Origin of the sequence: Polyangium sp. 6x1 (assembly GCF_029946515.1) — a bacterium.
Taxonomy (GTDB): Bacteria; Myxococcota_A; Polyangia; order Polyangiales; family Polyangiaceae; genus Polyangium.
Genome location: NZ_JARZHH010000049.1, coordinates 1 through 57,671, shown reverse-complemented (window position 1 = coordinate 57,671; position 57,671 = coordinate 1). Strand labels below are relative to the sequence as shown.

Sequence of the window (57,671 nt, the reverse complement as noted above, 5' to 3'; positions counted from 1 at the left end):
ACCGTGTCCGGGGCGTTCGGCCTTGTCACGAACGACGCTCCCGCGGGAAGATGGCTCCCCGAGCGCGCGCCGAGGAACGCCCATGAGCAACCAAGATCGTGAAGAAGAAGCACCGCTTTCCGAAGGCCCCTTGTCGGGTCCTGCATCGGACCGCCGCACCGCGTTGCGACATACGGCCGTCTTCCCCGCCCACGTCGACACGGGCAACGGAAACAAGCGCACCGCGGTGATCCGCGACCTGAGCGTCTCGGGCGCGCTCCTCTTGACCCGCGCGCGCGTGAAGATCGGCGACGAGGTCACGCTCTCGCTGTACCTGACCGGAGATCCGAACCAGTGCCGCGAGGTGAAGGGCCGCGTCGTGCGGGACGAGCGGCGCAGCGTCGAGGTCTCGGACATCTGGCCGTACGCCGTCGCCATCCACTTCAACGAGCCGTTCGAGGACATCGAGCCGGCCGTGAAAGCGCTCGCCGAGAAACAGGCGAGCCTCGGCTTGACCAGCAAGGAATCCTGAGCGGCGAGCCTCGCCCGTACCTGCCTGCATCGCGTACACTCGAGGTGTGCGCGACTTCAAAGCCAGCCCGAAAAAGCTCGTCCTCCGGGGCTTCCTGCTCATCGCGCTGACCGCGTCCGCGTGCATCGCCGGCGCGCCCGAGGGCATCCGTCGGCAGACCGACGGTGACGGAGAAGATCCGCTCATCAATTTCGACGGAGGCGTGCCGCCCATCGACGCCGCGCCCGACATCCCGAACGCGGATCCCTACGCCGTGATCGGCGCCGATCCCACGCACGGCCCCTTCACCGGCGGCCAGCGCGTGCTCATCCGCGGCAATGGCTTCGCGGCGGCCACGCGCGTCTGGTTCGGCGAGGTCGAGGCCGATGCGTCGACGATGGTCCCGATCGACCCGACCCGCCTGCAGATCGTCGCGCCCAAGGGCACGGCCGGCCCGGTCACGCTCACCGTGCAAAAGGGCGACGACGACTCCACGCGCCGCTCGCTGCCCGGCGGATACGCCTACGACGCGCTCTACGCGGCGCCGTCGAGCGGGCCCGTCGCCGGCGGCACGGTCGTCGAGATCGTCGGCGACGGCACGAGCTGGGGGCCCGGCGCGGTCGCCAAGATCGCGGGCAAACCCTGCACCACGCAGACCGTCAACGGACCCACGTCGATCACGTGCACGGTCCCCAAAGGCACGCCGGGCGCGAAGCCTGTCTCGGTCGACGCGGGCGACGGCCAGCCGATCGTCGTGCTCGACGCGTACACCTACGAGGACAGCACGAACGGCTTCAAGGGCGGCCTCTCCGGCGATCCGCTCGCGGGCAAGCTCAAGGTGCTCGTTTACAACAACTTCACGGGCGATCCGATCCCCGGCGCGCGTGTGATCGTCGGCAGCGATCTGCCGTCCGCGCTCGTGAAGCAGGTCGATTCGACGGGCGTGATCCTCTTCGACGATCCCTCGCTCACCGGGCCGCGCACCGTGACCATCGCGGCCAAGTGCCACAGCCCCATCTCGTTCGTCGACGTCCCCGTCGACACCGTCACCGTCTACCTCGATCCCGTCCTCAGCCCTGCGTGCGTGGCCGACGGCGATCCTCCGCCGGTCGGGGGCAAACCCGGCGCGGGCGGCGGCATCCGCGGCGAGCTCGTCTGGACCGGCAACGTCGAGTTCAAGAAATCTCCCTGGATCAACATCCCAGCGCCCGCGCCGGGCGAACGCCAGGCCGCGTACGTCTTCCACGCGAACCTCGACCCGACCGCGGCCTTCCAGCTCCCGCACCCCTCCACGGCCGTCCTCCCGGATACGCCCGGCGAGATCGGCTACGCGTTCCAGCTCGGCAGCAGCGCCGGCAACCGCGCCCTCTACGCGCTCGCCGGCATCGAGACCACGAACACGGCGGCGCCCAAGTTCACGGCCTACGCGATGGGCATGGTGCAAGGCGTGAGCGTGCAGCCGGGCGCGTACACCGATCAGGTCTACATCGTGATGGATCGGACGCTCGATCAAGCCCTCACGATGGACGTCACGCCGCCCGCGCCGGGGCCGAAGGGGCCGGATCGCGTGCGCGCCACGGTCTCCGTGATGCTCGGCAACGACGGCTACGCGATCCTGCCCTCGGGCGTGAAAACGCCGCTCCTCCCGCTCGCCGGCCCCATCCCGTTCGTCGGCCTGCCCGCGCTCGACGGCTCGCTGTTTGGCGCGACGTACCTCTCCACGGCCCGCGCAGTCACGGGCCCGCAGGCCTCGGCGCCGATGTCGGTCGTCGGCCGCCTGCTCTCCACGAGCACCGCCGAGAGCCTCCTCGTGGACGGGTTCGTCGGCGTGCCGACGCTGAACACGCCGGCGAGCGGCGCGGCCTGGGACGGCCGTCACCTCGCCACCACGTTCGGCGCCGGCGGCTCCGCGATCGACCTCTCGGTCTACGACATCGCGAGCGGCGGCGGCCTCATCCGCTGGACCGTGGTCGTGCCCAAGGGCTCGCACGCCGTCGAGGTCCCGGATCTCTCGGGCTTCCCCTTCCCCGAAGGCGGCCTGCCGGGCGGACCCCTCACCATCGGCGTCTACGGCGCGCGCGTCGACAAGTTCTCCTACGGCGCGCTCCGCTACCGCGACATTCGACCGAGCGGGATGAGCGCCTACGCCCTCGACTACTTCAACGTGTTCCTGTGACCGCGACGAGGAAACGCGCATGAACGAGCGATCCAGGCGCTCGAAGAGGCTCGGCCGGGGCGTTCTCGTCCTCGGCGCCCTCGTGGTGCTCGCGAGCTGCTTCGACAAATCGACCCGCTGGGAAGAGGTCGAGCCGAAGCCCCCGCCGCCGCCCGCGTGTGTCGTCGGCCTCGAGCGCTGCACGACCGCGCTCGAGCGCTGCACGGACGACGGCGCGGGCCCTGCGTGGACCCTCGTCGAGGACTGCGCGGCCGAGGGCCTCGTCTGCGCGCCGACCTTGCTCCGCTGCACGGCTTGCCTCCCGAATGATGGGACCTGCAAGGGACAGGAGGCCTACCGCTGCAACGCCGACGGCACCGTCGCGACGCTCATCGACACGTGTGATGCGTCGAAAGGCATCGCGTGCCGCCTCGGGAGCTGCGTGGACCTCTGCGGCCGCGCGACCGTCGAGAAGAGCAACGTCGGCTGCGAGTACTGGGCCGTGGACCTCGACAACGCGAGGATCGACGCAACGAGCAACGCGGCCGCGCAGCAGTTCGCGGTCGTCGTTTCGAACCCGCACCCGGACGTCGCCGTCTCCGTGCACATCGCGCAGGACGACAGCCTGCCCGGCTCGCCCGCGGCGCCCTACGACATCGCCACCGCGGTCATCGCGCCCCTGAACCTCCAGGTCTTCAAGCTCGGCCCGCGCGAGGTCGACGGCAGCCCCGAGGGCGAATACGACACCGGCACGCACACGGCGCTGACGAGGCACGCCTTCCGCATCCGCTCGGATTTCCCCGTCGTCGCTTACCAGTTCAACCCGCTCGAGAACGTGAACGTCTTCTCGAACGACGCGTCGCTCTTGAAGCCGACCGAGGCGCTCTCGTTCGGCGTCGGGGACAGCCTCATCACGTCGTACGTCGTCGTCGGCTGGCCGCAGACGATCGCCGCGACCGACGATCCGGACACGAACTTCAACCCGAACGCGCCCATCCACCTCCGCTCGTTCCTCACGGTCGTGGGCACGCAGCCGGACACCCTCGTGCGCGTGAAAACGGCGGCGAAGGTCGTGGGCGGCGGCCCCGTGCTCGAGACGCCGGCGAACGGCACGATCGAGGTGCGCCTCGATGCCTTCGACGTGCTGAACCTGGAGACGGGCGATTTCAACGCCGACTTCACGGGCAGCACCATCGAGTCGACCGGGCCCATCGCGGTCTTCACGGGCGGCGAGGCCTCGGACGCGCCCCATTTCCCGACCCTCGCGTACCGCCGCTGCTGCGCCGATCACCTCGAAGATCAGCTCGATCCGGTCCGCACCGCCGGCAAATCGTTCGCCATTCCGCACACGCCGAGCCGCACGCACATGGTCAAGCAGGCCGGCGGGCTCATCGACGAGGTCCCCGAGCCCGATTACGTCCGCTTCGTCGCCGCCTCGAAGGCCGGCGCGAAGATCACCACGAGCCTGCCGCCGCCCTACGACGTCCTCGAGCTGAAATGGCTCGGCGATTCCGCCGAGGTCACGACGTACCGCCATTTCACGGCCGAGAGCACGGAGCCCGTCATCGCGGCCCAGATCATGAGCAGCCAGGACGCCGCGGGCGTACGGCGCGGCCTGCCCGGCGGCGATCCGAGCCTGCTCATCGTCCCCCCGCTCGAGCAGGCTCGGCCCGATTACGTCTTCCTCACCCCCGACAAATACGCATTCGATTACATCTCGATCGTCGTGCCCGCGGGCCAGGGCGCCCTGCTCGACGAGATGCTGGTCGACGCCGATGCCTGCGCGGTCGCCCCGGCCGACGGCCTCACGCTCGAAGAGCGCGGCGGCCTTCCGCCCGAGCTGCTCGTCTACGACTGCCAGCTCAGCTTCCCGCTCATCGAAAGCCTCTCGAACTTCGTGATCACCTTGCCGGGCAAGCAAAATGACGGCGTCCACCGGGTCGTCGCCGGCGTGCCGATCCTCGTTTTGGTGGGCGGGTTCGATTCGTACGTGAGTTATTCGTACGCGGCGGGCACCGATCTCCGGGAGATCGCGCTGCCGCAATGAGCCGCGCGCCGGGGGGCTCGCTCGGCGCTCCCGAGCCGAGCCCCCGGGCGGCCTTCGTTTCAGGCCTTCGCGCGCAGATCGTTGAGCTGCGTCACCACCTGCTTTGCGGACTCGACCGGGTCCTTCTGCATGCTCGCATTCATGGCGTACGTCGTGTCGGCGAGGCCTGCGAGGACACTCGTGATGTCGTGGTCGACCTTGCCCGCCTGGGCCCAGACCTCGACCTTCGGGGTCGTCATGTACACCGAGAACGCGCGGTGCTCGCTGCCCGGCCGCTCGCCGATGATGTGCACGATCGCGCGCGTGCTCTGCTTGTCCGCGAGCTTCCCGAAGAGCACCTCGCCGACGTGATACCCCGCGCGCACGCGGCCCGCCGTGCACACGACGTGCTCGGGCGCGACCTTGTAGCCGGCCTCTTCGAGCTTCGCGCGCAGCGCCGGCAGGAACTTGTCGACGTGGCCCGGATCCGAGATCGAGTAGGCATTCAGGCCCTCGGAGATCATGATCTGCACGTCGTACTGGCCCGCGTGCGCGTCGCGCAGCTTCTCGATCTCCGGGATCGCGTCCTCCTTGATCTGCTCGCCCGTCGGCGGATGCAGGATGTAATCGTCGCGATCCTTTGCGCCCGTCCAGATCTTCACCGCGGTGGGGATCGTCGCGACGAACGCCGGCTCGAGGTCGGCGTAGATGCTCTTCTTGCCGTCGGCGACGAGGTCGCGGATGTACTTGTCGAGCTCGGGGTTCAAATCCCACGGGTTCGTCCCGTAGCCCTCGGCGATGAATACGCCCCGCTTCTTCACGGCGTCGAGCGCGTCGAGCGTCTCCTGCGCATTCATGATCTCGTCCACGGTGCGCATGTCGAGCGGGTTCTTCGCCTTCACGTATTTCGCATAGACGTACTTCACGTTGCCGAAGTACTGCGTGGGCTTGCCCTGCGCGTCGATCACGCCGAGCTCCTGGAAAAAGGCCCACATCTTGTCGTCGACCTTGTAGCCGAACTTCTCGCGGATCCGGACGTGGTCCTGGAATGCGGTCGTCAGGTACGAGAGCATCGGATCGTTCTTCGTGGGCAAACCCATGAGGTAGGCGGGGTTCGCCGGCATGATCTGGTCGATGCACCAGTCGAGATCGTCGAGATCGACCGACATGTGCAGCGTCGAGCAGATGTCGAGGCCGATGGGCAGGCCGTGGAGCTTGCCCATCACGATGTCCTCCAGGCAGCAGCGGACGAGCTGATCCTTCGTGCGGAAGACCTCAGGGCCGATGAAGCCGGCCACGTCGTTCAGGTGCACCCACGGCGCCTCGGCGTTGCCCGCGGCCTTCTGCGCATCGGCCACCTTCTTCTTCAGCGCGCGCGCGAAGCCGTACTTGCGTGACTCGTGCACGACCATGTCGAAGCCCGCGCCGTGGCCGTTCGTCGCGTCCGCGCCCTGGCCCGTCTCGAAGTAGAGGCCGTATTTGCCCGGGCGCTCGGCCGCGTGGTTCAGCATCTTCTCCACGGTCACGTCGAACGTCGCGTTCGCGTCGACCGTGCTGCCGAGGCTCTGGAACCAGAGCGCCGTGGAGCCCGGGAACTGCTTCTCCACCTCGGCCTGCACGTCGATGTGCGCAAGGCAGCAATGCGGCAGCACGTCTTCGAGCTTGAACGTGACGAGCACGTCCTTCAGCGCCTCCTCGATGGCGTGCACGCTCGCAACCTCGCTCGACACGGGGTTGTTGCCGAGCACGACGTCGCCGACCGCGAAGGCGAAGCCGTTGAACACCTGCCAGATGATGTCGGTCGTATCGTCCGTGGGCGAGTTCGGCTGGATACGCGCGCCCATGTAGCCCTTGGCGCCGATCTTCGAGCCCGGCAGGGGATTGAACACCGTCTGGCCCACCTTGATGAGCTCGTCGTTGCTCATGAGCTTCACGATCATGCCGATGATGTCGCTCGGCAGGCCCACCATCACGGCCTTGATCTCGTCCTCGGTCTTTTCGAGCAAAAACGACTTGAGCTGCGACATCTTCCAGGCGCGCACGCCGTCGAGCGCGGCCGCGTCGGTCGCCTGCATGATCAGCGTGTACACCGCGTCTTCGAGCATCGGGCGATCCGCGAGAGCGCTGACCGTCGTGTTCCCGAGCAGCTTGCGCGCGTTGTCGCGCGACGTCTGGTCGCAAGCCGCGATCCCGAGCGCGTCGTCGCCTTCCTTGAATTCGTTCGCGGCGCCGATGACGGCCTTGTAGAACTCGTGGTCGTACTGGCCCTTGATGCGGGTGACGTACGTGATGACGTCCTCGCCGTCCCCGATTTCGGGGATCGAGACGCACGGCGTGGTGGGCGGCTTGACGCTCGGCGGATTGGCGGGCTCGGAGCTACACCCGGCCGCGAACGCCGCGGCTGCGCCGCCGAGGAGCCCCATCATGAAGGTGCGACGGCGGAGCGCGACGGACGTCGGGCTCGCTGCTGCGGGAAGCGGCGCGGCCGCCGTCCGAATCTGCCGAGGTCTACGAGGACGAGTGAGCTCGTTTGTCAGCTTCTTCATGCGATCGTGCTCCCAAGCAACCATCCAAAGACTGCGTCACCCGCGTCGCGGCGAGCCTATGGAATCCGCCAACCACCCGCGGAAGGGACCTTTCGAATAAAGGCCCCCCGCATCAATTGTAGGCCGAGCGTCCTCGCTCTGGCAACGCCCTCCTCGTGGATCGGGTATGGTGCTCGCCCGAACGAGGCAACGACATGGCTTACAAACGGCGGATCGGGATTTTCGTGGGGCTCTTCGCGTTTTTGGGCGGGTGCCAGATCGTTGGCAGCCTCGAGCCGGAGCTCGTCCTCGCCTCCGGAGACGAGGTTTGCGGCGATGGCGTGGACGACGACGGCGACGGCCTCGTCGATTGCGCCGATCCCGATTGCGGTGCGGACCTCTGCGTCCCGAACGCACCTCCCGGCTGGGAAGGCCCGTTCTGGGTCCGGCGCTCGCCCTGGGACGGCATGTCCGGGCCCTCGTGCCCCGCGGGCTTCACGGGATCCGCCCATTACATGTCCCCCGTGCCCGCGGCCTGCACGCCTTGCACGTGCGGCGACGTCGAGGGCGCGGCTTGCAGCCCGCCGAAATTCCGGTGCTGGGCCTCCAAGAATTGCTCGGGAGATGCGGTCAACACGACGATCGCGACCGTCGGGGGATGCGAGAAGCCCTTCATTTTCCAGTTGAACCCGGGCGCCGCGAGCTGTCGCATCATCAACCCCGGCGACCTCCTGTCGAATGGTACGTGCCCGGCGAGCGGAGGTGAGCTCACGGATCCGGGGCTCTTTCAGCAGATCGTGTCGGCCTGCGAGCTCGCCGCGGGGGCGGGCTGTGCGGAGGGCTCCTCCTGCGCGCCTCCGCTCGACGACGGAGCGCGGATCTGCGTGCGGAGCAGCGGCGGCGGCGTGTGCCCGAGCGGATGGGACGGAGAGACGATCACCGCGTATACGAGCGGGCAAGACGCGCGCAATTGCGGTGCTTGCACGTGCAAACAAGACGTCGGCGTCTGCGAGGGCGGGACGTATCGAATCTTCGATGCCGACGGCTGCCAGGAGGCCGGGTCGGGGGCGGACGCGGATCCGCCGATCGACGTCACGGGGAGCGCCTGCGCCAACGTCTCCGCGCTCGCCGATTCTGGCACCTTTTCGATCCAGGCCCTCGAAGCCAGCGTCCTTCCAGTCACCTGCACGGCCGAGGGCGGCGCCCCGAGCGGCGCAGTCCTGATGGAAGGCGCCGTCAAGTATTGCTGCCGTTAGTCATTCCACGCGAAATCGAGGATCCTGCCGGATTTCGCGGATCCGCTCGCGCGCCGAGGGTTCGTCCGGGCCGATGTCGGCCGAGTCGCCGCCCGCGCCGATCGAGATACGCCGGCCGGCGCCCAGGTCGAGATCGCAGAGCCCCTCGCCCCAGAGGATCGCGGCCTCGATCGGGCGGCGTTCGCCGCGCGGTTCGGCCGGGCCGAGCACCACCTCGAAGAGCTGACCGAGGTCGTGTTTCGCGCCGCCCCGGCAGAAGCGCGGCGCGCTCTTCGGCACGTGCTGGCCGAGCTCGCCGAGCAGGAAGGGCAAACCCAGGCTCCGGGCGATCGTGAGGTCACGGTCGAGCTTCCACGTCGCGCGGGCGAACCCGGGGTCCTGGGCCTGGGGCGCCACGTCCGTGTAGACGTGCGCCGTCCAGACGAGCCGCGCCCGGAGGGAGGCGGGGAGCGCCTCGACCCACGCGCGCTGGAAGGACACGTAGGCCGCCTCGTGCCCGCGCAGATCGCCGAGCAGGATCGGGTGCGGCAAACGCTCGCCGAGCAGGCGAAGCGCGGGATGGACGAATTCGCGCACCCAGGCGCCGGCCTCGGGGCCCTCCCAGGTGCCGCGGGCGACGTTCCGGAACGTGTCGAGCTCGTTGACGAGCTCGAAGGCCAGGATCGCGCGGTCCTCCGCGATTTCGCGCCGCGCCGCGAAGGCCTCGATGCGATCGGCGAGGGACCCGGCGCCTCGTTCCCTCCAGCCGCCTTCGAGATAAAAACGTCGGGCGAAGAAGGGGCTCTTGGGGTCCTGCTCGTCGAGCGAGCGCGCGCTGTCCGGCGCGCCGTAGCCGGCCTGGTGGTTCTGCAGCGTCACGATGAAGCGCAAAGGCCGCTCGCGGCGCGCGTTCTCGTCGAGCAGGAGCGCGAGCACGTCGGCGGCGTGTTTGATCTCGGTCGGCGAGCCCGTTTGCTTCAGCGAACCCCACAGGCGCACGACGGGCGCGCCGCTGCGGGCCATCGCGTCGAGCGCGGCGCAGGCGACGCGGCGGCGAGCGAGCTCGGTCGGCCCGCCCTCGTAGACGAGTTTGTCGAGCAGATCAAAAAGGTGCGTCCCGACGAACCGCAGCCGCACGGGGCGTCCGTCGAAGTCCTGCTCGAGGTGCCCGATCGTTCCGGGTTTGGCAGGGACGACCCGCGCGAACCCGTCCGGCCGCGGCCAGGCCCCGCTCCCTTCGCGTGTCTCGGCGCAGGCCGGAGGCGGACGCGGCGCCGGAGGCAAAGGCAGATTCGCGTGCACATTCGAAGGTGCCGGCGAATCCGGAGCTGGCGTTGGTTTCGTGAGCGGCGCGGGGAGAGCGGCGTCGGGACGTGACGGCGCATCACATGCGGCGACGATGAAAAAGAAGGCTAGAAAAAAACGCATCGCGGGACAGAAGAGGCCCCGCACCCGAAACGAGGCGCCCACCACCCGAAATCAGGAAAATAAAGTGGGGAGGAACTGCTGCATTTGCTTGGCCTGCGCCTCGGCGCGCTTGCGGCAGGCTTCGAGGCGGGCGCGCAGGGGGCCGTCGGCGTCCCGCGCGCCGCGGCGAAAGACCTCGGCCGCGCGCTCGTGCGTGAGCTTCAGCAAAGGCGCGAGGCTCTTCTGATCGACGCGCATCGGGGCGTCGAGCAGCACGATGCACGCTTCGGCCGCGTCCCGCAGATCCGATGCGTCGAGGGCGTCGGCGACCGGGAGAAGCTCGACGAGCGACTGCTTGAGGGTGTCTCGCCCGGGTTTGGGGATCGCGCTGGACATGAGGATGCGGTCCAGGATAGCGGAGGAATTCGTTTCGGCCATCCGGGGCGTTATTTGTCGCGCCGCGGCATCCACATCCGCCGAGATCACGCCGCGGGAAGTGCAAGCGGGACGTGTGATTTCGACGAGGTCGGCACCGGGGTCCCTGGAAACGAGTGTCCTGACAAACGCAAAACGAGCGAGAGGCACGATCGGTGCGCCCCTCGCTCGCGAGAGCAGCAGCGTCCCCCCCGAGCCGCTGCCTGCTCTCCTGCCGGATCCTACCGCGCGCCCGCCAAAAATCCCCACGTCCGGAAAGCAATCCCCTGTGGGGATGTCGGTTTTCGGGGAGACGAAATCGCTAGCTGGAATGGGCCGAGGCGCCCCCGGGCAGATCGATCTCGGGCACGGTCGGGCGTTCACTGATGGGCGTGACGCGATCGCCGGGGAGCGGCTCCGGGCGAGGCTCCGCGAGCCGCGTCGGACGCCGCGCCGCAGGGACGAGCACGGCCGCGAGGAGCACGGAGAGCCCGCCGCAGAGCACGGCTGCGCTGTAGCCGAGACGGAGCGCGAGCAAGGCCCCTCCGAAGAGCGCGAGCGCGGCGAAGGATCCCGCGACGGCCATCGAAAGCGGGAGCGCGCGATCGGCGATCGACGAAGCGATCCGCACGCAGAGCGCGAGGAGCGCGCCGAGGCCCACGCCGATCCCGCCGAGGATCAAGGCCACGACGCCGAGCCGCGCCGGCAGCGTGAGCCCGAGGGCCCACCCGAGCGCCGGGTCGAGCCCCATCGCGAGGGGCGCGAGGACGAACACGAGGGCGAGCGAAAAGCCCTGCGCCGCGCCGCGCGCGCCCACGTCCCGCGGCCGATGCCCGAGCCCGAAGCCCAAGCCGAGCGCGAGCAAAAAGACGAGCGGCAGCACGAGCGCCACGAGATCCGCCCGGCCCACGACCACGCCGAGCCGTGGCAAAAGCGCGCCGCCGATGAGCGAGACGCCCGCCGCAGAAAAACCGAGCGCGAGCGCCGCGCGCAGGATCGATCCACGCGTCGCCCCCTCGAGCGTCCGCCGCGCCGCCACGAGCGGGCCGAGCAGCGCGACGAACGCCGCGAGCGCGGTCACGACGAGGCCCGCGGCGATCGTCAAGAGCCCCCGCTGGTTCTCCTTCAGCCCGCGCACGTCGAGCAGCGTCTTCTTCAGGTCGCCCGGCGCGACCGTGGAGAACCAGAAGGGCCGATCGTCCGTCGGCGGCCGGAGATCCGTGCCTTGCCGCGCCGAGAGCTCGGCCGGATCGGCGCCCTCGACGAGCACACGACGGAGGTTTCCGCGCGGCGCCTCCGCCATGAGCAGCTCGCCGTACTTGTGCCGCCGGCAATGCGATCGGAGGTTCGTGATCTCCTCGGCGCGGAGCGGCGTGCGCTTGAGGAGCAGCGAGGTGATCTTGTCCTTCGTGCAGCCGAAGAGGTGCGTCGCGGGCGCCTCGGCCCCCGCCTCGCGCAGCGCGCGCGTCGCGAGCGCGACGAGCCGATCCGCCTCCGTCTCGGGCCGCGACAACGTCACGGTGCCCTCGGGTACGACCGCGAGCAGCAGATCCCGCACGGCCTGCGTCGTGAAGAGCGGGCTCGGCGTGGCCGCGACGGCGCCCACCGGCGAAGGCGCGAAGGCGTCGACGTACCCGACGACGATGCTGCGATAAAGCACGGGCGGGCGCTTCACGTACGCGCGCGGGCCCTCGACCGTGAGCCGGACCTCGGGTTTGTCGTAGAGCTCTCCGCTCCACGCGCGCGACTCGCCGCGCATGACCTCGTGCACGATGGTCGGGTCCGGCTCGACCGCGTAAATCTCTTTCTGGTTCTGCCGGAGCGCGGTCCGGAGCCCGCGCCCGCCAGCCGATCCCACGACGAGCACGGGCCCCTGGTCCTTGTGCAGGACGTAGCCGAGCTCGTCCGGCGAGGCCGGCGGCGCCTGCTTCCCGTCGTAGATCGGCGTGCCCATCGTGCCGTCCGCGCGCAACCACGCGGCGCCCGCCGAGGGTTTGTCCACGGTCAGCAGGCCGCGATTCGTCCAGCGCTGGAAGGAGACGCGGTCGAGCTGGATCCACCGGATGGCCGCGAGCTTGAGGTACGGCGCGCCAATCTCGCCCGCGAGGAGCACCGAGCAGCCGAGCACGAACGTCGTGACGACCCCGACGTGGACCCGCGGCGCCTCCGCTTCCCCGGGCGCCGCCTCGCCTTCGCCCTCGACGACCTCCCGCCGCGCGGCGACCGCGAACAGCGCCGCCGCGAGGCTCGCCGCGATGGCCGCGCCGAGCCCCACGCGCGCAGGCCCGAAGCGCAGGACGAACGCCGCCACGACGACGCCACACGCCGCGCCGAGCAGGCCGCTCTTGCCGACGTCGGACACGCGCCGACGCGCCACGCCGAGCGCGCCCGCGAGCGTCACCCCCGCGAGCAGGAAGGGCAGGAGCGAGGTGCCGAGGAAGATCGCGAGCTGGCCGAGCGCCGCGCGATCGAAGGTGTCGACCGAGCGAGCGCGCACCCCGACCACGACCGAGACGGCCATCGCGCCCGCGGAGAGCGCGGCGAAATGGGCGACCGGCGCGGCGCTGCGCGGCGGCTTGCCGATGCCACGCACAGCCGAGCCGAACCACGCGCCGAGGCCGAGCCCGAGCGGCACGAGCGCGATCCACACGAGCTCGAAGTGCGTCCCGAGCAAGGCGGAGAACAGCCGCACGAGCGCGATCGAGAGCACCACGAACGCGGCAAGATAAAGCGCGATCCCCCCGGCGAGGGCCCTCGACTGGCTGACCGACATGCGAGGGACATCGTCTAGCACGGGTCGAAGCACGTTGACCCGCCGAATCTCTCGCGGCCCCTCGCTCGGAACGAGCCGGCTCGCTACCGCTCCTTGCCGAGCGGAGTGAGCGGCCACGGGCGCAAGAGAGGGACGGCCGCCGTCGGGCCGCTCTGCCGCATCGCGCGCGCGCACTCGTCGACGAGCAGGCGCCGCGGCCCGAACGCCGTCCCGTTCGCGGCGTCGGCGTCCATGAGCCGCGTGGGCGTGTCGCGCCCGAAATCGTCGGGATGTCCAGGATCGTCGAGCAAGACGTGACCGAGCTCGTGCGCGAGGGCGAAGCTCGCGCGATCGGCCCGGAGCGCCGCGCGGTCCGTGATGAGCACGTTGCGCACCGCGCCACCATCGGCGCCGATGAAGCTCTCGCCGATGCGGCCGCTGCCCGCGAAGCTCGGCACCACGATCACCTCGATGGTCGACGGCTCGCCGTCGTCGAGGGCCTTGATGAGCGCGCGCTCCTCGACCGTGCCCGCGATCGCATCGATGTCGTTGAAGTGTTGCAGCCCGTCCTCGAGCTCGACGCGCCCGATGCACGCCGTGAGCCCCGCGTCCGTGCTCACCGGCCCCGACGCCGGCGGCTCGACGAGCGCCGGTTCACCGCTCTTGCGCCGCACGAGCACGTCGGAGCTGCCGCGCGCGCCCGCAGCGATCGTCGCGTTGTCCGACACGCGAGCCACGAAGCCCGCCGCGGCGATGGCCGTCGCGAGCACGCGCGCCGCGCCCGAGGGCGTCGTGCCCTTCTCGAGCGTCACCGCGACCTCGCGCCCGTCCACGCGCACGCGCACCTTGCCTCCGCCCGCCGCCGGCAAGCCGTGATCACAGCCGAGCGCCACGAGGTGCGGGCGCGGCGGATCCACGATCGTGATCTCCGTCTCCGCGGGCGGCCCGAAGCTCACGCCGCACGCGCCCCAGAGCGTGCTCGCCTGCGCCACGTCCGCGCGTGAGAGCACCATCGCGCCCGCGTCGTCCCCACCCACGGGCGGCGGACCGCCCGGCCGCGGGCGCACCAAGAACACGCGCAGCACGCCGCGATAACGCACGAGCGGCCCGAGCGGCGAGGCGCGCGGCCCCGCGATGCGCAATCCGCCGAGCTTGCGCGGCTCACTGATCAGCCCGACCTCCACCGCGCCGCCGAGCTCCGCGCGCACCGATCGATCCCGCACCGTCGGGTGGTTCCGATCGATCTCGTCAGGCACCACGCGGATCGGCGTGGTCGATGCGCAGACCAGGGGCGCGCTCACGCCGTCGGGACACGTCACCGCGCCGAGCACCAGGGGCTCGAGCCGATCGACGATCACACCCGACGGCGCGCGGCCCGTCACGCGCACGACCGGCGGCAGATCGTCCGGCGTGGCCACGACGACGAACCGCACCGCGTCGGGGTTCGTGGTGTTCGCGTACGGATCCGCGGGCAGCCGCTCGGGCGGCGTGCGCTCGAGCGAGGCGTGCGAGCGCGCCGGATCCACGAGCCGCCCTTGCCCGTCGATGGGCCGCACGTCGATCGCCGCGATCGTCCGCGTTCGTCCGAACGCCTGGAGCTCGCCACGCCCCGGCCGCACGGCCTGCAGCGCGATTCGCTTCGCGCCCGCGGGGACGACGCTCCCCGCGAACGGCCGCCCATCCACGAGCAGGCGCGCCACGCCGCCGCGGACCTCGATCGTTCGATCCTTGCCCTTCGGGAGCGCGATCTCGAAGAGGTCCGTGGACGGCGCGACGACGTCCTGCTCCGCGTCGGGACGACCATCGACGTCGTCGTCGTCGCGATCGACGCCGAGCACGATCCGCTCGTCGGCCTGCGCGGCGGGCAGGATCTCCGGGCTCCCCTGCCCCGCGGCCGCGAGGACGACCCCGAGGACGAGCGCGCGCCCCAAGGGCCTTCCGCGCTCGCCCCGGGAGAGGCTCACCGCCCCTCGATCGCCTGCGTGACGATGTGGAACTCGACGCGACGGTTGCGCGCCTGCCCTTCCTTCGTCGTGTTGGACGCGAGCGGCTTGCGCGCGCCAAAGCCCTTCGAGGAGAGCCGGTTCGCCGCGATGCCGCCCTTGTTGATCAGGTAGTCGCGCACGGCCGCCGCGCGGGCCGCCGAGAGCTTGTCGTTGTACTCGGGCTTGCCGACGTCGTCGGTGTGCCCTTCGACGCTGACGAGCTTGATCTCGGGGTTCGCCCTGAGCAGGCGCACGACCTCGTCGAGGATTGGGTAGCTCTTCGGCAAGATCACGTTGCTGTCGAACTCGAACTCGACCTGCTTCGTGATCTGAATCTCGCTCGATCCGCTGATGCGACGGACGAACTGCGGGCACCCTTCCTTCTCGGGATCGTCGCCGCGCATGCCCGGCTCCTTCGGGCACTTGTCCTCGGCGTCGGGCACCGTGTCCTGATCGGCGTCGTCCTCCGGGCAGCCGTCGCGATCGTCGATGCCGTCCTTGTCCTCGGGGTTGTCCGGGCACTTGTCGACGTTGTCGGGGATGCCGTCACGGTCGCGATCGGACATCGTCGGGCAGCCGTCGTCGGGGTTCGGCGGCGCCTTGTCTTCCTTGTCGACGGGGCACATGTCGACGAGGTCCGGGAAGCCGTCCTTGTCCGTGTCGACGTCGTCGCGGAACTGGTAACGCGCGGAGCCAGCGCCGACCTCGGTGTCCTTGAGCTGGAAGGCGCCGCCGACGACGGCGACGATCCGCAGGTCGGGCGCGTAGCCGCCCGACAGACGCGAGCCCACCGAAAGGCCCGCCCATGAAACCTTCTTCGCGTCGAGCGCCATGCGGCCCGAGACGGACCACTCGAGTGGCGCGGCGTCGAGCTCGCCGAGCGTCTCGGGGAGCATGCCGAACGAGCCGAAGATCTCGGCCCCGATGCGCAGGCGATCCTGCATGAGCGGCACGTAGCCGCCGGCCCCGTAGGTGAGCTCGCGACCGACCGTGAGCTCGTGCAGCTTCGCGGTGGGCCGGATGGCGAAACCCGCGTTCAGCGTGATGAAGAATTTCTTCGCGTCGTACTCGGTGGCGAGGCCGAAGCTGCCCCACGTTTCCTTGTCACCGCCGAAGGAGAACTCGTCGCCGGTCGGCAAGAACGCCGACGCGCGCAGGCCGAGCTTGAAGGATTTGTCCTCCGTGCGGAACACGATGAAGCGGCCGTCGAGCCGGAGATCCATCGGCGCGAAGGCCTGCATGTTGACGTTCTGGGTGAGCCCGGCGGCCGCGTTCCCCGTGGGGTTGCCGCTCTGGTAGAGCGCGAGCGGGAGCGTCACCTGCACGGCGCCGCGCTCGAGGATCTCGGCGCCGGCCGTGATGTACGCCGCGAGCTGGTTCGCGACGGGCGGACCTTTCAGCGTCTGGGCCTTGTCGATGTTGTCGACGTGGTTGTCGACGCGCAGCGGGTTCAGCGAGAAGCCGAGCCCGAACTGGCCGTAAAGGCGCGTCTCCCCGATCTCGGGGCGCCAGACCGAGAGGCCGTCCGCAGGCGCGCCGCCGATCTGCAACCGGTCGAGGTAAAACGTCTTGTCCTGCGCGTTCGCCGCGAACGGCACGAGCAAGGTCGCAAGGAGGGTGGCGCCGGGCAGGAGGGTCTTTTTCGCCCGCATTGCCCATGCGGGTCCCGTATGTCGTCGAACCATCACGCGATGTCCTCTGTATCATTGTCCCGGCCAGACCGGGTGGACGTTGCGCGCCCCCCTCGCGCAACGTCCGCCCAGGCGTCGTGGACGGTCACTTCGGCGTCGGCGGAACGACGATCTCGTTGATGGGCAGGAATCCGGCGCCGGCGGGATAGGCGTACGAAACGCGGAGTGTCTGCTGCGTCGTGCCCCAGCCCCACACGGTGGCGCCAAACGGCTGCGTGCTCGACATTTCCTGCGGCCCGTTCGTGCAGCCGTCGACGCCCTGGAAGTCGCCCTTCACGAGGTCGACGCGGGTGTACTCGTAGTTGCCGACGGCCTGCCAGCCGTCGAGCTCGCCCTTGCATTTGAGCGTGACGGGGGCAAACTCGCCGGTCGTCTTCGACTTGACCCGCACGACGACCAGGCTCGTCTCCGGGTACGTCGGGTCCGTGAAGAGCACGTAGCGCTTCAAGAACTGCTGCGGCGGCACCACGTTGACCCAGTCCGGATCGCCGACGGCCGCGAACGGCGCGCCGCCCGTCATGTAGGCGCCCAGGTAGAACGGGTGCTCCGAGTCCTGGCTGCGCACGACGAACGGCCCCGGATCCTCGAACTCGAGCACCTGGCCCTGGCCGATCATCGCAGGCGCGCCCGCGGGCTTCGTGGGCGTCCAGGTGAGCACGGTTCCGTCGACCGCGCCGACGAGCCGCCAGCGCGTCGACTCCTCCGACCCGCTCGACCGGCTCTTGTACCGCACGGCCACGTATTCGTTGCCGAGCGCGCGCACCGGCGCGAGCTGCTGCTGGCCCGAATCACAATCGTCCTGCATCGACGGCACGTTCATGCATTTCGACGCGCCGAACACGCCGATCGGCTTGTCCGAGCCGATGGGGCTGCCCGTGAGCTCCTCGGGCTGCGTGATCTGCAGGAACTGGCCCGCGTTCAGCAGGTACTCGACGGGCTTGTTCACCTCGGACGCGGGGATTCCGCCGCCGCCGACGACCGCCACGTTCGGCAGGAGCGTGACCTTCGTGTTGTCCTCGTGCGCGAGGATCGCCAGCGAGGGCCAGGCGTCGGCGAAGACCTCGCTCGACTTGTACGCGTTGATCGCGAGATAGTTGGTGTCCCAAGCACTCGTGGGGAGCAGCAACGTGGCCGAGGTGACCGCGGCCTGACCGCCGCCGTACGGCACGATCTGGTAGGCCACGACCGGGTAGTCCGTCGTGATGTGGAAGGCGTCGCCCTTGCCCGTGTCGACGACGCCGGTCTCGAGGTTCAGCGCCGCGGGCTTCGGACAATCGACGACGCTCGCGCCCTGCGACTTGCGCGACAGGAACAGGATCGCCACCTCCCCCACGCCGATCCCGTTCGCGGCGTTGTAGGGGTCGTACTGAATCGCACCGTTCGCGCCGATGCTCGGGATGTACGCGAAGGTCGCGGGGTCGAGCGTCGAGCCCTTCCGCGAGACCTCGAGGTGCACCGGCTTCGACCAGGTATTCGCCACGAATGCGGCGAAACACGCGCCGTCCGCCTGCGGCCGGAGCGCCGTCTTCAGCGCCCAGTAATCGCAGCCGTACGAGCTCTTCGACTCCTCCGCGGCCTGGCAGGGGTTGTCGATGCATTTCGCATTCGCGCAGCCCTGGTCCGGGGTGCATTGCTTCAGGACCTGACCATAACAATCGACGACCGCCGTGAGGTCGTTCGAGCACGTGTCATCGCAGCCGACGCCGCTGTCGGTGTCGATGATGACGCCGCCGGAGCCGCCGATGCCTCCTCCGCCAGGCCCTCCAGGCCCCGTGCCGGTGCCCGACGCCTCAGGGTCCTGGTACGAATCGGTGCACGCGACATACGCCGTCGCGGCGAGGAGCGCCGAGATCGCGAGCGAGAAGCTCGAAGCCCAGCTGGACTTTTTCACGCAAACCTCCCTTTCCGGCATTCGGTCACGAGGGTACCACGATCAGCAAGCTTCGGTACGGGGACAAACCCCGACTTCCTCCGCGTCTTCCCGGACGAACGCCCTCGCGGAGCGAGGGCCACGCGGAACGCGCGCAGCGAGGCCGGATCCATACGTCCATTCGAATGCGCTCGTTCCCTTCCGTGGAACAGCCGACTCTCTGGGCTGCCCGTCCGCTCGACGAACGGCCGGCTTCAACCGGCCATCGTCGGCAGCACCGACGATGGGCGTCGGTGGTGTATCCTCTAACCTTTGGATGGTAAGAAACGAGCCGATCCTAGCCGACGTCGAAAAGGCCCGTCAAGGTCCGCCGCGCCGCCGCCTCGCCGGGATCTTGCCGTGCGCGACGGCGTACACTCGCACGCCCACGCTGCCACGGACCGGCCGACGACGTTATGACGGTTCAATCGTCCATCGGCTCGAAATCAGCTTTCGTGGCTCCACATTCGGGGCAATACCAGTCGGTCGAGATGTCCTCGAACCTCGTGCCCGGCGCGATGCCGCTGTCCGGATCGCCGATCGCCGGATCGTAGATGTGAGAGCACACGAGGCAGCGGTATTTCTTATCCTTCATCGGCATCGTCCCTCGGGAAGGGGGCCCTTATATCCTCGACTCGCCCCGAAGGGTAGCCTCGTGAAAGCCGAGGCTTCTCCCCGGGCAGAGCGAAAGGTGCGCGCATCCGCCGCCCCGATTGCAAGGGGAAGGAAAACCAAGGATCCTTCGGACTCCAACGAACGATCCGCATGGTCATCAGCAACACGCTCCCCTGGCTGGCCATCCTCCGGATGCATGCGCCTCACCTCGCGGTCGTGTTCGCGGTGTCGCTCGGCCTGCACCTCGCCGACAGGATGCTCGGTGTACGCGTGCCTTTCTCGCCGACGCCGTTCTCCATCGTCGGCGTGGCGCTCGCCATCCTGCTCGGCTTCCGGAACAACGCTTCCTACGATCGCTGGTGGGAGGGGCGCAAACTCTGGGGCGGCCTCGTCAACGCCTCGCGCGCCCTCGCCCGGCAAACGACGACGCTCTTCGAGCCCGGGATCGCCGAGCCCACGTCGGGCGAAGCGCCCGGAGACGCGGCGCTCGCCGCCGCGCTGAAGCGAGAGATCCTCTACCGGCAAATCGCGTACGTGCACGCGCTGCGCGCCGTGCTGCGGCAACAAAACGCGCTGGAGGGCCTCGCGCCGCTGCTCTCCGCGGAGGAGCTCTCGGCCCTCGTGCACCAGAAAAACGTGCCCGTCGCGCTCATGCAGACGAACGGCGAGCGCGTCGCCTTCGCGCGCAGGGCCGGCCTCTTGAGCGAGGAGCGGCTCGGCCGCATCGACGCCACGCTCGTCGATCTCGTCGCGCTGCAAGGCGGCTGCGAGCGCATCAAGAACACGCCGATCCCCGCGGGATATCGCGTCTTCGCGCACCGGAGCGTGCGGGCCTATTGCTACATCCTGCCCTTCGGCCTCGTCGAGCACCTCGGCGCGCTCACGACGGTCGTCGTGATGGCCGTGACCCTCATGTTCCTCGTGCTCGACACGATCGGCAGGTTCCTCGAAGACCCGTTCACCACGGGCCCGAACGCGCTGCCGCTCATGAGCATCACCCGCAACATCGAGATCAACCTGCGTCAGGCGCTCGGCGAGTCGGATCTGCCGCCCGCCATCACCCCGACCACGAACGGCAAGATCAGCATTCTGCTTTGAAGGGCGACGCCCCGAAGCACGGCAGCCCAGGAAGGATCGATGGATCGCCCATGAGCACGCCCGAAGCGCCCGCGCAGCCGCAAGCAGAGCCCCCGCCGGTGCGGCTCCTCCGGACGAACTGGGTGACGGAGATCCGGCGAACGGAGAGCGGCGTGCCGACGCTGCCGCCCTCGTTCGTCGTGTCGCAAGGCCGCCTCGTCGAGCTCGTCGACGTGCGCGACGAAGCCGAGCTCGAAGGCCCGCTCGGGCACGTCCCGGGGGTCCGCTGGGTGGCGACGAAGGACATCGAGCGCGTCGCGGACGTCCTGCCGCCGAACGCGCTCGTCGTGCTGATCTCGCGATCCGGCGACCGCTCGGCGACGGCGGCGAAGCTGCTCGAAGCGCGCGGGATGACGTTCGTCGCCTCGATGGAAGGCGGGATGCTCGCGTGGAGGAACGCGGGCTACGCGGTAACGCGCGACCCGTCCTTTCGAAAGCGTACGATCGAGACGCTCGCCTGGAGCCCCGGTGTCTACGTGCCCCCGGCCGATGGCGGGACGCGAAAGCTCGCGCTCTCCGAGATCCAGGGCCACGTCGGGGATCCACGCTCGGTGCGCTGGGTGAAGATGAGCGCGTTCCTCACGCACGGGAAGATCTCGTGCGTCGACGGCCGCGACGATCACGGCGTCGTGGGCACGCCGGGCGGCGACGCAGGAGAGCTCTTGCTCGCGCTCGCCGCGACCGAGCTCGTCACGGGGCGGCCGATCGGCGAGGCCACGCTGGGCGCGATCCTGGAGCGGTACCTCGACACGTTCGGGCACCTCTACCTGCACACGGACACGCACGCGCTGAACAAGATGATCCTGGCCATGCGCGCCGATCCGCGCCTCGCGGACGAGCTGCCGCCGCGCGAGACGCAAGGCCCGGGCTGGCGCAAGTACATGGCCCGGCCGCCCGCGCACTTGCAGGCGCTCATCCTGGAGCACCTGATCGTGCCCGATCACATCGGCTGCGGTCACATCCGGCTGATGTTCCAGAACGGCGAGGCGTACGGCGTGCGGCAGGATCTCGTGCGCGCGTTTCTCCGGGCCTATTACACGATGCGCTGGAGCGGCTCGACCGAGGCCGAGTTCGTGGTGCTCGGCGGCGGCCACCAGGAGGGCGCGGTGGTGAGCGTGCGCCTCGCGGAGGAGGTCTATCCCTTCACGCTCGTACCGCTCGTGTCCCCCGCTTGCGGCGCGACGCAGATGTTCGTCGCGCACCCCGACGTGACCGCGTTCCTGCGCCGCCAGATCGCCGCCTTCATGACCATGCAGAAGTCGACGGGCCTCGTCCGCGCGGATCGCGCGCGCCTCTACGAGCGCATGACGGCGCTCGGCGAGCGGCAGCTCACGGCCACGCTCGGCCGCCTCGCCAAGGGGCTGCCGCATTACGTGGTCCGCTTCGAGGAAGATCAGTCGTTCGGCGTGTTCTGACGCGCGAGGCGGTTCATCCCGGAAAGACGTCGCGCAGCGACGCGTCGAGCGCCGCGCACACCTCGTCGACCTGCGCGTCGGTCATGCGCGGGTAGAGCGGGAGCGTGAGCTCGCGCGGCGCGAATGCGTCCGTGCGGGCGAGGCCCTCCCGACGCACGCGATCGGTCGATCCATGGAACGAGAACGCGTGGATCGGCGTGTAATGCACGCTCGTCTGGATCCCGCGCGCCTTCATCGCGGCCATCACGGGCTCGCGCGGCGCGCCTTCGGGCAGGAGCACGGGCATGATGTGGTAGGAGCTCTCCCCCACCCCGCGCGCCTCGAAATCGCGGAACGGGACGTGGACGCGGCCGATCGTGGCGAGGCGCTCGCGGTACCGCGTCACGACGGCGCGGCGCATGCGGTTGCCCTCCGCGAGGCGCCCGAGCTGCACGAGGCCGATCGCGCTGCGGATCTCGTCGATGCGGTAGTTCTGCCCCGCGAGGACCACGTCGTAGGAAAACGCGTGCCCCTTGTGCCGATCGAGCGTGAGCGTGGTCATCCCGTGCGATCGCAGGAGCTTGCAGCGCTGACGCAGCTCGTCCGTGCGCGCGGCGATCGCGCCGCCCTCGCCCGTCGAGAGGTTCTTGTTCGAGAAGAAGCTGTAGCAGCCGATGTCGCCGATCGTGCCGAGCGCGCGGCCCTTCCAGGTCGCGAGCGGCGCGTGCGCCGCGTCCTCGATCACGGCGACGCCGTGGCGCTCGGCGATCGCGAGGATCGCGTCCATGTCGCACGGGTAGCCGGCGTAATGCACGACCGTGATCGCCTTCGTCCGCTTCGTGATCTTGCGCTCGACGTCCGCGGGATCGATCGTGAGATCGTCCGGCCCCGTGATGTCGGCGAGCACGACGTCCGCGCCCGTCGTGAGCGCGGCGTTCGCCGTCGCCACGAACGTGAGGCTCGGGCAGATCACCTCGTCGCCGGGGCCCACGCCCACGGCGAGGTAGGCGAGGTGCAGCGCCGCCGTGCAGTTCGTCATGGCGAGCACACCGGTCGTGCCGAACGCCTCGCCGAGCGCGCGCTCGAAGGCCTGCGTGCGCTCGCCCATCGTGAGCCAGCCGGAGGCCACGACGTCGGCGGCGGCTTGGGCCTCTTCAGGGCCGAAATGAAGGTCGCAGAGAGGAATCTTCCACATGCTCGGATCCGATCAGATCGCGTACTCGTCCGGACGATAGTCGGCGATGCGCTCGAGGACGTACGCCCAGGTCTTCTGGAGCCCTTCTTCGAGGGTCACGCGCGGCTCGTATCCGACCAGCTCCTTGGCCTTGCGGCCATCGGCGAGCAGGAGCTCGACCTCGCTCGCGTCGGGCCGCACGCGCGTCTCGTCCGTCTCGAGGCGCGCCGGTTTGCCCGAGATCGTGAAGATGAGCTCGGCGAGCTCGCCCATGGAGATCGTGCGGCCGCTGCCCACGTTGATCACCTGCCCGAGGGCCCGATCACTCGCGCCGACCGCGAGGAAGCCCGCCACGGTGTCCTCGACGAAGTTGAGGTCGCGCTTCGGCCGCGTGCTGCCCACGCGCACGACGTCGCGGCCGGCCGCGAGCTGCTTCATCACGCTCGGGATGAACGCGCGCGACGACTGGCGCGGGCCGTACGTGTTGAAGGGGCGGATCGTGGCGACGGGCGTGCCGAACGAGAGGAAATAACTCTCGGCGAGCTTGTCCGCGGCGATCTTCGTGGCCGAGTACGGCGACTGCCCCGTGAGCGGATGCGCCTCGTCGATCGGCGCATACCGCGCCGATCCGTACGTCTCGCTCGTCGACGTGTGCACCATGCGGGCGCCGTGCTCGCGGACCGCTTCGAGCACGTTCAGCGTGCCCGACACGTTCGTCGCGACGTACTGATGCGGGGCCACGTACGAGTAGGGGATCCCGATCAGCGCGGCGAGGTGGAAGACCACGTCCGCGCCTCGCACGAGCTTGCGCACGCAGGCGGCGTCCTCGACGTTGCCGAGGACGACCTCCACGTTCGCGAGCGCGGTCGCGGGGACGCGATCGAGGTGGCCGCGCTGCGAGCTCGACGTGTAGCGGACGAGCGCGCGCACGTTCGCGCCCTCGCGCACGAGGGCCTCGACGAGGTGGCTGCCGATGAAGCCTCCCGCGCCGGTCACGACCACGCGCTTGCCTGCGTAGAACGAGCTCGCTTCCATCCCGCGATCCTACCGTTTCGTCACTTGATGATGATGTCGCCGGCCGGCGCGCCCGCGCCTTCGGGCGTGCCCTTGTGGCGGTGCACGCAGAGGCCCTGCTTGCAGTAGCTCTCGGGCGGCGTGTCGCACTTGACCGTGGGCTCCTCGCACTGGCCCTTCTTGTAGTTCTCGGCCATCGGCTTGATCGTATCGAGCGTGTGACCGCTCACGGGCTTCGCGCAGCCGGGCCAGTCGCTCTGCTTGCAGTCGGCGTCGGCGTTGCAGTGCTGGGCCTTGTTGAGGAGATCGAAGGCCTCGCCGCGGATCTTGTCGCACTCCTTCGGGTCCATCTTGCTCGAACACCCGAGCGACGAGAAAAGCGCCAAGAAAGCCAGGGCTCCCAGGGTCACGACACGCATCATCGCCTCCGTCCTTTGCGTTCAACGCTTGGGGCTGCGCTCGGACGAGCCGAGCTACGCCCCAAACCCCGTTCGGAGCTCCTTGCTACCACGGCTCGGCGCGCACGTCTCGGTCGGCCGCGGACGCCGCGGCCGCGCGCGCGCTCGGAGTCCGAAAAAATTAAGCCGCGCGACGCCTCCTCGGCCGCTCGCCTGAGCCCCCATCGTGGCGTAGCCCGAGAGGAGCATGGAACGGCTGCGCGTCCTCACGCTCAACATCTGGAACAAAAAGGGTCCCTGGGAGCGGCGGCTCGAGCTCATCCGCGAGGGGATCCGTCGCCTCTCGCCGGACGTCATCGGGCTGCAAGAGGTCATCCTCTACAACGATCGCACGCAGGCCGACGAGATCCGCGAAGGCCTCGGCTACGACGCCGCCTTCGGCATGGCCCACGATCTCGGCGACGGCATGCACTTCGGCAACGCCGTGCTCTCGCGCTTCCCGATCGAGAAGCGCTCGGTGCTCCCGCTGCCCACGGCCGGCGACGAGGAGCGGCGCGCGCTCCTCTACACGCGGATCCGCACGCCCGCGGGCTCGCTCCCGTTTTTCGTGACGCACCTCAACTGGAAGTTCCACGACGGCGTGGCGCGCGAGGCCCAGGTCGTCACCATCGCCGAGCACGTCATGCACGAGGCCCCGATGAGCTCGGATCTTCCCGCCGTGCTGGTCGGCGACTTCAACGCGGTGCCACACTCGACCGAGATACGCTTCTTGCTCGGGCTCCAGTCGCTCGGGGGCAAGAGCGTGCACTTCACCGACTGCTTCGAGCACCTCGGCACGCTCCCGGGCTGCACGTTCGACTCGGAGAAGAACCCGTATGCGGCGCTGACGCACGAGTTTCCGCGCCGCATCGATTACATCCTCGTGCGCGGGCCCGAGCTCGGCACGGGCCGCGGCAAGCCGCTCTCGGCCGAGGTCGTGATGACCGAAATGAAGGACGGCGTCGCGCCCTCCGATCACTACGGCGTGTTCGCGGAGATCAACGTGCGGGAGCTCGGCCAGCGGTTTTACTGAGCGCAGGATCGGGCGCTCAGGCGCGCCCGGACTCGATCATTTGCCCTGAAACGAAGGCTCGCGCTTCTCCATCCAGGCGAGCACGCCCTCCATGCAGTCGGCCGACTGCAAGAGCTTCACCTGCCCGGCCTTCTCGCGATCGAGCGCCTCGTCGATGGTGCTGCCGAGGCTCTTCCGGACCGCGCTCTTGATCTCGGCATATGCGAGCGGCGGGCCCTTCGCGAGGCGCGCGGCGAGCTTCATCGTCTCCGCGCGGAGCTCGGTCGAAGGCAGGACGCGATTCGCGAGGCCGAGCGAGAAGGCCTGATCGGCCAAGATGCGATCGCCCGTCAGCATGATCTCCATCGCGCGCCCGAGGCCGACGAGGCGCGGGAGCCAGAACGACCCGCCGCCATCCGGCATGAGCCCGATCTTCACGAAGCGCTCTTCCAGATAGGCATCCTGGCCGAGCATCCGGAGATCACACGCGAGCGCGAGATCGCAGCCGAAGCCCACAGCCGGGCCCTCGACCATCGCGACGAACGGCTTCGGCGCGTTCACGATCGCGCGGATGATCCCGTGGTAACGCTCCATGATCGCGTCGAAGCCGCCCGCGGCCTGCAGGCTGCCCATCGCGTTCTTGAGATCCGCGCCCGCGCAGAACGCGCCGCCCGCGCCCGTCAGCACCACCGCGCGCACCGACGCGTCCGCGCCGAGCCGAGGCAGCGTCTCGAGAAGCGCGCCGAGCAGCTCGTTGTCGAGCGCGTTCTTCGCCCGGGGCCTGTTCAACGTGACGACGGCGACGGGGCCTTCGTGCTCGACCAAAAGGACCTGTTCGGACATGCGCTTTACCTACCCGATTTCTTCGACTCCTCCCAGTAGACGTCGAGCTCCTCGAGCGTGAGGTGATCCTCCCCGCCCGGATCGGGCCAGCCGCCGTGGCGCTCGCGCACGCGGGATTCGACGTGGTCGAAGCGGCGCGTGAACTTGTCGATCGTGCGGCGCAGCGCGCTCTCGGCATCCACGTTCACGTGCCGCGCGAGGTTCACCAGCGCGAAGAGCGCGTCGCCGAGCTCCGCCTCGATCGCCCCCGCGTCGCCCGACGCGATCGCCTCGTCGAGCTCGCGGATCTCCTCGGCCACCTTGGCCCGCGATCCCGCGACGTCCGGCCAGTCGAAGCCCACGCGCGCGACCTTCTCGCCGATGCGCTGCGCCCGCACGAGCGCCGGCAAGCTGCGCGGCACGCCCGAGAGGATCCCCTGCTCGGGCTTGCCCGCGCGCTCCTTCGCCTTGATGAGCTCCCAGTTGCGGAGCACTTCGTCCGCGCCCTGGACCGTCATGTCCGCGAAGACGTGCGGGTGCCGCCGCACGAGCTTCTCGCAGATCGCGGCGACCACGTCGTCGGGGCCAAACGCCCCCTCCGCGCGCCCGAGCTCCGCTTGAAAGACGACCTGCAAGAGCAGATCCCCGAGCTCGCCGCGGAGCTCCTTTCGGTCGCCCGCGTCGATCGCGTCGATGACCTCGCACGCCTCTTCGAGCACGTACTTTCGCAGCGTCTCGAACGACTGCTTTCTGTCCCAGGGGCAGCCGTCCGGCGCGAGCAGGCGTTGCATGAGCTCGACGAGGCGAGGAAAGGTCTGGCCGCGCTGCTCTTCGAGCGGAGGCACGACGACGGGGTCAAAAGGCCTGGCCATGACGAACCCGTAGCACGGAGGGCCCACGCCGGCCGTCCTCCTCTCCTGCCCACGCGCGCCCGAGGCCGGCTACCATGCCGCGCGTGAACGCCTCGCAACCCCCTCCGCCCGCGCCGGCGCGCTCGTGGCGCTGGGCCGTCCTCGCCGTCGTCGTCGCCGCCCAGGCCGCGTTTTTCTACTCCCGCTGCGACACGGACGAGCGCCCCAACGTGGGCGCGTTTGGACCGACGAACCCGCCCTTCGAGCGCCCGTCGATCCAGGATCGGGGCATGCTCGGCAGCCGCGCGCCGGCGCAGCCCGGGGACCTCGTGGTGTCGCGGGGCAAGGCGCTCATCGCGGGCCTCGCGACCGACGGGAGACGCGTCTACTTCGGCGAGTCGCTCCTCGGGCAGCGGATCCTCGCCGCTGCCGTCACGGGCGACGCGGAGACCACGCTCGGATCGGGGCGCATGCCGCTCGACGTCGCGCTCGGCAAGGACGTGCTCGTCGTCGCGGACGCGGGCGGCCTCATGACCGACGGGCAAGGCACGATCACGGCCTTCCCGCTCGACGGATCGGGCGCGCCGCGCGTGCTCGCGTCGAGGATCGTGATGCCGAGCGCGGTGGCGGTCTCCGCGACGCACGCGTACTGGGTCGACGGGGGCAGCGTGGAGCGTGACTACATCGACGGCTTCGTGGCGCGCGCGCCGCTCGCGGGCGGGGCGCACACGGTGCTCGCGGCGGGCGAGCGCGAGCCTTCCGGGATCGCAGTGGACGCGACGCACGTGTACTGGGCGCGGCGCGACGTGAACAAGCAGGGCGAGGTCGTGCGGATGCCGATCGGCGGCGGCAAAATCGAGGTCATCTCCTCCGGCCAGGATCAGGTCAAACGCGTCACCATCGTCGGCAGCGACGTGTACTGGATCTCCTCGAAGGATGCCCTGGGCACGCGCGCCGTCGTGCGAAAGGCCCCCGTCAAAGGCGGATTTGCGTTCGACGTCGCGGTGGCCGAGACGCGCATGTGCTCGATGGCGATCGACGGCGAGGCGGTCTACTGGTCGGATCCGGGCGAAGTCGACGGGACCAACGCGAGCAGAAGCGGGCGTATCCTGAAGCAGCGCCTCGCGGGCGGTGAGCCCTTGGCCCTCGCGAGCGGGCAAGATCGGCCGTGTTACGTCGCGGTGGACGCGACGCACGTCTACTTCAGCACGCAGAGCTTCGAGCGGGTGAAGCGGGCGCCGAAGGACATCGCCTCGATGCCGCTTTGATAGGGACTAGAGCGTCTTGGCGAGATCGGCGGCGCGAACCACGGCCGCGTCGAGCGCCTCTTTCGCGACCTGCGGACCCATGAGGCCCATGGGCTCGGCGATGATCTCGTGGAACGGGCCGAGGCCCATGAGCCCGAGGATCGTCTTCAGGTACGGCACCTGAAAGTCCCACGAAGCGAACGGCGATCCCGGCGGATACGCGCCGTCGCGCGAGACGAGCAGGACGACGGGGCGCCCGCCGAGCAGGCCCTTGAACTCGCCCTTCTGCACCTCGAACGTGAGGCGCGCCTGCACGACCGCGTCGATCCAGCGCTTGAGCTGCCACGGGATCGAGAGGTTCCACATGGGCGTGGAGAGCACGATCAGGTTCGCTTGGTGGAGCTGATCGGTCCACCGGCTGAGCGCGTTCCAGCGCGCGGCCATCTCCTCGTCGAGGTTGCCCTCGCCGTAGAGCATCTCGAACTTGGTCTGGACGTCCCACTCGTCCCAGGCCGGCAGCTTCTCCGCGTCCCGCACGATGTCGACCTCGACGCGCTGCGCGTCGGGGTTCTTCTCGAGGTATGCGCTGAAAAACGCGTTACGAAGCCTGCGCGTCCGCGAGCGCTCGGCCCGCGGAAGCGCGAACAAGTCCAGCACGAATCCCATGACGTTCTTCTCTTCCCCTTGTTCGCGAGATACGCGAGACGAGCCCGACGATCAGGCGACCGCGGCCGCCCACTCGACGTCGAACTCGAGCTGCGATCCTTGCGCGCCCGACGTGCTCCGGAGCCCTCGCGCGAGGTTGCGCACGCCGGCGAGCAGCGGCTCGTTCGACGTGGAGAGCCACGCGCCGCCGATCGCGACCTGCCCGTCGATGTGAACGCGGAAGCTCACCTTCTCGCGCGCCGCGGAGATCTCGAACGTCCCGGCGCCGCGCGTGAGCGCGAAGCGGGCGAGATCCGAGACGGCCGACTGGAGGAGCATGCCTCGGTTCCACTCCATCCCGAGGTAGACGCAGAGGTAGCGGACGTAGTTGCGCAGCGTGATCACCGAGATGTCGTCCTTCACGACGACCGTCTTCATCGGCTTCGGCACCGCGCCCATCTCGCGGAGCAGCTTGCGCTCGAGCTCGGTGGCCTCTTCCACGCTGAGCTCGCGGAGGTTGCGCACGAGGAAGCTGATCAGGCTCGCCTTGCCCTCGGAATCCAGCGATTCGACGTCCTTGTCGGCACGCGCTCCCAGTACCTCCACAGCGGCGTCGAGGGACGAGCCATCGACGTACTTCGTCGCCACTCGCCGCGCTGCCTGGGAAAAGCTCACACCCATGGGTTACTCCCTAGGTCCGTCCTATTGCGGAATTCTTCGACACTACGACAGATTTCATCACCCGTAAAGCAAACGGGCCGCAGGGTCCGTCTCGGCCGTTTCCCGGCGGATCTCGACGGATCCACCCTGTCTTTGCGGCAACTCTTGTTCGTTCCCTTGCCGCTCCGTCTCGTGCGCACTAACCACGACGCCATCGTGAAGCCCGCTGCCTCCGTCCATCCCATCGCGCGTCTCCCCGAAGAGTGGCGCGACACGCTCGCCTCGCGCGGCGAGCGGGCCTTCGCGGCCAAGCAGATCTTCAACTGGATCCACCGCCACGGCGTCGTCGATCCCGCGGCGATGACCAACGTGTCCGCGCGCCTGCGCGCCTCCCTCGCCGAGGAAGGGCTCGGCTCGATCGCCGAGATCGTGCACGTCCACCGCTCGGCCGACGGCACGCGCAAGCTCGTCGTTCGCTTGAAGGACGGCGCCACGATCGAGACCGTCCTTCTGCCTGCGGTGAGCGGCCCCGGCGCGCGCCCGGATCCCGAGATGGACGCCGACGCGGCCGTCGCGGACGATGACGAGGACGAGGACGACGAGCCCGTGGAGGAGGCCTTCCGCGGGAAGATCCGCGTGACCCAGTGCATCTCCACGCAGGTCGGCTGCGCGATGGGGTGCGTGTTCTGCGCGAGCGGCGTGGCCGGGTGGAAGCGGCACCTCGGGCCGGAGGAGATCGTCGCGCAGGTCCTGCTCGGGCGCGCGCTGCTCGACGAGGGCGAGGCGCTGCGGAACGTCGTGTTCATGGGCATGGGCGAGCCGCTGCACAATTACGACGGCACGGCCCGCGCGCTGCGCCTGCTCACGCACCCCGACGGGATCGCGCTGTCCACGCGCCGCGTGACGGTCTCGACCTCGGGCCTCGTCCCCGAGATCGAGCGGCTCGGGCGTGATTTCAACGGGCAGATCGCGCTCGCCATCTCGCTGCACGCGGCCGACGACGAGAGCCGCTCGGCGCTCATGCCGATCAACAAGAAGTACCCGATCGCGGAGCTGCTTGCGGCGCTCAAGGCCTACCCGATGCAGCGGCGCCGGCGCATCACCATCGAGTACACGCTCGTCTCGGGCAAGAACGACGATGTCGACGAGGCGAGGAAACTCGCGCGGCTGCTGCGCGGCATGCCCGTGAAGATCAACCTGATCCCCATGAACCCCATCGAGGCCTCGACGCTCGGTCCGCCCGATATGACGCGCGTCTTCGCGTTCCAGCAGACGCTCGTCGGCATGGGGTACTCGTGTTTCATCCGGCGAAGGCGCGGGGACGATGTCTCGGCCGCGTGCGGGCAGCTCGTGTTGCTCGGCGCGAAACCAAAGGTCAAAGGATTCAGGAAGTCCACGTCGTGAGTCGCTGATCGCGCTCGCCCGCTCTTGACGTCCCGCGACCGCGCGCGCACATCGCTGGGACCGTGTTCGAAAAGATCCTCATCGCCAACCGCGGCGAGATCGCCTGCCGCGTCGCCCGCACCTGCAAGCGCCTCGGGATTCCCGTCGTCGCCGTCTACTCGGACGCCGACGCGAACGCCCCGCATGTCCGCATGGCCGACGAGGCCGTGCGGATCGGTCCGCCGCCCGTCAAGGACAGCTACCTCTCGATCGATGCGGTCCTCGCCGCCGCCAAGCAGACCGGCGCGCGCGCGATCCACCCCGGTTATGGGCTGCTCAGCGAGAAAGAAGCCTTCTGCCGCGCGGTGAACGACGCCGGCATCGTCTTCATCGGCCCGCGCCCCGAGGCGCTCGACGCCTTCGGCGACAAGATCAAGGCGCGCGAGGTGGCCAAGCGCGTGGGCGTCTCGCCGCCCCCCGGCACGGACGGGCCCATCCGCGCGGACGACGTCGAGCTCGCCACACGCGAGGCCGAGCGCATCGGCCTGCCGATCCTCGTGAAGGCCGCGGGCGGCGGCGGCGGCATCGGCATGCAGATCGTCGAGGACATCGGAAAATTACCGCGTGCCCTCACGGCTTGCTCGGATCGCGGCAAGAGCGCGTTCGGCGACGCGCGCGTCTACCTCGAGCGGTACATGCGCGCGCCCAAGCACATCGAGGTGCAGATCCTGGCCGACACGCATGGCAACGTGGTCGCGCTCGGCGAGCGCGAGTGCAGCGTGCAGCGCCGGCACCAGAAGATCGTGGAGGAGACGCCCTCGCCGGCCCCGTTTTTCCAGGGCGAAGCCGGTGAGGCCAAGCGAAGGGACCTCTTCGAGCAGGCCAAGCGGATCGTGCAGAGCGTCGGGTACATCGGCGCCGGCACGGTCGAGTTCGTCGCTTCGGGCGACGGCGAGATCTTCTTCCTCGAGGTCAACGCGCGTCTCCAGGTCGAGCACTGCGTGACCGAGATGGTGTGGGGGATCGACCTCGTGGAGCAGCAGATCCGCGTCGCCGCCGGCGAGCGCCTCGCGCCCGAGGTGCTCGCGGCCGAGGGGCGAGGGCACGCGATCGAGGCGCGCGTCTACGCCGAGGATCCCGCGAAGAAATTTGCCCCGCAGCCGGGCCGCATCGAGAAGCTCGTCTGGGCGCCGGCGGGCGGGGATCTGCGGATCGAGACCGGGGTCGAGGAGGGTTCGGAGGTCACGCCGTTCTACGATCCGATGATCGCCAAGATCGTCGCGTCTGGCCGCAGCCGGGCCGAGGCGATCGCTCGACTCGACGAGGCGCTCGCCGGGACGACGCTCGAGCTCGTGGGTCCTCTTGGACCGGCGGGGACGAACCTGTCGTTCCTGCGCCAGGTTCTCGCGTCGGAGAATTTCGTGGGCGGACGGTACGACACGCTCTTCGCGGAGGCGCTCGCGAAAGAGAAGCGGTGATACAACTCTCCTCACGATGACCGACCTCCTCGCGCGCGCCCAACGCTGGGTCGAAGCCGACCCCGATCCCGAGACCCGCAAAGAGCTCACCCGCCTCGTCGAGCTCGCTTCTTCCGCCGAAGATCCGGCGCAGAAGGCGAGCTCGTTGCGGGACCTCGGCGAGCGCTTCGCGGGCCCGCTCGAGTTCGGCACGGCGGGGCTGCGAGGCGTCCTCGGCGCGGGCGAGACCCGCATGAACCGCGCGGTCGTCCTGCGGACGACGGCTGGTCTCGCGCGGTACCTCCTCGTGACGGACGAGGCCGCTGCGCGCGCGCGTGGGGTCGTGATCGGGTACGACGGCCGGCGGATGAGCCGTGAGTTCGCCGAGGACACGGCCTGCGCCTTCGCCGCGGCCGGCATCCCGGCGATCCTCTCGCCGATCCCCTGCCCTACGCCCGTCGCGGCGTACGCGGTGAAGGAGCTCGACGCGGTCGCGGGCGTGATGATCACGGCGAGCCACAACCCGCCCGAGTACAACGGCTACAAGGTCTACTGGGGCAACGGCGCGCAGATCATCCCGCCGCACGACAAGGGCATCGCGGCTGCGATCGACGCCTCGCCGGCGGCGAAGGACGTGCCCCGCATGGACCTCGATGCAGCGCAGGCGAAGGGGCTCGTTCGTTCGTTCCCAAACGATCTCGACGACCGATACCTCGCCGCGATCGCGGCGCTCTCGGTGCGGGGGGACGGCGATCGTTCGCTCTCGATCGTGTACACGCCGCTGCATGGCGTGGGGAACCGGCTCGTGCGGGCGGCGCTCGCGGCGGCGGGGTTTGGCCGGGTCAAAACCGTGCCCGAGCAGGCGGAGCCGGACGGCGCGTTCCCGACCGTGGCTTTTCCGAACCCCGAGGAGAAGGGGGCGATGGATCTGTCCTTTGCGCTTGGTGAGCGCGAGGGCGCGACGATCATCCTCGCGAACGATCCCGACGTCGATCGGCTCGCCGTTGCCGTGCGCCGGCCCGAGGGCGGGTACTTGCAGCTCACGGGCAACCAGGTCGGCACACTGCTCGGCCATTACTTGCTCACGCACACGCCGGCCTGCCTGACGGAGGATGCTCCCGTCGAGGATGCCCAAAGAAAGCTCGTGATTGCGTCGATCGTCTCGTCGCCCATGCTCGGCGCGATCGCGCGCGCGCACGGGGTCCGTTACGAGGAGACGCTGACCGGGTTCAAGTGGATCGCGAATCGCGCGATGGAGCTCGAGCGCGCGGAGGGCGCTGTGTTCGTCTTCGGGTACGAGGAGGCGCTCGGGTACACGGTGGGCACGCTCGTGCGTGACAAGGATGGCATCGGCGCGGCGCTCCTCTTCGCTGAGCTTGCGAGCGTCATCCAGGCCGGCGGCAAGAGCTTGCTCGACGAGCTCGAAGCGCTCTCGCGCCGGTATGGCCTCTACGCGAGCGGCCAGCGCTCGGTGACCTTGCCTGGCACCGAGGGGCTCGCGCAGATCCAGGCTGCGATGGATCGGCTGCGCGCGTCGCGGCCTTCGCACGTCGGTGCGCTCGCCGTGCTTGCGCTCTCCGACTTCCAGGCGCAGGTCCGCACGCTTCCGGACGGCCGTACCGAGGCGCTCTCGCTCCCGAAGAGCAACATGATTGCGCTGGATCTCGAGGGTGGCAGCCGCATCATTGCGCGGCCGAGCGGGACCGAGCCGAAGATCAAATTCTACTTCGACATCCGCGAGCCGATCACGCCGGGCGAGGCCGTCTCCGCGGCCGAGGGACGCGCCAAGACGCGCATGTCCGACCTCGAAAAAGCGCTCTCCGCGATCGTGGGCATCTGATCGCCTTTGCATCGACCGCATCGCGGTCGATGCACCAAAGGTCCAGGGCTGGCCCTGGTCCGGGTCCAGGGGTGGACAACCCCTGGTCGGGTCCGGGGTGAAACCCCGGCGCTACGCTCTCACCGCTTCGGCGTGGGCCCGAAGAAGCTCACGCCGCGCATGTTCTCGTCGATCCGGAGTGGGTGCTGCATGGGCGGGAAGACGCGCTGCTCGCAGTCGTGGTGCTCGCAGAGCCTGCAGGTCACGCCTACGGGGACGAGTGCTTCGTTGCTCTCCACGTCGACGCCGTCCGAGTAGACGAGCTCTCGCGCGAATCGGGCCTCGCAGCCGATGCTGACGGAGAGCATCGAGTGTGGCGCGTGGTAGCCGCCGCGATCGTTGCGCACGGTCCTTGCGACGCAGAAGTACTTCGTTCCGTCGGTCATGCGGGAGAGTTGCACGCGGATCATCCCTGGCGTCAGGAATGCTGTGTGGACGGCCCAGCGCGGACAGGCTCCGTTGAAGCGCGCGAAGCGGATGCCTGAGCCGCTGAAGCGCTTCGAGATGTTGCCGGCGATGTCGATGCGCAGAAAGTGGAAGGGCACGCCTTCGGCGCTGGGGCGGCGCAGGGTGGTCAAGCGGTGGCAGACTTGCTCGAAGCTCGTGCCGAAGCGGTGGGCCAGGAGCTCGATGTCGTATCGTTCGGCGCGCGCGGCTTCGTGGAAGGGGCCGTAGGGCATGAGCAGTGCGGCGGCGAAGTAGTTGGCGAGTGCTACGCGGGCGAGGGCGCGGGATTCGGCCGTCGAGAGGCCGCTCTCGTCGGCGAGCAGCCGGTCGATCGCTTCGCTTGCCGAGAGCAGGCCGATCTGGTGGGCGAGCTGGAAGCGGCGGCTGCGGGGGGGCAAGAGCTCGGACAAACTGAGGCGACGTGATTCGCGATCGTAGCGACGCATGGCCTTGCGTTCGTCGGCGACGTGCAGCAGGCGTACTTCGGCGCCGTGCTCCTTTTCGAGGTAACGCACGAGCGAACGGTAGACGTCGTCGGATTCGAGCCTGCCGCGGGCGCGGACTTCGTCGGCGGCGTCCTCGAGTGTGGGGAAGTGGTTCATGTGCCGCTGGATCAGGTCGCTGACCTCCTCCGTTGGCAATCGTGTGGGCTCCACGCCGGCCACGCCTTCGCCGCCTTCGAGCCGCTCGGAGAGCGTTTCGGCGGATTCTCGGGTATCGCGATAGGCGCGATAGAGCGCGATCACGGCTTTCGCGAGGGCGGGAGAGCTCGCTGCGAGCTCTTTGAGATCGCTCGTCGTCACGCTGTGGTTGTCGAAGAGCGGATCGCCGAATGCTTCGCGTAGATCCGAGACGATCGAGAGGTCGCCGCCTGTCCCGAACGTGGACAGGTCGAGGTCGAAGAGCTGCGCCAGCTTGATGAGCATGGGCGCTGTGAGGGGGCGCCGGTTGTTCTCGATCAGGTTGAGGTAGCTCGGCGAGATCCCTAGCCGATCGGCGAGTTGCCCTTGCGTCATGTTTTCGCGTCGACGCAGTGCCCTCACCTTTCCGCCCAGCATCGTGTTTTCGGCCATAGCGCAAAGCAGCGGAGCTCTTGAGGTTTACTCGGTTACCTCGGAGCGGGAGTTTACAACCTTTACAACCGTGACTGCAAGTAAAACGTTGGAGCCGTACATACGTAACATCCTGAATTTGTTTCGTTCATTGACGACAGACGGCGAACACCAAATAGTTCGTATGTCACGACGCGCAGCGTTGGACGCGGAGCGTTGAGCCATGCACGGAACCTCTTCGCAGGTCGCTATCCTCGGCCCCACAACCCCCTCCCAGGGCGATGTGCTCACGCCCGAGGCGCTTCGCTTCGTCGTCGACCTCACGCGCGCGTTTCGCGGGCGCATCGACGCCCTCCTCGCCCGGCGAGCCGAGCGGCGCGCGCGTTTCCTCGCCGGCGAGCGCCCCGATTTCCTCGAAGAGACGGCCGAGCTGCGCGCCGCGGATTGGTCCGTCGCGGCCATCCCCGACGACATCCAGGACCGACGCGTCGAGATCACCGGCCCCGTCGACCGGAAGATGATCATCAATGCCCTGAACTCCGGCGCGAACGTGTTCATGGCCGACTTCGAGGACGCGACGTCGCCGACATTCGCGAACCTCGTCGAAGGGCAAAAAAATCTCGCCGACGCCGTGCGGGGCTCGATCGGCTACGTCGATCCCACCTCGGGCAAGTCGTACACGCTCGGCGAGCGCACGGCCGTCCTCTTCGTTCGCCCGCGCGGCCTGCACCTGCCGGAGAACCACGTGCTCGTGGACGGCCGGCCCATTCCGGGCTCGCTCTTCGATTTCGGCTTTTACTTCTTCCACAACGCCCGCGCCCTCGTGGAGCGCGGAAAGCGCCCCTATTTCTACCTGCCGAAGCTCGAGAGCCACCTCGAAGCGCGCCTCTGGAACGACGTCTTTCTGCGCGCGCAGGCCGAGCTCGATCTGCCGCCCGGCACCATCCGCGCCACCGTGCTCGTCGAGACGCTGCCCGCTGCGTTCGAGATGGACGAGATCCTCCACGAGCTGCGCGAACACTCGGCCGGGCTGAACTGCGGCCGCTGGGACTACATCTTCAGCTTCATCAAAAAGCTCGGCGCAGACCCGGCATTCATCCTGCCAGACCGAGCCGTCATCACGATGGATCGTCCGTTCCTGAAGGCCTACACGGACCTCGTCGTCAAGACGTGCCACCGCCGCGGCGCCCACGCGATGGGCGGAATGGCCGCGCAGATCCCGATCAAAGGCGACGAGGCGCGCAGCCGCGCCGCCCTGGACAAGGTTCGAGCGGACAAACTCCGCGAAGTCCACGCAGGACACGACGGGACGTGGGTCGCCCACCCGGGGCTCGTGCCGATCGCGCGCCAGATCTTCGACGCGCACATGGACGGACCGAACCAGCTCGACGTGAAGCGCGAGGACGTGGACGTCCACGCCGAGGATCTCGTGCGCGTCCCCGACGGCCCCCGCACCGAGGCGGGCCTCCGGCACAACATCAAGGTAGGCGTGCTCTACATCGAGGCATGGCTGCGCGGCGTCGGCTGCGTGCCGCTCTACGATCTGATGGAGGACGCCGCGACGGCCGAGATCTGTCGCGCGCAGGTCTGGCAATGGCAGCACCACGGCGTGTCCGTCGAGGGCACGCCGCTCGATCGCGCGCGGCTCGTCCGCACGATCGACGAGACGATGGCAGAGCTCGCAGAGGAGCGCGGCCCCGAAGCGTTCGCCCGCGGACGCTTCGAGGAGGCCCGCGAGCTCTTCACCACGCTCACCACCTCGGACGATCTCGAAGAGTTCCTCACGCTGCCCGCGTACGAACGTCTCCTCGCCCTTTCATCCACGTCGGCGGGGGAAACCGAAAAGGCGCCCGTCGCCGCATGAACCGCTGAAGGAGTGAGTCGCCATGTCCGTCGCGTATCCGCTTCCCATTCGACCGTCCGCCGTCGCTGAAGACGGCCTCGTGCCGAACCGCTTTCAAGGCATCGTGCGCCCCTACACGGAGGCCGACGTGGAGCGCCTGCGCGGCTCGTTCCACATCGAGCACACGCTCGCGAAGCTCGGCGCGCAGCGGCTCTGGGAGCTCCTGCACACCGAGGACTACGTGGCGGCGCTCGGCGCCATGACGGGCAACCAGGCGATGCAGCAAGTGCGCGCGGGCCTGAAGGCGATCTACCTGAGCGGCTGGCAAGTCGCGGCCGACGCGAACCTCGCAGGCGAGATGTACCCGGATCAGAGCCTCTACCCGGCAAACAGCGTCCCGAGCGTGGTGCGCCGGATCAACCAGGCCCTGCTCCGCGCCGACCAGATCGATCACGCCGAGGGCAAACGGGAGCGGCACTGGCTCGCGCCGATCGTGGCCGACGCAGAGGCCGGCTTCGGCGGCCCGCTGAACGCATTCGAGCTGATGAAGGGGATGATCGAGGCGGGCGCCGCAGGCGTGCACTTCGAGGACCAGCTCGCGTCGGAGAAGAAGTGCGGCCACATGGGCGGCAAGGTGCTCGTGCCGACGAGCCAGTTCGTCCGGACACTCGTGGCGGCGCGGCTCGCGTCCGACGTGATGGGCGTGCCGACGCTCCTCGTGGCCCGCACGGACGCCGACAGCGCGAAGCTCCTGACGAGCGACGTCGATCCACGAGATCGCCCGTTCCTCACGGGGCAACGCACGCCCGAGGGTTTCTTCCAGTTCAAGGGCGGCCTCGACGCCGCGATCGCGCGCGCGCTCGCCTACGCGCCGTACGCAGACATGCTCTGGTGCGAGACGAGCAAGCCGGACATCGAAGAAGCGCGCAAATTCGCCGAGGGCGTCCACGCAAAATTCCCGGGCAAGCTGCTCGCCTACAACTGCTCGCCGTCGTTCAACTGGAAGAAGAACCTCGACGATCTGACGATCGCAAAGTTCCAGCGCGAGCTCGGGGCCATGGGCTACAAGTTCCAGTTCGTCACGCTGGCCGGCTTCCACGCGCTGAACCACGGGATGTACGAGCTCGCCCGCGAGTACAAGGTGCGCGGCATGAGCGCCTACTCGGAGCTGCAGCAAGCCGAGTTCGCCGCAGAAAAGGCCGGCTACACGGCAACGCGCCACCAGCGCGAAGTGGGCACGGGCTATTTCGATCAGGTCGCGCAAGTCGTCTCGGGCGGCCTCGCCTCGACACTCGCGCTGAACGAGTCGACCGAAGCTCACCAGTTCTGAAGGGGATGCGCGGGGCTTTGCCCCGCACCCCAGAAGGGGGCTGTCCGCCCCCTTCACCCCGGACCAAGCGCGGCCTGGACCGGGGGCGGAAAAACCGCGCAATGCGCGGTTTTTCCGACAAGACCACGAGCGGGCTGGCCACCGGGCCCGTTCGATGAACTGCGCATCGCGCAGTTCATCGACCTTCGGTCCAGGCCGCGCCTGGTCCGGGTCCAGGGGTGGACAACCCCTGGTCGGGTCCGGGGTGAAACCCCGGCGCTCCCCGTCACAGATCGATCTGGTGCACGTCACCAAGCGGCTCGCCGAGGAAGCGCTCGGCGACCGTAGAAAAACTCTTCGGGAGGTCTGTCACGAAGAGCTCGAGTTTGCCGCGCGCCGTGCGTGTCGTGCGTTGCCCGCGCTCGGTGAGGAAGGCCGAGACGTCGTCTGCCGTCGCGGATGCGCTGTCCACGATCGGGATCGGCCTGCCTGCGAGCGAGGTGGCCTCGGCCTCGATGACTTGCTGGAGCAGGGGGAAATGCGTGCATCCGAGCACCACGCAGCGCGCGCCTGCGCGCACCAGCGGCTCGAGGTAACGCTGGGAGACGAGGCGCGGCACTTCCCCTTCGAGCCAGCCTTCCTCTGCCAGCGAGACGAGCAGCGGCGCGGGTTGACCGAACACCTCGGTCCGCGTCGAGAGCGAGGCGACTGCGCGCGGATATGCGCCCGAGGTGATTGTCCCTGTCGTGCCGAGCACGCCCACTGCGCCGCCCTCTGCGGCTGCGACGGCTGCGCGCGCGCCGGGCACGATCACGCCGAGCACGGGGCGGTCGAGCTCCACGCGCAGCATGTCGAGCGCGACAGCGCTCACGGTGTTGCAGGCGACCACGATCGCCTTTACGCCGCGGTTCACGAGGACGCGCGCGCAGCCGAGCGCGTATCGCACGACGGTCTCCGCGGAGCGCGTTCCGTAGGGCACGCGCGCTGTGTCGCCGAGGTAGACGATGTCCTCCCCGGGGCACCGCGCCCGGAGCGCGCGTACGACGGTCAAGCCGCCGAGGCCGGAGTCGAAGACGCCGAGCGGGGCGTCGGGATCGAGGTGCGAGCCCGTCACGAGACCTCGATGCGATAGAGGCGCGGCGGCGCGGCGAAGAGACCCTCCCCGTGCATTCGTTCGAGTGCGGCGGTCACGTTTCCTTCTCGCGCCACGTGCGTGATCACCACGATGTCCACGGGATCGCCCGGCGACGCGGGGCGCTCGGATTGCACCATCTGCTCCAGGCTCACGCCGCGCTCCCCGAGCCCGCCTGCGATCCGCGCCATCAGCCCGGGCCGCTCCGGCGCCGAGAGACGCAGGTAATACCGCGTCTCGACGTCCGCCTGTGGTTTCACCGGGCGCGGCTCCATCGCGATGCCCCGCGTGAGCAGCCCCGATGCGCCGGCCACGATCGAGCGCCCCACGTCGAGGATGTCGCTCACTACGCTCACGGCCGTCGGCAGATCCCCGGCGCCGCGGCCGTAGAGCATGCACGGGCCGAGCGCGCGGCCTTCGAGCAGGATCGCGTTCAGCACGCCCGATACGTTCGCGAGCACGCTCGTCTTCGGGATGAGCGTCGGGTGCACGCGGAGCTCGATCGCGTCGCCGAAATCGCGGCCGATCGCGAGGTGCTTGATCACGTAGCCGAAGCGCTCGGCGTAGCGGTGATCTCGCTCCTCGATGCCCTCGATCCCCTCCACGTGCAGCGCGCTCGCCGGCACCCTCGCGCCGAACGCCAGCATCGCCAGCACGGCGAGCTTGTGCGCGGCGTCGTGGCCGCCTGTATCGAGCGAGGGATCGGCCTCCGCGTAGCCTTTCGCCTGGGCCTCGCGCACCGCCTCGTCGAGGCTGAGCCCGCCCTCGCGCATGCGCCCGAGCACGTAATTGCAGGTGCCGTTGACGATGCCCGCGAGCCGCTCGACCCAGTCGCTCGCGAACGCCTCGCGCAGGGTGCGGATGATGGGGATGCCGCCGCCGACGGCCCCCTCGAACGCGAGATCGGTCCCGCGCGCGATCGCGAGGTCCACGAGCCGCGGCCCGTGCTTCGCCAAGAGCAGCTTGTTCGCCGTGACGACGCCCTTGCCCGCCGCGATCGCGCGCTCCACGAGCTCGAGCGCGGCCCCCTCGCCGCCCATCACCTCGACGACCACGTCGATCTCCGGGTCGTCGACGACGTCCTCGGGGCGCGTCGTGATCCAGCGCGGATCACAGGCCGCGACGCGCTCTTTCCCGGGATCACGCACGAGCACGCGGCGCACTTCGAGCGGCGCGCCGACCCGACCTTCGAGCCAGCGCGCGTTTGCCGCGCAGAGCTCGAGCACGCCGCCGCCGACGGTGCCGCACCCGAGCAGGCCGAGCCGGATCGATCCGCGCCGCGGAGAGGTCGTGGAGGCCGCCTCGGGGTTCGCAGGGCCACGCATGGGCGCCGAGCTTAGCAGGGCCCGGCCCACGTCAAAGAAAGCCGCGCGGCCGTGATTTCACACGCCGCGATTGCCGCTTCTCCCGCGCGCGCTCCCCCCCTACACTCCTCGGCCATGGCCGCCGAAACGAAGGGTTTCATGAAGGGTGGGATGAACTTCAACGTGGGCGACGAGGCCCCCGAGCAACTGGAGCAGACCGAGGGGCCGCTCCTGCCGCTCCGCGTGCTCGTGGTCGCGGATCTCTTGCCACGCGACGAGCACAACGCCGGCGCCAGCGCGCCCGAGCTCGCGGTGCGGGTCGATCCGCTCGCGTTCGACGACCTCTTCACGCGCCTGCGCCCGCGCGTCGCCATCGAGGTGCCGAGCGTGCTCGCCGAGGGCAACCGCGCGCGCGTCGATCTCGCGCCGACCAGCCTCAAGAGCTTCCGGCCCGATGGGCTGCTCACGGAGGTCCCGCTCCTCCGCTCGCTCCTCGACGGCAAGCTGACGCTGGAGAAGCTCCGCGACGGATCGCTCGATCGCGATCAGGCCCGCGTCGAGCTCGACCGGATCTGGAGCTCCTCGCCCTTCGTGCGTGACGTCCTCCGCCTCGTCTCGGAGGCGGGCAGCGCGCCCCGCGCCGCGAGTTTTTCCGCGCCCACGCAGGCCGCGACCGAGGCATCGGTCGCCTCGATCCTCGACATGGTCGAGACCGATCCGAGCCGCGCCGAGTCCGCGCCCGCGCCCGTCGTGCCCTCGCGACCGCAGGCCCCCGCCGCCGACGCCCGCTTCGGCGCGCTCATTTCGGCCGTCGCGAACGCCGGCAAGTCGAGCTCGGCCCGCTTCAGCCCGCAGGAGGCCATCCAGCGCGTCGAGAAGGCCATCGGCGCGCAGCTCGGCGCGATCCTCCAGCACCCCGAGGTGCGCCGCCTGGAGGAGGCCTGGCGTGGCCTCCAGCTCTTCGTCGATCGCTCGAAGGGGACGAAGGGCCTCAAGATCGATGTCGTCTGCGCGCGGCCCGAGCTCGCGGCGATGGCGCTCGAGCGCGCGGCCCGTCAGAGCGCTGGCGGCGAGCCCCCCGTCTCCTGCGCGATCGTGGACGTCACGATCACCGGCACCTCCGCGACGCTCGCCCAGCTCGAAGAGATCGCCCGCGTCGCGGAAGCGCAGACCGTGCCCGTCGTGGTGAACGCCTCGCACGCGCTCCTCGGCCTGGATCGGCTCGCCGATCTCGAACGGCTCGACAACAAGATCGCCCTGTTCTCCACGCCGGATCAGGTGCGCTGGCAGTCCACGGCGCAGAAGCCCGCGATGCGCTGGGTGACGATGGCGATGAACGGCATCCTGGCGCGCGCCGCGTACGACAAGGCGACCTCGCGCGTGCGGGAGATGGTGGTCAAGGAGGAGCCGGCGGACGAGGGCGCGATGGTCTGGATCGCGCCGGCCTACGGCGTGGGCGCGCTCATCACGACGAGCTTCCGCGAGACGCGCTGGCCATGCCGCGTCGTGGGCGCCCGCAGCGGCGGCACGCTCGGAAACCTGACGATCCACGAGGTGCGTGGGCAAGTCGACGACGCCGAGGTCGTGGCGATCCCGACGCAGGCGTTCGTCTCGACAGACTCGCAGCGCGAGCTCTCGAAGGCGGGCGTGCTCCTGCTCGCTTCGGCCCCGAACAGCGACTCGATCTACGTGCTCGCCGCCCCGACGTCGTACGTGCCGCCGCCCAAGCGCACGTACGACAGCGCCTCCACGGAGCCCGAGGCGCGGCTCGAACGGGTCTCCTTGGTCGATCAGCTCTTCGTGGCCCGGGTCGTCCAGTTCCTGCGCGTCATCGCCGGCCGTTTGCCCGGGAACGTCGCGCCCTCCGAGGCGAAATCGCTCGTGGATCGCTCGCTCTGGGCGCTCTTCGAGGACGCCAAGCCCGGCAGCGTGGAGATCGTGGTGAACGCACACGCGACCTCGGACGGCACCGCCGTCGCCGTCACGATCCGCCCGCGCCGCTTCCTCGGCGTCGCGCTGGAGGAGTTCTCGCTCGAATTCTTGGTGGGTTAGGCGGCGCCGGGGCGCTGCCCCGGACCCCGCGGGGGCTATCCGCCCAAAGGCCCGGACCAGGGCCAGCCCTGGACCTTTGGTGCAAAGGCCGCGATGCGGCCTTTGCCAAGGGCGGTGAGCAGAGCACAAAAGCACGAAGGCCGGCTCTTTCGGGCCGGCCTTCGGCGTTTGTCGGGATCAGCCGAAACGGCTCATTCCTTGTCGAGCTTGCCGACGAGGCTCAACGTGAAGAATGCGCCCATGTACTTGAAGTGCGGGCGCACCTGCATGTCGACCTTGTACCAGCCAGCGTTGCCCTCGACCTCGGTCACGATGATACGCGCCTTGCGGAGGGGACGACGGCCGCGGATGCTCGCCGAGACGACGTCCTGATCGGCGACGAACTGCGAGATCCAGTCGTTGAGCTCCTTCTCGAGATCGGCGCGCTCCTTCCACGTACCGATCTGCTCGCGCTGCAGCACCTTCAGGTAGTGCGCAATGCGGGCCATGATGAACATGTACGGGAGCTGCGTGCCGAGGCGATAGTTGAGCTCGGCGGCGCGGCCCTCCTCGCTCTGGCCGAAGTACTTCGGCTTCTGCACGCTGTTCGCCGAGAAGAAGCACGCGTTGTCCGAGTCCTTGCGGTAGGTGAGGCCGATGAAGCCCTCCTCCGAAAGCTCGTACTCGCGGCGCTCCGTGAGCATGATCTCGGTGGGGATCTTCGTCTGGATCTCGCCCATCGCCTCGTACTGGTGGAGCGGCAGGTTCTCGACCGAGCCGCCCGCCTGCGGGCCGATGATGTTCGGGCACCAGCGGTACTTGGCGAAGCTGTCCGCCAGGCGCGTCGCGAACGCGAAGACGGCGTTGCCCCAGCAGTACGAATCGTGCTGGCCGATGACGTTCTCCTCGTAGTTGAACTCCTTCACGGGCACGGTGTTCGCGCCGTAGGGGAGGCGGAGGAGGAAGCGCGGCATCACGAGGCCGACGTAGCGGGAGTCCTCGGTCTCGCGGAAGGCGTTGTACTTCGTGTACTGCGGGCCTTCGAAGAGCGCCTTGAGGTCCTTCAGGTTCGGCAGGTTGAGGTAGTCCTTCAGGCCGAAGAACTGCGGGCCGGCCGCGGCGATGAAGGGCGCGTGCGACATCGTCGCGACGGAGGCGCACTTCTGCAGGAGGCTGATGTCCTGCGGGCCGGGGCCAAACTCGTAGTTCGCGATGATCGCGCCGTAGGGACGGCCGCCGAACTGGCCGAACTCCGCCGAGTAGACGAGCTTGTAAAGGCCGCTCTTGGGCACCTCGGGGGCGTCCTCGAAATCGGCGAGCAGGTCTTCCTTCGAGCAGTTCAAGAGCTCGACCTTGACGTTCTCGCGGAAGTCCGTGCGGTCCACGACGAACTTCAGGCCGCGCCACGCCGACTCCAGCTTCTGGAACGTCGGGTGGTGGAGGATCTCGTCGATCTGGCGCGACAGCTTCGCGTCGATCTCGGCGATCAGCGCGTCGACGAGGGCCTTGTCGACCTTCTCGCCCTCGCGCTTCGGCGCGATGAGCTCCGCGATGAAGGCCTGGACGCCGCGCTTGGCGACCTCGTAGCCCTCGTCGCCCGGAGCCATCTTCGTCTCCGAGAGGATGTCGTCGAGAAGGCTGCCGCCTTCGAGCGTCTGTACGCCCGCGCCGCCTTGCGCCTGATGCTCGGAAGCCATCGGTTACTCCTCCCCCTGCTTGAGACCGAGCTCGTTGATGAGCCGGTTGCGCTGGGCCGGATCGTTCAAGATCGTCTGAATCTTGTTGCGGAACGCCTTCTCGTTGCCGAGCGGGCCCTTCAGCGCGGTGAGCGCGGCGCGGAGCTCGAGCAGCTTCTTCAGCTCGGGCACCTGGTTGGCGATCGCCGCCGGCTCCATATCCGACAAACGGCGGAACTTGAGGTTGACGTTGAGCTCGTTGTCCTCGTTCTCCGACAGGCGATCCTTGACCGCCATGTTGAGCGAGAGCTTCTGCTCAGCCATCACCTTCTGGAAGTTGTCCTTGTCGACGTTGATGGGCTTCCGATCCTCGAGCGGCGTCGGATCGGGGCGCATGGTGTAGTCGCCAAGCATGAGGAGCTTCAGCGGGAGCTCGACCTCTTCCTTCGCGTTCCCCGTCGCTGGCTTGTACGTGATGTTCACGCGTTCTTTCGGCGCGACTGATCCTTCTTTCATCGCGGAAGGCTCCTTTCCCCTACGCTTGGGAGCTACTTGCTCCGAGCGGCCTTTCCGAGCCGCCCTACGTTGAATACGTGATTGCCGTCAGGTCGGGGCCCACCTCGACAGGCGGCCAGAGAATACCGCAAACTACCCCGACTTCGTCCATCGTTATCTTTCCGAACGAGTTCGCTCTTTCTCACTACGCGGGCGCTCAGGTGACCGAGATGCGGAAGGCCGCGGCGGCATCCAGCTCGCAGAGCCGCTCGAACGCCTCGTTCTCACGCTTACGCGCTTCCTCGCTCACCTCGTATCCCTGGTTCAACCCGCGGAGCGCCGTGTAAAGCGCCCCGTAGAGCTCCGCGCAGAGCTCCGGATCCCACTCGTCGAGTTTGTGCTGCTTCGCCATGCGCTCGAGCCCGTCGAGCTGCGCGCGCGCGATCGCGAGCTGTCCGAGCTGCAGACAAACCTGCGCGATCGCGAGCTTGCCGCGGAACTTGTCGACCGGCGTGACCGCCTGCCCCGCGACCTTCGCCACGGCCTGGATCGCGCCGAGCGGATCGCCATTCTCGATGAGGTTTCGCGCCTCGCCGATCGCCTTGTCGAGCGCGCGGAACCCCTTCCCTCCCGGCGCGCCGCCCGCCGCCGCGCCGCCTCCGCCTCCGCCTCCGCCCGATCCGAGGACCGGACGAACCTCGGCGTCGATCCACGCCTTCGTGAGATCGTCGGCGAGCGGGACGCCGTCGTTGAACGTGAGATCCGGTAGCGTCGGCGCGCGCTGCAAGAGCAGTCCCACCTCGCGCAAATGCGCGAGCTTCGCGTCCGCATACCCGAGCTGCTCGAGCGCGTTCGAGACGTGCCGGTGCGGATCGAGCCAGAGCCGATGCTCCGAGACGACCTCGTCGACCGACGCGAGGATGCCATCCCAGTTGCTCGCCTCGGCCATGCCGTCGAACGCGCCGCGCACGTGATCCGGCGGCGAGGGCAGGTAGGTTTGTCCGCCCTCGGCCGGCGGATCCTGCTGAAAGAAGAGCCAGAGCCCGATGCGGCTGACGCGATACGCGAACGCGTTCGACGGATCGGCCGCGCGCAGCGCCTCGCCCGCGCGCATGAGCAACGTGCTCACCTGATCGAGCACCGCGTTCGCCGAGTCCGGGTCCGTGATGGCCGTCCCATCCGGCACGGAGACCTCGACCGGCGCTGTCTCCACCGGCGCCGAATACGCAGGAGGCGGCGGCGCAGGGCGCGCCACGGCCGCAGGCGCCGGCGCCGCGCGCTCGACCGGCGGCGGCGGCGGAGGCGGCGGCGGAGGCGGAGGCGGCGGCGGCGGCGGCGGCGGCGGCGGCGGCGGAGGCGCTTCCTTCGGGACACTCGCGAGCATGCGCCGCGACGACTCGCGCAAGCTGCCCATGCCCGGGTACGCGTCGCCGAGTTTGTCCCGGAGCTCTCCGTCGAGCTGGCGGCTCTGTTGATCGAGCGCGCCGACGATGTCCGCGTCCTTCGCCGTCGGGCTGAAGGTCCCGACCGCGGCGGCGACCTGATCGCCGTACCAGCTCATCAAGTTGCCGCGCGTTCGCGGGCGCTTGATGGGCGGATACATCTTGTCCCAGAACGCGGTGTTCAGCTCGTTGATGACCACGAGCCCATCGACCGCGCCCTGGATCCCGTCCGTGTGTGCCTTCGCCGCCGCGTAATACACCGCGAGACGAAAGTCCTTCGACTTCTCGGTGAGCAGCTCCTCGGCGTTCGTCGCGATCTTCGACCAGTCGATCTTGCCGCCCTCGAGGGACTGCGCCTTGTCGACCTCGGCCTTGATCGCCTCGAAGAGCTCGTCGTACGAGACGTCCTGCCCAACACCCCCCGAGATCGGCTCGATCAACGCCGACACTCGGTTCTTTGCAGTCTCTACCGCGTCACTCGCCGCCATGGACGGCATCATACCCGCGGGTCGCGCAGGTTCGCATCACGTGTGCGCGGTTCGAACGACACGCGCGCCGTTCGCGTGCGCGCCCGCGTTATTGACCGAGGCCTTCGAGGAAGCCCGAGATCGTGAGCTCCGAGCGCGCCACGAGGCCGTCGAGCTGCACGCCGAGGGCGCGGCGCGAGGTGGGCTCGTCGACCGTCGGAGGACGGCAGAGCTCCACCACGTGATCGGCATATCCCGTCGGGGCGATGAGCTCACGGAACGAGCCCACGTGCGGCGGGCCGAGGTGCAGCAGCATCGTCTGCTGCGGGACCCAGAACGCATTGAGCAGCGTGTTCTTCCAGGCCCCGAGGCGCAGCGTCATGTCCATCCACACGGCCGCCGCGTACGCGTCGCCCGCGCCGAGCGGAAGACGAATGCAGAGACCCGTCTTCGGGTTCTCCTGGCCGCGGAACGGATCGACCGACGCGAAGACGTTCTGCAAGACCCAGAAGCGGCTCGCGTCCGTGCCGAAGCCCGTCTCCCAGAGCGCCTTCATCGACTGCGTGGTGAGCCACGAGCGATACCCCGCGCCCGCGGCGTCCGCGTCTTCGAGCGAAGGCGGGACGATGCGCGAGACGCGATCGACGAACGCGTCGACCGGGAGCGTGCGCCCGCTCGTGGCGATCTCGTACGACGAGGCGAGCAGCGACCAGAGCGCGATCGGCAGCGACGCGCCGGCCGACACGAGCTGGCCATAATCGTACGAAGCAAAAACGACCATCGGGTACGTACGACCCGCGTTGTCGCCGCTCGCGGCCCAGGCGCCGACCATGCCGCGCGTGGGAGGTTCGTCGCCTTTGCCTTCGCCGTGAAAGATGAAGAGCCCGACGGAAGGCTGGTAGACGCCGTCGAACGAGGGGCCGAGCGCGCGACGCGCGAAATCGAGGCCCCCGCCGAGCCAGCGATCGAACGCCGCGAGCTCGTCTCCGCCGGCATTGAAGCGGATGAAATCACCCGTCGCAGGCAGCTTGCCGAAGCAGCCAATCTGCGGGGGGCTCGCGGGACCCTTCTTCTTTCGCCAGAACATCACCGGCCCGGCTCACAAATACACGAACCCCCTCTTTTTACAAGGGGGCGTGCTGCCGCGGGCGAACCCTTCGAGGGCATTCCACAGGCTGCTACGCGGCGCCTGTGGAACACCATCTCAAGAGCCCTTCTTGCCGCCGAAGCTGTCGCCAATGCTGGGGGGGCAGTTGGACGCGCGGAAGAAGCTGTTGACGAAAGGATGATTGGCGCGGGTGGGGCGCACTTCCATCGTCACCGTCACGGGCGGCGCGGTCATCTGCCACGTCACCGTGAACACGCTGTCCTTGTCCTTCTCGGCCGTCGTCGTGCCCGCCTCGAACAGGCGGAAGATGCCCCAGGGGCCTTCCCGCACGAGCTCCTCGTCGAGCCCGCCAGCGCCGCGCACGCGAAGACGCGCGCCGGTCTGCTTCTCGCCCGGCCAGGTGAACGTGTGCCAGAACTCCTTCTCGTTCCGATACAGGCGCTTCTGGCCGTCGATCTCGAAGAGCACCTCGCTGACGATCGGGCTCACCGTCTTCAGGTTGACGTTGAACGTCACCTGCGGTTTCTCGCCGCCGCTCGGCCACAGGGCCTCGGTGATCTCGTGTGCCCTGTGCAGGCAGGGATAGAGCATCGCGTTGAAGGGCGTGAACGGCTTCGCCGGCTTCGGACGACCCTCGAGGCCGCCCTTCGGGACGAAGTCGTGGCCCACGCGGATGTGGAAGTCGTTGAGGTGCTGCTCGTAGAAGCCCCAGAGGATGCCCTCCTTCGGCTTGAAGAACGCGATCGTGTCCTCGAACGAAGCGTCACGCGACGCCGCGAGATCGAAGGGATACCGATCCTTGATGTTCTCGCGGAAAGGCGGCCACACGACGACTTCCCAGAGCCCGCTCGCAGACCCGCCGGCGCTGCGCATGACGGCCTTGTAGGCCTGGCGGAGCGGGTTCATGAGCAGCGGCGTCATGAGCTCCTGGCCCGTCTCGTCCATCTTGAGCAGGAGCTTCTCGGTCTCGCGCACGGCCTCGCCGAACTTTTCGCGCGCGTTCTGCGTGCTGGCGCCGGGCGGCGCGTCCTCGATGCCGCCCATCTCGGCCGCGAGCTGCTCCAGGTGGCCGATGTACTTCGAGAGCTCCGCCGGCGTCATCGGCGGCGGGGGCTGGCCCTCGGCCGCGGGCTTCTGCTGCTCGGGCACGCCGAAGCGCACCATCGAGCGGAACTTGTCCGGGACCGGATCGTACGGGCCGGCCGCGTTGCCGCCGCCGCCGAACTTGACGAGGTCCGACACGCGGCCCGTCGTCCCGGTGCGCGTGCTGAACGACGAGTCGATGCGGCGCTTCACGCGCTCCTTCACCTGATCGAGCACGCCGCCGTCGGCCATGACCTGCTGCTCGGCCTGGTTGTCCACCAGGTCGAACTGCGTGTTGTCCTCGAGCGCGCGGAGCAGGCGCTGGTAGGGCCAGTCCGGCGTGGAGAGAACGCGGAACTCCTCGATCGCCTCTTTGTTGTTCGGCGGGATCTCGACGGAGATGTCCCGGAAGAACTCGAGCCACTCGCGGATGTACTGCGCGTCGTAGTCCTGCCGCACGCGCGCGAGGGCCTGCGCGATCTTGTCGCCTTGACGCTCTTCCTCCTGCGTCAGCGGCACGACCCAGCGCTCGCGATCGAGGACCTTGATGCCCTCCTCGAGGCTCGCGACGACCTGCGCGTGGCCCTTCGCCGTGTACGGACCCCGCACGACGAACCACTTGCTCGTGCGCTCCTTCTGGGCGCTCCGCACCTTGCTCAGCACCTCGGGGCGATCCGAGAAGAGATCGTCGAGCGAGAGGGGCGGATACTTCATGTTCTCGCGCGTGTTCGGCCCGTTCTCGTCGTACTTCTCGTCGATGAGCGCGGTGACGAACCGGTCGTAGTAGCGCTGCGTCGGGCCGACGCGGGCGAGGATGTCGCGCGTGCGCTCCACAGTCCGCTTGTCGAGCTCCTCGCCCCGGATCGCGCCGCGGCGGAGCAGGTCGACGTAGTACTTCACGTGCGGCGCGAGCTTCGCCTTGAGATCGGCTTCGGGGATGTCCGTCGTCGGACGCAGGATGTCGGTCCAGAGCTGCAGGAGCTTGCCCGTCTCCCACGCCGTCTCGGACTCGGGCAGCAGGTGGACTTTGTGCTCGTCGGCGAGCAGGAGGTACGTCTTGAGGTCGTTGTACTCCTCGAGGTACTTGCCGCCGGTCGCCGCGTTGAGCCGCTCTTCGAGGCGCGCGCGCACGGGCTTGATGAAGCCTTCGCGCAAGGACGCGATGTACTGGTCCTTCGTCGGCTCGAAGAGTTTGTCGCCCTGATACATACCCCAGCGGTAGCTCACGGGCGCGCCGTCCTCGCGGTACTGATCGAGGAGCTGGGCGTGTGCGCGGAGGTTGTCGAGCTTGTCGACCTTCTCCAGGGGCGAGCTGCCGTCGGTCCACTTCACGTTCGCCGCCTCGCCCGAGATCCGCGAGGTCTCGGCCACGAGCGCGCGGTTGTTCGCGAACGACATCACCGACGGGATGAGCAGGACGACCGCGAGCGCCGCCGCCGCGAACGCCGCCGCGAAGCGCTGGAACCGCCGCCTCCGGACCTCGGCCGCGGTGCGCGCCGCGATGTCCTGGTCCGGGAAGATGACGTTCATGAAGACGTCGCGGAGGAAGTAGCTCTTCGCCTCCGTGGCGCCCGCGGTCGACGACTCGTCCGCGATCGCGGGGCGCAGGCCGAACGCGCTCATCATCGTGCCGAGGACGCGATCGAGGGGTTTTCCCTCCTGCACGCCGCTCGTCATGTAGAAGCCGCGCATGATCGGCGTCGCCAGGCCCGCCGTCTTCGAGGGCTGGAACGCGACGTTCAAAAAGTGCGAGAGGTTCTGCTTGATCGCCGCGAACTCGAGCGGGAACTGGAAGACCTTTTCCTTCGTCCCGCGGCTGCGCTCCGTGACCATGCGGCGGAGCGCGCGGTCGTGCATGCGCTCGACGAGCGTGTCGAACTCGGCGTCGAAGATCTTGCCGGGCTCGCTCTTGTTCGCGTCGAGCTTGACGGTCGCGCCGAAGCCCTGGCCGCGCTCGCTCTTCTTGAGATCGCCGAAGAACTCGGCGAACCCGGAGACGAGGTCCACCTTCGTGAACATCACGTAGACGGGCAGGACCATCTTCAGCGTCGACTGCATCTCGTCGATGCGCGCGCGGACCTTCTTCGCGATCGACTCGACCTGCTCCTCCGTCGCGTCGACGAGCTCCGAGATGCTCACCGCGCAGACGACGCCGTTCACCGGCTTGTCGGGGCGGTACTTGAGGAGCTGCTCGAGGAAGGCCATCCACTCGTCGTGGTCGTCAGCCTCGGTCGTGTAACGGCCCGCGGTGTCGAGGAGGATCGCCTCGTTCGTGAACCACCAGTCGCAGTTGCGCGTGCCGCCGACGCCGCGGACGCCGCCGCCCGCCGGATCGAGGTACGGAAACACGAGGCCCGAGTGGCGAAGCGCGGTCGTCTTCCCCGCGCCGGGCGGGCCGACCATCACGTACCAGGGCAACGAGTACAGCGCGTTCGTGCCGCCCCCGAGCTTCGAGGACTTCAGCGCGTTGATGCCCTCCTGGAGCTGGCGATGCAGCTCCTGGATCTCGGCGCGCCGCTCGGGCTTCGCGTTGAGCGCTTGCTCCTGGGCCTGCTGCGCGATCGCCTTCTCCAGCGCGCGCGCCGCACGCGCCGCGCGGATCCGTCGATACACGACGAGACCAATCAACCCGAGGACCACGACGGCCGTGATGGCGATCGGGATCCACGTCGGGAACACCTCGGCGCTCGGCCCTGGCCCCGTGGGTCTCAGGATGAACCATACGCCCCAGACCAGGGCGAGGAACAACGCGCTCAGGATCCACAGCCACATGGAACGTCTCCCTCGGTCCGGGGCAAACCCCCCCGGCGCTCTACTTGCCGCCGCCCAGCAGCTTCTTGATGGCTTCGGCAGTCGAGTCGGCGTTCGAGCCGATGATGAGCCAAAGGATGAAGATCACGATCAGCGCCAGGATGAGGAACCCGATCGCGATGAAGAGATACGGCAGCTCGCGACGAACAGCGCCACCGCCGCCGTCCTTGCGCTCGGCGTTCGGCGAGAGCTGATCACCCCCGCCCTCCGCCAGCGCGACGTAGTTGCCGAGCCCCTCCACCACCGCCTGGAGCCCTTCCTGGTGCCGGAGACGATATTTCCCCTGAAAGCCAAGGGCCAAACAGAGGAAGTAGATTTGTGCAACGTGCGCGCGGTTGCGCTGGCCGTGCAGGTTGTCGAGGTTCACGAAGAACTGATCACCGGCCGTGTTCAGCTGGAAGAACTGAAGCTGCAGCGGGTTCGAGAGCCACTGCGTCTTGCCCTGCCAGCTCGAGTGGTAGATGACCTCGTCCGCGAAGGCCGCGAGCGCGAACTTCGCGTCGATCATGTCCTGCTCGGGGATCCGAGCCTCGCGACCGTTCTGCATCATCGTCTCGAAGAGCTGCAGGACGCGGCGCTGAAGGATGTCCGGCGCAGGCAGATCCCGCGAGTTCCTGAGCTGCAAGATCAGCGACAGGACATCCGAGCAGACCCAATACATCGACTGCGACAGGCTCATGCGCTCCCCATGATCTCAAAAGCCGCGCGCTTCATTCACTTGCCGCCCTGGACCGCGATCAGCCGGAGATCGACCTTCTGCGGGTCGATCGGCTGGTAGATCGCGATCGTGCCAGAGCCGAGGATATCGTTCCAGTAATCGCCAGCCTGGTCGACGCGGAGGTAGATGACGCCCGGCTTGACCGGGATCGCACCCGGGGGCCGGTATTCGACCGCGACACGCACGCCAGGCATGGCTGCGTTCAGGATGTAACCGATCTGCGTCCACGACCCCATCTTGAGGAGCCGCGGCAGACGCTCGCGCAGCGTCGCTTCGTCCGCGCCCTTCGCCTCGAGGAAGAGCTCGTGCGTGCGCGGGAGCTTCGGATCCTCGAACTTGCCGAGGTACATGCCGTCCTCGCGCTTCTCGAGCGGCACGACGGTGTAGTTCTCCGCGAGCACGCTCGAGACGAGCGTGAGCGCGCGATCGAAGAGCGGCTCGAAGACGCCCTCGAGATCGAGGTAGTTGAACTTCGGGAGCGACGTCGGATCGCCGTCCGCGGCGAACGTGCAGAGCTCGCCGATGAGCGAGCCGATGAGGATGTAACAATCCTCGGGGTGCGCGTTGCCGTGATCGACCATGTGCGAGACGGCGGGGATGAACGCGTTCAGCGTGTGGAGCATCCAGAACTTCGCCGTGTCGGAGAACTGGAAGTCGACCGACGCCGCCGTGCGAAGCCTGCGCCCCTCGGCGAGCGACTTCTGCTTGCCCACCATCGCCGAGAGAATGCGACGCAGCCCCGACATGATGTGGTCGGAGCTGCCGATGTGCGGGATCGGCGGGATGAAGCTCTTCTTGAGGACGATCGCGCCCGTCCGATCCCGCACGAGCTGCCCGATCCGCACGGTCTGGTACGCGTCGCGCGGCTCGGTGCCGAAGAGGATGCGGAGGTTGTAACGAGCCCACACGACCGAGGTGTCGTTGCGGCCCGTCGTCAGATCCGGGACCGTCGTCGTCGCCGCGACGAACCGGATCGCAGGGTTCGCCTTCGCCGGATCGAGCGCGACGTTCGGGTGCGTCTCGCGCACGTTCGGGATCGCCACGAAGACGTCGAGCGCCTCGAGCGCCGCCGGGAACACGCCCTCGAGCGGCCGCGCCTCGACCACGTCCTCGCCGCGATCACCGACGAAGAACGGCGTGCCGTCGGGGAAGAAGCCGTGACACTTGACGAGCTTGAGTTGCCCCGCGGCGAGGGCGCGCTCGTCGAATTGCACGCCCATCACGCCCCACGGATAACTCAAAAGCGCGTTGGTCCGCGCTTGGAGCAGCGCCTCGTGGTACTGGTCCCCTTGCTGAAGATGCTGAGGGGTCATGAAGAGCCCCTCGGTCCAGACGGGCTTGCGCGGGTGGATCATATCGCCCGGTCAGTCTTATCAGAACTCGCCGCGCGGCCCTAGGGGGCCGGGGCGGCCGCCTTCGGCGGAGCGTTGCCGCCCGACGCCTTGGGGAGGTTGACCCTGCGGACCGATGTCGCGTTCGGGAACATCGATTCGTCGAATTCGCTGCCGTTGTCGATCTTCGTGGACTCGACGAAAAAGGCAGTCTTGGGGTCGGCCTGCGCACCGGCGTCGCTCTCGCGCCCGCCGCACTGGGCCTCGCCTGGCATCAGAGGAAACGCGTAGAACGTCTTCCAGCTCTGCCCCTTCGGGCTGTGGAAGAGCGCGACGCCTCCGAGCGTGCTCGCCTCCTTCGCGCGCTCGAACTTCACCTCCACGAGATCGTTCGGAAAAACGCTGACTTCGTCCATCTTGACGATGTCGTCGGCGAGGACCTCCTTGTCGGAGAGGAGGACCTCGTCGTAGGTCGCGTTCTGCATCCGCATCTCGTCCTTCAGCTGGTAGAGCCGGATGACGACGGGGCGCGGGTTCTGGTTCTCGTTCGGGTTGATGTTGTCCGCGGCGTAGATGCGAAGCGTGACGATCTGCACGTCGCACGGCTTCGCTGCCGCGGGCGGCGGGGCCCCGGAGCCGCAGCCGATCGCAAACGAGGAGAGCGCGCCGAGCCCGAGCCCCAGAAAAGAGAGGGAGGCGAGGGCCAGGGCCGCGCGCTTGCGTTTCCAGGAGGTGGTGGACGCTGAGGCCGCCATGGCCCTCCTTTTTATCGGAAGGCGTGGCGCGTGGCCTAGCTTTTTGCCGAAACCGTCGGCCCAGAAACCAAAAGGCCCCCCTCGCCAACGGCGAGAGGGGCCTTGACCCCGAGCGGGTCTTACGCCGTCACTCCGGGAACGTCGCCGTGAAGTTCTTCTGGTCGTCGATGTCGATGAGGAGCTTCTTCGGCATCACGCCCTCGGCCATCTTCGTGAGGATCTCCTGCGAGAGCATCGGCAGGAGCGACGCACGAAGGATGTGGTCGATGTTGCGGGCGCCCGTGTCGACCTCGGTGCAGCGGCTCGCGATGAGATCGACCATGCGGTCCGAGTACGTCGCGTCGATCTTCTGGCTCTTCTTCAGGCGATCGACGAGCGCGTTCAGCTTGAGGCGCGTGATATCGCCGAGGGCCGCCGGCGAGATCGGGATGTACGGCACGACGGTCATACGCGCGAGCAGCGCCGGCTTGAAGTGCGCGGAGAGCGTCGGCTTGATCTCCTCGTAGATCTCGCGGATGACCGGCTCGCGGTTCTCCTCCCACGCCGAGACCACGTGGTTCGTGATCTTATCGGTCGCGAGGTTCGAGGTCATGATGATGACCGTGTTCTTGAAGTCGACGAGCAGGCCCGTGCCGTCCGTGAGCATGCCCTTGTCGAACACCTGGTAGAACAGGTTCATCACGTCCGGATCGGCCTTCTCGCACTCGTCGAGGAGGACGACCGTGTAGGGCCGCTGGCGCACGCCTTCGGTCAGCATGCCGCCCTCGCCGTAGCCGACGTAGCCGGGCGGCGAGCCGATGAGCCGGGAGGTCGTGTGCTTCTCCTGGAACTCGGACATGTTGATCGTGACCATCATGCGCTCGCCGCCGAAGAGCATGTCCGCGAGCGCGAGCGCCGTCTCCGTCTTGCCGACGCCGGACGGGCCGACGAAGAGGAAGACGCCGAGGGGCGTGTTCTGCGGTTTGAGGCCCGCGCGCGCTGCCCGGAGCTCCTTGGCGACCGTCTCGAGGGCGTACTTCTGGCCCTTGATGCGCGTGTTCAGGCGCGACTCCATCTCGACGAGCGCCTTCACGTTGTCGGAGACCATCTTGCCGACGGGGATGCCCGTCCAGGCGCTGACGACGGCCGCGACCATGGCCTCGTCGACGTCGGGCCGGAGCAGCGGCACCTCGCCCTGGCTCTTGTGGAGCTCGCTGATCGCGGCGACGACCTCGCGACGGATCGCGTCCTTCTCCTCCGTCGTCTTCGCCTCGTCCATGCGCTTGCGCGCCTCGAGCACCTTCTTCGCGCCCTCGGACTCGCGGTCGTAGGCGACGCGCGTGTTCTCGAGCTCGACCTGCGACTTCGCGATCTTGCCCTCGAGCTCCTCGATGCGTTCCTCCTCCTGGAGGCGGATGCCGGCGGCGCGATCGCGCTTCAGCGCTTCGAGCTCGCGCGTCAGCGTATCGATGCGAACCTCGATGTCCTCGACTTGCGCGGGCTTCTGCTGGAGCGCGATCTTCACGCGCGCCGAACAGGTGTCGAGCAGATCGACGGCCTTGTCCGGAAGGAGACGGCCCGAGATGTAGCGGGCCGAGAGCTTCACGGCCGCCACGACCGCCTCGTCCGAGACGATGACGTTGTGCGCCTCCTCGAACTTGGGGCGCAGGCCGCGGAGCATGGTGGTCGCGACCGCCTCGCTCGGCTCGTCCACCTTCACGGGCTGGAAGCGCCGCGCGAGCGCCGCGTCCTTCTCGAAGTACTTCTTGTACTCGGCCCACGTCGTGGCCGCGATCGTGCGCAGCTCGCCGCGCGCGAGGGCGGGCTTCAGGAGGTTCGCGGCGTCGCCCGCGCCCTGCTGGTTGCCGGCGCCGATGATCGTGTGCGCCTCGTCGATGAACAGGATGATCGGCTTCGGCGAGCCCTTGATCTCCGAGATGACCTGCTTCATCCGGTTCTCGAACTCGCCCTTCACGCCCGCGCCGGCCTGGAGGAGGCCGAGATCGAGGCCCAGGATCTCCACGCCCTGCATGATCGGCGGGACCTGGTTGTTCACGATCATGAGCGCCATGCCCTCGACGAGGGCCGTCTTGCCGACGCCGCTGTCGCCGACGATGATCGGGTTGTTCTTCCGGCGGCGACCGAGGATGTCGATCATCTGCCGGATCTCGCCCTCACGGCCGAAGATCGGGTCGATCTGGCCTGCGCGCGCGCGGCCCGTGTAGTCCACGCAGTACTTCGCCAGCGCCGAATCCGCCGACGCGCTCGCCGCGCCCTGCGGCAGCCCACCGGGGCCCGCCGCGCCGCCCGCCGCGCCCGCGGCCCCGCCCGGCGCCGTCTCCGCGTCCTCCTTCGATCCCGAGATGATCTTG

General features: G+C 68.7%; 41 protein-coding genes. 14 read left to right on the top strand and 27 right to left on the bottom strand.

Annotation, left to right across the window (positions count from 1 at the left end; genetic code table 11):
* Window positions 1-82 precede the first annotated feature (82 nt).
* The 3 genes from QHF85_RS34625 to QHF85_RS34615 are packed head-to-tail and all read left to right on the top strand — an operon-like array spanning window position 83 to window position 4,692.
* Window positions 83-511, top strand: coding sequence for a PilZ domain-containing protein (locus tag QHF85_RS34625; protein WP_281331660.1), 429 nt, complete (start codon window positions 83-85; stop codon window positions 509-511).
* A gap of 46 nt (window positions 512-557) precedes the next feature.
* Window positions 558-2,666 (top strand): IPT/TIG domain-containing protein, encoded by a 2,109-nt coding sequence (locus tag QHF85_RS34620; RefSeq protein WP_281331659.1) that lies wholly within the window; start codon window positions 558-560, stop codon window positions 2,664-2,666.
* A 19-nt stretch (window positions 2,667-2,685) separates the two neighbouring features.
* Window positions 2,686-4,692 (top strand): IgGFc-binding protein, encoded by a 2,007-nt coding sequence (locus QHF85_RS34615; protein ID WP_281331658.1) that lies wholly within the window; start codon window positions 2,686-2,688, stop codon window positions 4,690-4,692.
* Between the two features lie 59 nt (window positions 4,693-4,751).
* On the opposite strand, the gene eutB is transcribed toward QHF85_RS34615, so the two are convergent.
* Complete coding sequence (eutB, locus tag QHF85_RS34610; RefSeq protein WP_281331657.1) at window positions 4,752-7,217, bottom strand: ethanolamine ammonia-lyase subunit EutB; 2,466 nt, start codon at window positions 7,215-7,217, stop codon at window positions 4,752-4,754.
* A gap of 194 nt (window positions 7,218-7,411) precedes the next feature.
* Here eutB and QHF85_RS34605 point away from each other — a divergent pair, with 194 nt between their 5' ends.
* Window positions 7,412-8,452 (top strand): hypothetical protein, encoded by a 1,041-nt coding sequence (locus tag QHF85_RS34605; RefSeq protein ID WP_281331656.1) that lies wholly within the window; start codon window positions 7,412-7,414, stop codon window positions 8,450-8,452.
* Here the strand turns inward: QHF85_RS34605 and QHF85_RS34600 are convergent, their stop codons facing one another.
* The 7 genes from QHF85_RS34600 to rd all read right to left on the bottom strand — a co-directional run bounded on the left by QHF85_RS34600 (window position 8,453) and on the right by rd (window position 19,184).
* Window positions 8,453-9,733 (bottom strand): hypothetical protein, encoded by a 1,281-nt coding sequence (locus QHF85_RS34600; RefSeq protein WP_281331655.1) that lies wholly within the window; start codon window positions 9,731-9,733, stop codon window positions 8,453-8,455. It lies immediately after the preceding gene.
* A gap of 177 nt (window positions 9,734-9,910) precedes the next feature.
* The gene (locus tag QHF85_RS34595) at window positions 9,911-10,234 is read right to left on the bottom strand and encodes a hypothetical protein (RefSeq protein WP_281331654.1); all 324 of its coding nucleotides are present in this window, start codon (window positions 10,232-10,234) and stop codon (window positions 9,911-9,913) included.
* Window positions 10,235-10,574: 340 nt separating this feature from the next.
* Window positions 10,575-13,025: a hypothetical protein gene (locus QHF85_RS34590; RefSeq protein WP_281331653.1), complete on the bottom strand. Its 2,451-nt coding sequence runs from the start codon at window positions 13,023-13,025 to the stop codon at window positions 10,575-10,577.
* An 83-nt stretch (window positions 13,026-13,108) separates the two neighbouring features.
* Window positions 13,109-14,968, bottom strand: coding sequence for a hypothetical protein (locus QHF85_RS34585; RefSeq protein ID WP_281331652.1), 1,860 nt, complete (start codon window positions 14,966-14,968; stop codon window positions 13,109-13,111).
* On the bottom strand, window positions 14,965-16,641 hold the full coding sequence (locus QHF85_RS34580; protein ID WP_281331651.1) for an OmpA family protein: 1,677 nt from the start codon (window positions 16,639-16,641) through the stop codon (window positions 14,965-14,967). Before QHF85_RS34580 ends, QHF85_RS34585 begins: the two co-directional genes overlap by 4 nt.
* A gap of 124 nt (window positions 16,642-16,765) precedes the next feature.
* Window positions 16,766-18,571 (bottom strand): IgGFc-binding protein, encoded by a 1,806-nt coding sequence (locus tag QHF85_RS34575; RefSeq protein WP_281331650.1) that lies wholly within the window; start codon window positions 18,569-18,571, stop codon window positions 16,766-16,768.
* Window positions 18,572-19,013: 442 nt separating this feature from the next.
* The gene (gene rd, locus QHF85_RS34570; RefSeq protein WP_281331649.1) at window positions 19,014-19,184 is read right to left on the bottom strand and encodes a rubredoxin; all 171 of its coding nucleotides are present in this window, start codon (window positions 19,182-19,184) and stop codon (window positions 19,014-19,016) included.
* Between the two features lie 170 nt (window positions 19,185-19,354).
* On the opposite strand from rd, the gene QHF85_RS34565 reads away from it, so the two are divergent.
* Together QHF85_RS34565 and QHF85_RS34560 are read left to right on the top strand one after the other, a co-directional pair.
* On the top strand, window positions 19,355-20,302 hold the full coding sequence (locus tag QHF85_RS34565; protein ID WP_281331648.1) for a bestrophin family ion channel: 948 nt from the start codon (window positions 19,355-19,357) through the stop codon (window positions 20,300-20,302).
* Between the two features lie 50 nt (window positions 20,303-20,352).
* A complete protein-coding gene (locus QHF85_RS34560; RefSeq protein WP_281331647.1) occupies window positions 20,353-21,756 on the top strand; it encodes a rhodanese-like domain-containing protein in 1,404 nt (467 codons plus the stop codon).
* A gap of 13 nt (window positions 21,757-21,769) precedes the next feature.
* Here the strand turns inward: QHF85_RS34560 and QHF85_RS34555 are convergent, their stop codons facing one another.
* Genes QHF85_RS34555 through QHF85_RS34545 form a run of 3 tightly spaced genes read right to left on the bottom strand, consistent with a single transcriptional unit; the run spans window position 21,770 to window position 24,333 of the window.
* Entirely contained in the window at window positions 21,770-22,930 is a 1,161-nt protein-coding gene (locus QHF85_RS34555) for a DegT/DnrJ/EryC1/StrS family aminotransferase (RefSeq protein ID WP_281331646.1), read from the bottom strand.
* Between the two features lie 12 nt (window positions 22,931-22,942).
* Complete coding sequence (locus QHF85_RS34550) at window positions 22,943-23,944, bottom strand: GDP-mannose 4,6-dehydratase (RefSeq protein WP_281331645.1); 1,002 nt, start codon at window positions 23,942-23,944, stop codon at window positions 22,943-22,945.
* Between the two features lie 20 nt (window positions 23,945-23,964).
* Window positions 23,965-24,333 (bottom strand): hypothetical protein, encoded by a 369-nt coding sequence (locus QHF85_RS34545; protein ID WP_281331644.1) that lies wholly within the window; start codon window positions 24,331-24,333, stop codon window positions 23,965-23,967.
* Between the two features lie 235 nt (window positions 24,334-24,568).
* On the opposite strand from QHF85_RS34545, the gene QHF85_RS34540 reads away from it, so the two are divergent.
* Entirely contained in the window at window positions 24,569-25,393 is an 825-nt protein-coding gene (locus QHF85_RS34540) for an endonuclease/exonuclease/phosphatase family protein (RefSeq protein ID WP_281331643.1), read from the top strand.
* Window positions 25,394-25,429: 36 nt separating this feature from the next.
* Here the strand turns inward: QHF85_RS34540 and QHF85_RS34535 are convergent, their stop codons facing one another.
* Together QHF85_RS34535 and mazG are read right to left on the bottom strand one after the other, a co-directional pair.
* Window positions 25,430-26,215: an enoyl-CoA hydratase gene (locus tag QHF85_RS34535; protein ID WP_281331642.1), complete on the bottom strand. Its 786-nt coding sequence runs from the start codon at window positions 26,213-26,215 to the stop codon at window positions 25,430-25,432.
* Between the two features lie 5 nt (window positions 26,216-26,220).
* Window positions 26,221-27,066, bottom strand: coding sequence for a nucleoside triphosphate pyrophosphohydrolase (gene mazG, locus QHF85_RS34530; RefSeq protein ID WP_281331641.1), 846 nt, complete (start codon window positions 27,064-27,066; stop codon window positions 26,221-26,223).
* A gap of 83 nt (window positions 27,067-27,149) precedes the next feature.
* Between mazG and QHF85_RS34525 the strand changes: the two genes are divergently transcribed.
* On the top strand, window positions 27,150-28,313 hold the full coding sequence (locus QHF85_RS34525; RefSeq protein ID WP_281331640.1) for a hypothetical protein: 1,164 nt from the start codon (window positions 27,150-27,152) through the stop codon (window positions 28,311-28,313).
* A 6-nt stretch (window positions 28,314-28,319) separates the two neighbouring features.
* On the opposite strand, the gene QHF85_RS34520 is transcribed toward QHF85_RS34525, so the two are convergent.
* Window positions 28,320-28,958, bottom strand: a complete 639-nt coding sequence (locus tag QHF85_RS34520; RefSeq protein ID WP_281331639.1) for an NAD(P)H-dependent oxidoreductase — start codon at window positions 28,956-28,958, stop codon at window positions 28,320-28,322.
* A gap of 51 nt (window positions 28,959-29,009) precedes the next feature.
* Window positions 29,010-29,618 (bottom strand): hypothetical protein, encoded by a 609-nt coding sequence (locus QHF85_RS34515; protein WP_281331638.1) that lies wholly within the window; start codon window positions 29,616-29,618, stop codon window positions 29,010-29,012.
* A gap of 195 nt (window positions 29,619-29,813) precedes the next feature.
* On the opposite strand from QHF85_RS34515, the gene rlmN reads away from it, so the two are divergent.
* The 3 genes from rlmN to QHF85_RS34500 all read left to right on the top strand — a co-directional run bounded on the left by rlmN (window position 29,814) and on the right by QHF85_RS34500 (window position 34,277).
* Window positions 29,814-31,001 (top strand): 23S rRNA (adenine(2503)-C(2))-methyltransferase RlmN, encoded by a 1,188-nt coding sequence (gene rlmN / locus QHF85_RS34510; protein ID WP_281331637.1) that lies wholly within the window; start codon window positions 29,814-29,816, stop codon window positions 30,999-31,001.
* A gap of 62 nt (window positions 31,002-31,063) precedes the next feature.
* Complete coding sequence (locus QHF85_RS34505) at window positions 31,064-32,458, top strand: biotin carboxylase N-terminal domain-containing protein (protein WP_281331636.1); 1,395 nt, start codon at window positions 31,064-31,066, stop codon at window positions 32,456-32,458.
* Window positions 32,459-32,474: 16 nt separating this feature from the next.
* Window positions 32,475-34,277, top strand: coding sequence for a phospho-sugar mutase (locus QHF85_RS34500; protein ID WP_281331635.1), 1,803 nt, complete (start codon window positions 32,475-32,477; stop codon window positions 34,275-34,277).
* Between the two features lie 119 nt (window positions 34,278-34,396).
* Here QHF85_RS34500 and QHF85_RS34495 read toward each other — a convergent pair whose 3' ends face one another.
* A complete protein-coding gene (locus QHF85_RS34495; RefSeq protein ID WP_348652783.1) occupies window positions 34,397-35,836 on the bottom strand; it encodes a short-chain fatty acyl-CoA regulator family protein in 1,440 nt (479 codons plus the stop codon).
* A gap of 202 nt (window positions 35,837-36,038) precedes the next feature.
* Here QHF85_RS34495 and aceB point away from each other — a divergent pair, with 202 nt between their 5' ends.
* Both aceB and aceA read left to right on the top strand, forming a co-directional pair.
* Window positions 36,039-37,679 carry a malate synthase A gene (aceB, locus tag QHF85_RS34490; protein WP_281331634.1) on the top strand — a complete coding sequence of 547 codons (1,641 nt, stop codon included), beginning with the start codon at window positions 36,039-36,041 and terminating at the stop codon, window positions 37,677-37,679.
* A gap of 22 nt (window positions 37,680-37,701) precedes the next feature.
* Window positions 37,702-38,988, top strand: a complete 1,287-nt coding sequence (aceA, locus tag QHF85_RS34485; protein WP_281331633.1) for an isocitrate lyase — start codon at window positions 37,702-37,704, stop codon at window positions 38,986-38,988.
* Window positions 38,989-39,253: 265 nt separating this feature from the next.
* On the opposite strand, the gene murI is transcribed toward aceA, so the two are convergent.
* Window positions 39,254-40,081, bottom strand: coding sequence for a glutamate racemase (gene murI, locus QHF85_RS34480; RefSeq protein ID WP_281331632.1), 828 nt, complete (start codon window positions 40,079-40,081; stop codon window positions 39,254-39,256).
* Window positions 40,078-41,424 (bottom strand): homoserine dehydrogenase, encoded by a 1,347-nt coding sequence (locus QHF85_RS34475; protein ID WP_281331631.1) that lies wholly within the window; start codon window positions 41,422-41,424, stop codon window positions 40,078-40,080. Before QHF85_RS34475 ends, murI begins: the two co-directional genes overlap by 4 nt.
* A 114-nt stretch (window positions 41,425-41,538) precedes the next feature.
* Here QHF85_RS34475 and QHF85_RS34470 point away from each other — a divergent pair, with 114 nt between their 5' ends.
* Window positions 41,539-43,455, top strand: a complete 1,917-nt coding sequence (locus QHF85_RS34470) for a type VI secretion system contractile sheath large subunit (protein WP_281331630.1) — start codon at window positions 41,539-41,541, stop codon at window positions 43,453-43,455.
* Window positions 43,456-43,646: 191 nt separating this feature from the next.
* Here the strand turns inward: QHF85_RS34470 and tssC are convergent, their stop codons facing one another.
* The 9 genes from tssC to tssH form a co-directional block, all read right to left on the bottom strand.
* A complete protein-coding gene (gene tssC, locus QHF85_RS34465; protein ID WP_136927923.1) occupies window positions 43,647-45,131 on the bottom strand; it encodes a type VI secretion system contractile sheath large subunit in 1,485 nt (494 codons plus the stop codon).
* Window positions 45,132-45,134: 3 nt separating this feature from the next.
* Window positions 45,135-45,626: a type VI secretion system contractile sheath small subunit gene (tssB, locus tag QHF85_RS34460; RefSeq protein WP_136927924.1), complete on the bottom strand. Its 492-nt coding sequence runs from the start codon at window positions 45,624-45,626 to the stop codon at window positions 45,135-45,137.
* Window positions 45,627-45,822: 196 nt separating this feature from the next.
* Window positions 45,823-47,496 (bottom strand): type VI secretion system protein TssA, encoded by a 1,674-nt coding sequence (tssA, locus tag QHF85_RS34455; protein WP_281331629.1) that lies wholly within the window; start codon window positions 47,494-47,496, stop codon window positions 45,823-45,825.
* A 127-nt stretch (window positions 47,497-47,623) separates the two neighbouring features.
* Complete coding sequence (gene tagF / locus QHF85_RS34450) at window positions 47,624-48,601, bottom strand: type VI secretion system-associated protein TagF (RefSeq protein WP_281331628.1); 978 nt, start codon at window positions 48,599-48,601, stop codon at window positions 47,624-47,626.
* 117 nt (window positions 48,602-48,718) lie between these two features.
* Window positions 48,719-52,477, bottom strand: a complete 3,759-nt coding sequence (tssM, locus tag QHF85_RS34445; RefSeq protein WP_281331627.1) for a type VI secretion system membrane subunit TssM — start codon at window positions 52,475-52,477, stop codon at window positions 48,719-48,721.
* Window positions 52,478-52,517: 40 nt separating this feature from the next.
* A complete protein-coding gene (locus tag QHF85_RS34440) occupies window positions 52,518-53,195 on the bottom strand; it encodes a DotU family type IV/VI secretion system protein (RefSeq protein WP_281331626.1) in 678 nt (225 codons plus the stop codon).
* A 35-nt stretch (window positions 53,196-53,230) separates the two neighbouring features.
* Window positions 53,231-54,589 carry a type VI secretion system baseplate subunit TssK gene (tssK, locus tag QHF85_RS34435; RefSeq protein ID WP_281331625.1) on the bottom strand — a complete coding sequence of 453 codons (1,359 nt, stop codon included), beginning with the start codon at window positions 54,587-54,589 and terminating at the stop codon, window positions 53,231-53,233.
* A 38-nt stretch (window positions 54,590-54,627) separates the two neighbouring features.
* On the bottom strand, window positions 54,628-55,320 hold the full coding sequence (gene tssJ / locus QHF85_RS34430; RefSeq protein ID WP_281312230.1) for a type VI secretion system lipoprotein TssJ: 693 nt from the start codon (window positions 55,318-55,320) through the stop codon (window positions 54,628-54,630).
* A 127-nt stretch (window positions 55,321-55,447) separates the two neighbouring features.
* The coding region (tssH, locus tag QHF85_RS34425; RefSeq protein ID WP_281331624.1) for a type VI secretion system ATPase TssH at window positions 55,448-57,671 on the bottom strand (2,224 nt) is incomplete at its 5' end.

What these genes read in the sequence shown, in the direction of transcription:
- QHF85_RS34625 (WP_281331660.1), top strand. Translation starts at nt 83, where the DNA reads ATGAGCAACCAAGATCGTGAAGAAGAAGCACCGCTTTCCGAAGGCCCC.
- QHF85_RS34615 (WP_281331658.1), top strand. Translation starts at nt 2,686, where the DNA reads ATGAACGAGCGATCCAGGCGCTCGAAGAGGCTCGGCCGGGGCGTTCTC.
- eutB (WP_281331657.1), bottom strand. Translation starts at nt 7,217, where the DNA reads ATGAAGAAGCTGACAAACGAGCTCACTCGTCCTCGTAGACCTCGGCAG.
- QHF85_RS34605 (WP_281331656.1), top strand. Translation starts at nt 7,412, where the DNA reads ATGGCTTACAAACGGCGGATCGGGATTTTCGTGGGGCTCTTCGCGTTT.
- QHF85_RS34595 (WP_281331654.1), bottom strand. Translation starts at nt 10,234, where the DNA reads ATGTCCAGCGCGATCCCCAAACCCGGGCGAGACACCCTCAAGCAGTCG.
- QHF85_RS34590 (WP_281331653.1), bottom strand. Translation starts at nt 13,025, where the DNA reads ATGTCGGTCAGCCAGTCGAGGGCCCTCGCCGGGGGGATCGCGCTTTAT.
- QHF85_RS34580 (WP_281331651.1), bottom strand. Translation starts at nt 16,641, where the DNA reads ATGCGGGCGAAAAAGACCCTCCTGCCCGGCGCCACCCTCCTTGCGACC.
- rd (WP_281331649.1), bottom strand. Translation starts at nt 19,184, where the DNA reads ATGAAGGATAAGAAATACCGCTGCCTCGTGTGCTCTCACATCTACGAT.
- QHF85_RS34565 (WP_281331648.1), top strand. Translation starts at nt 19,355, where the DNA reads ATGGTCATCAGCAACACGCTCCCCTGGCTGGCCATCCTCCGGATGCAT.
- QHF85_RS34560 (WP_281331647.1), top strand. Translation starts at nt 20,353, where the DNA reads ATGAGCACGCCCGAAGCGCCCGCGCAGCCGCAAGCAGAGCCCCCGCCG.
- QHF85_RS34555 (WP_281331646.1), bottom strand. Translation starts at nt 22,930, where the DNA reads ATGTGGAAGATTCCTCTCTGCGACCTTCATTTCGGCCCTGAAGAGGCC.
- QHF85_RS34550 (WP_281331645.1), bottom strand. Translation starts at nt 23,944, where the DNA reads ATGGAAGCGAGCTCGTTCTACGCAGGCAAGCGCGTGGTCGTGACCGGC.
- QHF85_RS34540 (WP_281331643.1), top strand. Translation starts at nt 24,569, where the DNA reads ATGGAACGGCTGCGCGTCCTCACGCTCAACATCTGGAACAAAAAGGGT.
- QHF85_RS34535 (WP_281331642.1), bottom strand. Translation starts at nt 26,215, where the DNA reads ATGTCCGAACAGGTCCTTTTGGTCGAGCACGAAGGCCCCGTCGCCGTC.
- mazG (WP_281331641.1), bottom strand. Translation starts at nt 27,066, where the DNA reads ATGGCCAGGCCTTTTGACCCCGTCGTCGTGCCTCCGCTCGAAGAGCAG.
- QHF85_RS34520 (WP_281331639.1), bottom strand. Translation starts at nt 28,958, where the DNA reads ATGGGATTCGTGCTGGACTTGTTCGCGCTTCCGCGGGCCGAGCGCTCG.
- QHF85_RS34515 (WP_281331638.1), bottom strand. Translation starts at nt 29,618, where the DNA reads ATGGGTGTGAGCTTTTCCCAGGCAGCGCGGCGAGTGGCGACGAAGTAC.
- QHF85_RS34500 (WP_281331635.1), top strand. Translation starts at nt 32,475, where the DNA reads ATGACCGACCTCCTCGCGCGCGCCCAACGCTGGGTCGAAGCCGACCCC.
- QHF85_RS34495 (WP_348652783.1), bottom strand. Translation starts at nt 35,836, where the DNA reads ATGGCCGAAAACACGATGCTGGGCGGAAAGGTGAGGGCACTGCGTCGA.
- aceB (WP_281331634.1), top strand. Translation starts at nt 36,039, where the DNA reads ATGCACGGAACCTCTTCGCAGGTCGCTATCCTCGGCCCCACAACCCCC.
- aceA (WP_281331633.1), top strand. Translation starts at nt 37,702, where the DNA reads ATGTCCGTCGCGTATCCGCTTCCCATTCGACCGTCCGCCGTCGCTGAA.
- QHF85_RS34475 (WP_281331631.1), bottom strand. Translation starts at nt 41,424, where the DNA reads ATGCGTGGCCCTGCGAACCCCGAGGCGGCCTCCACGACCTCTCCGCGG.
- QHF85_RS34470 (WP_281331630.1), top strand. Translation starts at nt 41,539, where the DNA reads ATGGCCGCCGAAACGAAGGGTTTCATGAAGGGTGGGATGAACTTCAAC.
- tssC (WP_136927923.1), bottom strand. Translation starts at nt 45,131, where the DNA reads ATGGCTTCCGAGCATCAGGCGCAAGGCGGCGCGGGCGTACAGACGCTC.
- tssB (WP_136927924.1), bottom strand. Translation starts at nt 45,626, where the DNA reads ATGAAAGAAGGATCAGTCGCGCCGAAAGAACGCGTGAACATCACGTAC.
- tagF (WP_281331628.1), bottom strand. Translation starts at nt 48,601, where the DNA reads ATGTTCTGGCGAAAGAAGAAGGGTCCCGCGAGCCCCCCGCAGATTGGC.
- tssM (WP_281331627.1), bottom strand. Translation starts at nt 52,477, where the DNA reads ATGTGGCTGTGGATCCTGAGCGCGTTGTTCCTCGCCCTGGTCTGGGGC.
- QHF85_RS34440 (WP_281331626.1), bottom strand. Translation starts at nt 53,195, where the DNA reads ATGAGCCTGTCGCAGTCGATGTATTGGGTCTGCTCGGATGTCCTGTCG.
- tssK (WP_281331625.1), bottom strand. Translation starts at nt 54,589, where the DNA reads ATGATCCACCCGCGCAAGCCCGTCTGGACCGAGGGGCTCTTCATGACC.
- tssJ (WP_281312230.1), bottom strand. Translation starts at nt 55,320, where the DNA reads ATGGCGGCCTCAGCGTCCACCACCTCCTGGAAACGCAAGCGCGCGGCC.